Source organism: Sphingomonas sp. (assembly GCF_031372575.1).
Taxonomy (GTDB): Bacteria; Pseudomonadota; Alphaproteobacteria; order Sphingomonadales; family Sphingomonadaceae; genus Sphingomicrobium.
In genome coordinates this window covers 1-55,975 of record NZ_JANMLM010000108.1, presented here as the reverse complement: position 1 = coordinate 55,975, position 55,975 = coordinate 1, and the positions used below count along the sequence as shown (strand labels likewise).

The 55,975-nt window shown below is 63.7% G+C and carries 56 protein-coding genes (1 of these 56 cut by a window edge); 29 read left to right on the top strand and 27 right to left on the bottom strand.

The features are described 5' to 3' along the window. The 3 genes in view from RMN73_RS10885 to RMN73_RS10875 are tightly spaced (at most 50 nt apart) and all read right to left on the bottom strand, a layout consistent with a single transcriptional unit that may run on beyond the window. On the bottom strand, window positions 1-1,667 hold the start of the coding sequence (locus RMN73_RS10885; protein ID WP_309603351.1) for a translocation/assembly module TamB domain-containing protein. It extends 2,497 nt beyond the left edge of the window; only the first 1,667 of its 4,164 coding nucleotides appear in the window; its start codon is at window positions 1,665-1,667; its stop codon lies off the left edge, out of view. Between the two features lie 2 nt (window positions 1,668-1,669). After that, a complete protein-coding gene (locus RMN73_RS10880; RefSeq protein WP_309603350.1) occupies window positions 1,670-3,679 on the bottom strand; it encodes a BamA/TamA family outer membrane protein in 2,010 nt (669 codons plus the stop codon). Window positions 3,680-3,729: 50 nt separating this feature from the next. Then, window positions 3,730-3,939, bottom strand: a complete 210-nt coding sequence (locus RMN73_RS10875; RefSeq protein ID WP_309603349.1) for a hypothetical protein — start codon at window positions 3,937-3,939, stop codon at window positions 3,730-3,732. 107 nt (window positions 3,940-4,046) lie between these two features. On the opposite strand from RMN73_RS10875, the gene RMN73_RS10870 reads away from it, so the two are divergent. Further along, on the top strand, window positions 4,047-4,220 hold the full coding sequence (locus RMN73_RS10870) for a hypothetical protein (RefSeq protein WP_309603348.1): 174 nt from the start codon (window positions 4,047-4,049) through the stop codon (window positions 4,218-4,220). 39 nt (window positions 4,221-4,259) lie between these two features. On the opposite strand, the gene RMN73_RS10865 is transcribed toward RMN73_RS10870, so the two are convergent. Next, window positions 4,260-4,907 (bottom strand): S24 family peptidase, encoded by a 648-nt coding sequence (locus RMN73_RS10865; protein ID WP_309603347.1) that lies wholly within the window; start codon window positions 4,905-4,907, stop codon window positions 4,260-4,262. A 47-nt stretch (window positions 4,908-4,954) separates the two neighbouring features. Between RMN73_RS10865 and RMN73_RS10860 the strand changes: the two genes are divergently transcribed. Both RMN73_RS10860 and RMN73_RS10855 read left to right on the top strand, forming a co-directional pair. Continuing rightward, complete coding sequence (locus RMN73_RS10860) at window positions 4,955-5,176, top strand: hypothetical protein (protein ID WP_309603346.1); 222 nt, start codon at window positions 4,955-4,957, stop codon at window positions 5,174-5,176. Next, window positions 5,173-5,505 carry a hypothetical protein gene (locus tag RMN73_RS10855; protein WP_309603345.1) on the top strand — a complete coding sequence of 111 codons (333 nt, stop codon included), beginning with the start codon at window positions 5,173-5,175 and terminating at the stop codon, window positions 5,503-5,505. Before RMN73_RS10860 ends, RMN73_RS10855 begins: the two co-directional genes overlap by 4 nt. A 6-nt stretch (window positions 5,506-5,511) precedes the next feature. Here RMN73_RS10855 and RMN73_RS10850 read toward each other — a convergent pair whose 3' ends face one another. After that, window positions 5,512-6,060: a hypothetical protein gene (locus RMN73_RS10850; RefSeq protein WP_309603344.1), complete on the bottom strand. Its 549-nt coding sequence runs from the start codon at window positions 6,058-6,060 to the stop codon at window positions 5,512-5,514. A 36-nt stretch (window positions 6,061-6,096) separates the two neighbouring features. Beyond that, on the bottom strand, window positions 6,097-6,633 hold the full coding sequence (locus RMN73_RS10845) for a type 1 glutamine amidotransferase domain-containing protein (RefSeq protein ID WP_309603343.1): 537 nt from the start codon (window positions 6,631-6,633) through the stop codon (window positions 6,097-6,099). 76 nt (window positions 6,634-6,709) lie between these two features. On the opposite strand from RMN73_RS10845, the gene RMN73_RS10840 reads away from it, so the two are divergent. After that, entirely contained in the window at window positions 6,710-7,708 is a 999-nt protein-coding gene (locus tag RMN73_RS10840; protein ID WP_309603342.1) for a DNA topoisomerase IB, read from the top strand. A gap of 42 nt (window positions 7,709-7,750) precedes the next feature. Continuing rightward, window positions 7,751-8,851, top strand: coding sequence for a mechanosensitive ion channel domain-containing protein (locus RMN73_RS10835; RefSeq protein ID WP_309603341.1), 1,101 nt, complete (start codon window positions 7,751-7,753; stop codon window positions 8,849-8,851). Here the strand turns inward: RMN73_RS10835 and RMN73_RS10830 are convergent. Next, window positions 8,848-9,609 carry a hypothetical protein gene (locus tag RMN73_RS10830; protein WP_309603340.1) on the bottom strand — a complete coding sequence of 254 codons (762 nt, stop codon included), beginning with the start codon at window positions 9,607-9,609 and terminating at the stop codon, window positions 8,848-8,850. The genes RMN73_RS10835 and RMN73_RS10830 overlap by 4 nt on opposite strands. A gap of 118 nt (window positions 9,610-9,727) precedes the next feature. On the opposite strand from RMN73_RS10830, the gene RMN73_RS10825 reads away from it, so the two are divergent. From RMN73_RS10825 to RMN73_RS10815, 3 genes are all read left to right on the top strand, one after another. Continuing rightward, on the top strand, window positions 9,728-10,192 hold the full coding sequence (locus tag RMN73_RS10825; protein WP_309603339.1) for a MaoC family dehydratase: 465 nt from the start codon (window positions 9,728-9,730) through the stop codon (window positions 10,190-10,192). A gap of 1 nt (window position 10,193) precedes the next feature. After that, on the top strand, window positions 10,194-11,378 hold the full coding sequence (locus RMN73_RS10820) for an acetyl-CoA C-acyltransferase (RefSeq protein ID WP_309603338.1): 1,185 nt from the start codon (window positions 10,194-10,196) through the stop codon (window positions 11,376-11,378). Between the two features lie 142 nt (window positions 11,379-11,520). Then, window positions 11,521-12,087, top strand: a complete 567-nt coding sequence (locus tag RMN73_RS10815) for a hypothetical protein (RefSeq protein WP_309603337.1) — start codon at window positions 11,521-11,523, stop codon at window positions 12,085-12,087. Window positions 12,088-12,090: 3 nt separating this feature from the next. Here RMN73_RS10815 and RMN73_RS10810 read toward each other — a convergent pair whose 3' ends face one another. Both RMN73_RS10810 and RMN73_RS10805 read right to left on the bottom strand, forming a co-directional pair. Then, window positions 12,091-12,984 (bottom strand): 2OG-Fe(II) oxygenase, encoded by an 894-nt coding sequence (locus RMN73_RS10810; protein ID WP_309603336.1) that lies wholly within the window; start codon window positions 12,982-12,984, stop codon window positions 12,091-12,093. A 27-nt stretch (window positions 12,985-13,011) separates the two neighbouring features. After that, window positions 13,012-13,905 (bottom strand): 2OG-Fe(II) oxygenase, encoded by an 894-nt coding sequence (locus RMN73_RS10805; RefSeq protein ID WP_309603335.1) that lies wholly within the window; start codon window positions 13,903-13,905, stop codon window positions 13,012-13,014. Window positions 13,906-13,976: 71 nt separating this feature from the next. On the opposite strand from RMN73_RS10805, the gene RMN73_RS10800 reads away from it, so the two are divergent. After that, window positions 13,977-14,609 (top strand): DUF4126 domain-containing protein, encoded by a 633-nt coding sequence (locus RMN73_RS10800; RefSeq protein ID WP_309603334.1) that lies wholly within the window; start codon window positions 13,977-13,979, stop codon window positions 14,607-14,609. A 77-nt stretch (window positions 14,610-14,686) separates the two neighbouring features. Then, complete coding sequence (locus tag RMN73_RS10795; protein ID WP_309603333.1) at window positions 14,687-16,453, top strand: hypothetical protein; 1,767 nt, start codon at window positions 14,687-14,689, stop codon at window positions 16,451-16,453. Here the strand turns inward: RMN73_RS10795 and RMN73_RS10790 are convergent. After that, entirely contained in the window at window positions 16,450-17,667 is a 1,218-nt protein-coding gene (locus RMN73_RS10790; protein WP_309603332.1) for a polyhydroxyalkanoate depolymerase, read from the bottom strand. The two genes, RMN73_RS10795 and RMN73_RS10790, sit on opposite strands and share 4 nt — an antisense overlap. Before the next feature lie 136 nt (window positions 17,668-17,803). Between RMN73_RS10790 and RMN73_RS10785 the strand changes: the two genes are divergently transcribed. After that, complete coding sequence (locus tag RMN73_RS10785) at window positions 17,804-19,588, top strand: ABC transporter transmembrane domain-containing protein (protein WP_309603331.1); 1,785 nt, start codon at window positions 17,804-17,806, stop codon at window positions 19,586-19,588. Between the two features lie 2 nt (window positions 19,589-19,590). Here RMN73_RS10785 and RMN73_RS10780 read toward each other — a convergent pair whose 3' ends face one another. After that, window positions 19,591-20,268, bottom strand: a complete 678-nt coding sequence (locus RMN73_RS10780; RefSeq protein WP_309603330.1) for a hypothetical protein — start codon at window positions 20,266-20,268, stop codon at window positions 19,591-19,593. Between the two features lie 211 nt (window positions 20,269-20,479). Here RMN73_RS10780 and msrB point away from each other — a divergent pair, with 211 nt between their 5' ends. Then, entirely contained in the window at window positions 20,480-20,983 is a 504-nt protein-coding gene (gene msrB / locus RMN73_RS10775; RefSeq protein ID WP_309603329.1) for a peptide-methionine (R)-S-oxide reductase MsrB, read from the top strand. Window positions 20,984-21,026: 43 nt separating this feature from the next. On the opposite strand, the gene RMN73_RS10770 is transcribed toward msrB, so the two are convergent. From RMN73_RS10770 to RMN73_RS10740, 7 genes are all read right to left on the bottom strand, one after another. Then, a complete protein-coding gene (locus RMN73_RS10770; RefSeq protein ID WP_309603328.1) occupies window positions 21,027-21,437 on the bottom strand; it encodes a biopolymer transporter ExbD in 411 nt (136 codons plus the stop codon). A gap of 168 nt (window positions 21,438-21,605) precedes the next feature. Next, window positions 21,606-22,037 (bottom strand): biopolymer transporter ExbD, encoded by a 432-nt coding sequence (locus tag RMN73_RS10765; RefSeq protein WP_309603327.1) that lies wholly within the window; start codon window positions 22,035-22,037, stop codon window positions 21,606-21,608. A gap of 12 nt (window positions 22,038-22,049) precedes the next feature. Beyond that, on the bottom strand, window positions 22,050-22,541 hold the full coding sequence (locus RMN73_RS10760; protein ID WP_309603326.1) for a biopolymer transporter ExbD: 492 nt from the start codon (window positions 22,539-22,541) through the stop codon (window positions 22,050-22,052). Window positions 22,542-22,626: 85 nt separating this feature from the next. Next, window positions 22,627-23,463 (bottom strand): MotA/TolQ/ExbB proton channel family protein, encoded by an 837-nt coding sequence (locus tag RMN73_RS10755; protein ID WP_405051562.1) that lies wholly within the window; start codon window positions 23,461-23,463, stop codon window positions 22,627-22,629. Window positions 23,464-23,539: 76 nt separating this feature from the next. Further along, entirely contained in the window at window positions 23,540-24,199 is a 660-nt protein-coding gene (locus RMN73_RS10750) for an energy transducer TonB (protein WP_309603324.1), read from the bottom strand. Between the two features lie 185 nt (window positions 24,200-24,384). After that, window positions 24,385-24,804, bottom strand: coding sequence for a dihydroneopterin aldolase (locus RMN73_RS10745; protein ID WP_309603323.1), 420 nt, complete (start codon window positions 24,802-24,804; stop codon window positions 24,385-24,387). Continuing rightward, window positions 24,801-25,532: an SDR family oxidoreductase gene (locus RMN73_RS10740; protein WP_309603322.1), complete on the bottom strand. Its 732-nt coding sequence runs from the start codon at window positions 25,530-25,532 to the stop codon at window positions 24,801-24,803. Before RMN73_RS10740 ends, RMN73_RS10745 begins: the two co-directional genes overlap by 4 nt. 45 nt (window positions 25,533-25,577) lie before the next feature. Between RMN73_RS10740 and RMN73_RS10735 the strand changes: the two genes are divergently transcribed. Genes RMN73_RS10735 through RMN73_RS10720 form a run of 4 tightly spaced genes read left to right on the top strand, consistent with a single transcriptional unit; the run spans window position 25,578 to window position 28,727 of the window. Further along, complete coding sequence (locus tag RMN73_RS10735; protein WP_309603321.1) at window positions 25,578-26,138, top strand: DUF1285 domain-containing protein; 561 nt, start codon at window positions 25,578-25,580, stop codon at window positions 26,136-26,138. Further along, on the top strand, window positions 26,135-26,731 hold the full coding sequence (locus RMN73_RS10730) for a CoA pyrophosphatase (RefSeq protein ID WP_309603320.1): 597 nt from the start codon (window positions 26,135-26,137) through the stop codon (window positions 26,729-26,731). Before RMN73_RS10735 ends, RMN73_RS10730 begins: the two co-directional genes overlap by 4 nt. Before the next feature lie 44 nt (window positions 26,732-26,775). Then, the gene (locus RMN73_RS10725; protein WP_309603356.1) at window positions 26,776-27,912 is read left to right on the top strand and encodes a CCA tRNA nucleotidyltransferase; all 1,137 of its coding nucleotides are present in this window, start codon (window positions 26,776-26,778) and stop codon (window positions 27,910-27,912) included. Continuing rightward, the gene (locus RMN73_RS10720; protein ID WP_309603319.1) at window positions 27,909-28,727 is read left to right on the top strand and encodes an ion transporter; all 819 of its coding nucleotides are present in this window, start codon (window positions 27,909-27,911) and stop codon (window positions 28,725-28,727) included. Before RMN73_RS10725 ends, RMN73_RS10720 begins: the two co-directional genes overlap by 4 nt. Here RMN73_RS10720 and RMN73_RS10715 read toward each other — a convergent pair. The 4 genes from RMN73_RS10715 to RMN73_RS10700 all read right to left on the bottom strand — a co-directional run bounded on the left by RMN73_RS10715 (window position 28,724) and on the right by RMN73_RS10700 (window position 33,851). Further along, window positions 28,724-28,990: a PilZ domain-containing protein gene (locus RMN73_RS10715; RefSeq protein ID WP_309603318.1), complete on the bottom strand. Its 267-nt coding sequence runs from the start codon at window positions 28,988-28,990 to the stop codon at window positions 28,724-28,726. The genes RMN73_RS10720 and RMN73_RS10715 overlap by 4 nt on opposite strands. Before the next feature lie 73 nt (window positions 28,991-29,063). Further along, window positions 29,064-30,785 carry an EAL domain-containing protein gene (locus tag RMN73_RS10710; protein ID WP_309603317.1) on the bottom strand — a complete coding sequence of 574 codons (1,722 nt, stop codon included), beginning with the start codon at window positions 30,783-30,785 and terminating at the stop codon, window positions 29,064-29,066. A gap of 84 nt (window positions 30,786-30,869) precedes the next feature. Continuing rightward, window positions 30,870-33,107 carry a DNA topoisomerase IV subunit A gene (parC, locus tag RMN73_RS10705; protein ID WP_309603316.1) on the bottom strand — a complete coding sequence of 746 codons (2,238 nt, stop codon included), beginning with the start codon at window positions 33,105-33,107 and terminating at the stop codon, window positions 30,870-30,872. Window positions 33,108-33,254: 147 nt separating this feature from the next. Continuing rightward, window positions 33,255-33,851 carry a hypothetical protein gene (locus RMN73_RS10700; RefSeq protein ID WP_309603315.1) on the bottom strand — a complete coding sequence of 199 codons (597 nt, stop codon included), beginning with the start codon at window positions 33,849-33,851 and terminating at the stop codon, window positions 33,255-33,257. Between the two features lie 510 nt (window positions 33,852-34,361). On the opposite strand from RMN73_RS10700, the gene RMN73_RS10695 reads away from it, so the two are divergent. Beyond that, entirely contained in the window at window positions 34,362-35,021 is a 660-nt protein-coding gene (locus RMN73_RS10695; RefSeq protein WP_309603314.1) for a hypothetical protein, read from the top strand. A 171-nt stretch (window positions 35,022-35,192) separates the two neighbouring features. After that, the gene (locus RMN73_RS10690) at window positions 35,193-36,125 is read left to right on the top strand and encodes an alpha/beta hydrolase (protein ID WP_309603313.1); all 933 of its coding nucleotides are present in this window, start codon (window positions 35,193-35,195) and stop codon (window positions 36,123-36,125) included. Window positions 36,126-36,129: 4 nt separating this feature from the next. On the opposite strand, the gene RMN73_RS10685 is transcribed toward RMN73_RS10690, so the two are convergent. After that, the gene (locus tag RMN73_RS10685; RefSeq protein ID WP_309603312.1) at window positions 36,130-37,038 is read right to left on the bottom strand and encodes a LysR substrate-binding domain-containing protein; all 909 of its coding nucleotides are present in this window, start codon (window positions 37,036-37,038) and stop codon (window positions 36,130-36,132) included. A 131-nt stretch (window positions 37,039-37,169) separates the two neighbouring features. Here RMN73_RS10685 and RMN73_RS10680 point away from each other — a divergent pair, with 131 nt between their 5' ends. Next, entirely contained in the window at window positions 37,170-37,322 is a 153-nt protein-coding gene (locus RMN73_RS10680) for a hypothetical protein (protein WP_309603311.1), read from the top strand. A 29-nt stretch (window positions 37,323-37,351) separates the two neighbouring features. Then, window positions 37,352-37,516 carry a hypothetical protein gene (locus tag RMN73_RS10675; protein ID WP_309603310.1) on the top strand — a complete coding sequence of 55 codons (165 nt, stop codon included), beginning with the start codon at window positions 37,352-37,354 and terminating at the stop codon, window positions 37,514-37,516. A 39-nt stretch (window positions 37,517-37,555) separates the two neighbouring features. Here the strand turns inward: RMN73_RS10675 and RMN73_RS10670 are convergent, their stop codons facing one another. Next, entirely contained in the window at window positions 37,556-38,113 is a 558-nt protein-coding gene (locus RMN73_RS10670) for a DUF2939 domain-containing protein (RefSeq protein ID WP_309603309.1), read from the bottom strand. A 94-nt stretch (window positions 38,114-38,207) separates the two neighbouring features. Between RMN73_RS10670 and RMN73_RS10665 the strand changes: the two genes are divergently transcribed. The 4 genes from RMN73_RS10665 to RMN73_RS10650 all read left to right on the top strand — a co-directional run bounded on the left by RMN73_RS10665 (window position 38,208) and on the right by RMN73_RS10650 (window position 48,095). Next, the gene (locus RMN73_RS10665) at window positions 38,208-40,229 is read left to right on the top strand and encodes a S9 family peptidase (RefSeq protein WP_309603308.1); all 2,022 of its coding nucleotides are present in this window, start codon (window positions 38,208-38,210) and stop codon (window positions 40,227-40,229) included. Window positions 40,230-40,312: 83 nt separating this feature from the next. Beyond that, window positions 40,313-41,095 (top strand): phosphoribosylaminoimidazolesuccinocarboxamide synthase, encoded by a 783-nt coding sequence (purC, locus tag RMN73_RS10660; protein WP_309603307.1) that lies wholly within the window; start codon window positions 40,313-40,315, stop codon window positions 41,093-41,095. A 166-nt stretch (window positions 41,096-41,261) separates the two neighbouring features. Then, a complete protein-coding gene (locus tag RMN73_RS10655) occupies window positions 41,262-45,860 on the top strand; it encodes an Ig-like domain-containing protein (protein WP_309603306.1) in 4,599 nt (1,532 codons plus the stop codon). Window positions 45,861-45,950: 90 nt separating this feature from the next. Continuing rightward, entirely contained in the window at window positions 45,951-48,095 is a 2,145-nt protein-coding gene (locus tag RMN73_RS10650) for a primosomal protein N' (protein ID WP_309603305.1), read from the top strand. On the opposite strand, the gene RMN73_RS10645 is transcribed toward RMN73_RS10650, so the two are convergent. Next, window positions 48,027-48,986, bottom strand: a complete 960-nt coding sequence (locus RMN73_RS10645; protein WP_309603304.1) for a CPBP family intramembrane glutamic endopeptidase — start codon at window positions 48,984-48,986, stop codon at window positions 48,027-48,029. The genes RMN73_RS10650 and RMN73_RS10645 overlap by 69 nt on opposite strands. Before the next feature lie 115 nt (window positions 48,987-49,101). On the opposite strand from RMN73_RS10645, the gene RMN73_RS10640 reads away from it, so the two are divergent. Both RMN73_RS10640 and RMN73_RS10635 read left to right on the top strand, forming a co-directional pair. Next, window positions 49,102-50,607, top strand: a complete 1,506-nt coding sequence (locus RMN73_RS10640) for a hypothetical protein (protein ID WP_309603303.1) — start codon at window positions 49,102-49,104, stop codon at window positions 50,605-50,607. 92 nt (window positions 50,608-50,699) lie between these two features. Further along, the gene (locus RMN73_RS10635) at window positions 50,700-52,235 is read left to right on the top strand and encodes a hypothetical protein (protein ID WP_309603302.1); all 1,536 of its coding nucleotides are present in this window, start codon (window positions 50,700-50,702) and stop codon (window positions 52,233-52,235) included. Window positions 52,236-52,239: 4 nt separating this feature from the next. On the opposite strand, the gene RMN73_RS10630 is transcribed toward RMN73_RS10635, so the two are convergent. Further along, window positions 52,240-53,277: a methylated-DNA--[protein]-cysteine S-methyltransferase gene (locus tag RMN73_RS10630; protein WP_309603301.1), complete on the bottom strand. Its 1,038-nt coding sequence runs from the start codon at window positions 53,275-53,277 to the stop codon at window positions 52,240-52,242. 71 nt (window positions 53,278-53,348) lie between these two features. On the opposite strand from RMN73_RS10630, the gene RMN73_RS10625 reads away from it, so the two are divergent. Next, the gene (locus RMN73_RS10625; protein WP_309603300.1) at window positions 53,349-53,819 is read left to right on the top strand and encodes a GNAT family N-acetyltransferase; all 471 of its coding nucleotides are present in this window, start codon (window positions 53,349-53,351) and stop codon (window positions 53,817-53,819) included. On the opposite strand, the gene RMN73_RS10620 is transcribed toward RMN73_RS10625, so the two are convergent. After that, window positions 53,816-54,283, bottom strand: a complete 468-nt coding sequence (locus tag RMN73_RS10620) for a DUF1203 domain-containing protein (RefSeq protein WP_309603299.1) — start codon at window positions 54,281-54,283, stop codon at window positions 53,816-53,818. The genes RMN73_RS10625 and RMN73_RS10620 overlap by 4 nt on opposite strands. A 187-nt stretch (window positions 54,284-54,470) precedes the next feature. On the opposite strand from RMN73_RS10620, the gene RMN73_RS10615 reads away from it, so the two are divergent. After that, a complete protein-coding gene (locus RMN73_RS10615) occupies window positions 54,471-55,025 on the top strand; it encodes a F0F1 ATP synthase subunit delta (protein ID WP_309603298.1) in 555 nt (184 codons plus the stop codon). 2 nt (window positions 55,026-55,027) lie between these two features. Then, window positions 55,028-55,975, top strand: a 948-nt coding sequence (atpA, locus tag RMN73_RS10610) for a F0F1 ATP synthase subunit alpha (protein ID WP_309603297.1), incomplete at its 3' end; no start/stop codon positions are given.

Genomic DNA, 55,975 nt, shown 5'->3' with positions numbered 1-55,975 from the left:
GGCGAATAGAGCTGGAGGTTGGTGAAATGGAGGATGCCGTCCGCGCCGCGCTCGAGATCGGTGGTGAGACGCGGCAGCCCGCCCGTCAGCGATGCGAAGAAATCATTGTCGAGCCGCCGTACCCACGCCTCGGCCTTGCCAACCACGCGCGCTTTCTTGTTCGGCCCGGGAATGACGCGCAGGTCGCTCTTGACGTCGACGATGCCGATCCCGGGAATGAAATAACGCGCCAGACCGCCCGAGATGACGATGTCGAACTTGCCGTCTCGCAAGTCGATCATCAGCGACACCTTGCCGCTTAATTTGTCGCTGGTGAGCTTGAGATTGTCGCCGCGGACCAATTTGTCGGTCACCGACAACATGCCCTCGAGCCGGAAATTGGCGAGGATTGCGCCCGCTACATCGCCGACCCCGGTGACGCTGCGCGCCTGGAGCCGCAGCGGCACGCGCATCGGCCATGGCGATCCAATGCCCCGCCCTTCGGCGCGCACGTCGGTGAAGCCAATATTGTCGAACTGGACCTGGGGGCTGGTCAGGCGATAGGCGTAATTGGCGCGCCCGAAGCCGCCGTCGAGGGTCAGCACCAGCCGGACATTCTTGCCCTGCATATTGCCGAACAAGGCCGGCGGCCGGAGCAAATCGACCCCCATCCGCAATTGGCGATAGGCGTTGCCGCCAAGGTCGAGCCCACCGCGCGCCACCGCGCGGATCGACGGCGACGACAGCCGCAACTCGCCGTCGAGCAGCCGACCCTTGAGCGTCCCGGAACCCTTGACCGCTATCACCGGCGCGGTCAGCCGCTGTAACCTGCCTTTAAGGAACGGCGCCGGGGCGAGCTTGCCCGACAGGCTGTATCGCCCCGAAGCCGCCGCCAGATCGAGCGCAGCCACCGGGCGATCGGACAGCCGCATCACTGCCTTGCCACGCCACCGACTCCAGGTTCCGTCGCCCCGGACGTCGAGCAATAAGGGCCGCTTCGACCCGAACAAGGCGGGCAGCAGACCATTGTCGGGCGACGATGCCCGGGCCTCGATATCGAACTTGTCGCGGTCGGGCTCGGCATCGATCACCAAATGCAATCGATCGAGATTCTTGACCGCGGCATCCAACCGAAGCTGAACGCGACCGCGGCGGATATCGGCCGATCCGCTGAGCATGCCTACCTGTGGCCGCCCGGTGACCGCCGATCCAAGTTCGAGCCGTTTCACCTCGAGCTGGCCGATGTGGATATCGAAGCCGGGCAAGATTGGTCCGGTGCGCCCGGTCGGCTTAAGTGCCGGTAGCCGCGACAGCGTCATCCGCTCCGCCGTCATTCGGTCAACGTGCAGCCGGTTGCCGATCCACGCGCCCGGTGCCCAGTCGAGCAATATGTCGGGCGAGGTCAGGAACACGCCCTTCTGGTCGGACACGCGGACATTCTTGAGGTGCGAATTGCCGAACACCGACCCTTCGATCCGCCCGATCTCGATTTTCAGCCCCGACGCGGTCTCCAGCCCCGCGATCCGGTCGACCAGCCAGCGATGCCCCGGCGCGGTGTCGAGCAGTACGAGCCCGGCCACCGCCAGCAGCAACAACGCCGCCAGCAGCGCCAGCAATTCGTTGACCAAACGCCGCGACCAATGCTTTTTCACCCGGATGATCGGCGGTTCCGCGGCGACGTCATTCATGTCTAGAACGCCTGGCCCAGCGACACCGCGACCGCGACCCGACTGTCGCCCGTTCGCGGATTGATCGGGGTGCCGATATCGAGCCGGATCGGCCCGAAGCTCGAATAATAGCGCACGCCAAGCCCGGCGCCGAACTGCCAGTTGCGAAGATCGGGCCGCGATGTGTCGGTCAACGTCCCGCCGTCGAGGAATGGCACGATTCCGAAATTGCCGCCAAACTGCTTCAGCCGGATCCGTGCCTCAAGGCTGAATTCGGCAAGGCTGCGTCCGCCGATCGGGTCGCCGTCGACATCGCGTAGCCCCAGTTGCTGATAGGCATAACCGCGCACCGATCCGCCGCCGCCAGCGTAGAAACGCCGCGACGGGGCAACATCATCGCGCCGCGCGCCGATGATCGTGCCCAGCCGGATCCGCCCGGCCGCGACGATCCGGTCGGACACAGGGCGATAGGCCGAGGCGTCGAACTGGGCGCGGACATAGGGAAAAGTCCCGCCTTGAAAACTCAGTTCGGGGCTGATCCGCCCGCCAAGCCGGAAGCCGCGTTTCGGATCGAGCAGATCGTCGCTGCCGTCATAGCCGAGACTGGCCGGAATCGCGCCGATGAAGAATGTCCGCCGCCGCGCTTCGCCGGTTGCTCGAACGGTATCGCGCTCATCCGAGGCAATCAGCTCGCCGCCCAGGCTCCAGGTCCATTTCTTCTGCCAGATGAAATTGCTCTGCCGCTCGATCCCGCCCGACAATTGGAACGTCTTCGCGGCATAGGCCTTGCGATCGACATTGCTGGCCGAGATGAGCGCGGTCAGCACCTGGTCGCGCTGGCGGAAATTGCTTCGGCGAAGCGACACTGACGCCAACTGCTCCTGCGTCCCCGCCACCCCGCGCACCGTTAGCGCCCCTTCCGGATTGAAGAAATTGCGATGCTGCCAGCTGGCCTCGACCTTGATCCCCTCGCCCGTGCCATAGCCAAGCTCGCCCGCGATGGTGCGCATCGGCGCAGGCTCGAGATGGACGTCGATGTCGACGATCCGCCCCGCGTCGCGCGGCACGACCTTGGTCTCGACCGACGCCACCAGCCCGGTCGCGACCAGCGCACGCCGCAGATCGTCGACCTGTGACCGCTCAAACTTGTCGCCGCCTTTAAACCGCGCAATCACCCCGACGTGGCGCGCCGAAAATGGCGGCGCGCCGCTGACATGGATCGCGCCGAAATAGGCTACCGGTCCCGGCTGGACCGGAAGCACCAGCTTCGCGGTCAACGTGCTGTGGTCGATGACGATATCCTGCGCGCCAATGTCGGCCGTCGCAAACCCCTGCTCGCCCAGCGCGATCTTGAGCGCGACCCCTGCCGCAATCACCTGCTCGGCAACCACCGGATCGCCGGCCTTGACCGCGAACGCCTCGCGCAATGGCGCCGCTTCTCCGCCCGCTTCGGCGAGCCCGGGAAAATCGACCGTCTCGAACGTGTAGCGCGCGCCCGGCGTGGCGCGCAAAGTCACCGCAATCGTGTCGCCTTCGAGCCCGATCGCCGTATCGACCTCGGCATCATAATAGCCTTGCGACTGGAGCAGGCTGGTCAGCAGATCGGAATCGGCCCGCGCGCGGCGATCGATCTGCGCCGCATTGGCGGGCTTGCGGTCACCTTCGTCGAGCACCGATTGTTTCTTGAACGCATCGAGCAGTTCCACGCTCTCGGCCGCGCCAAGCCCTTCCAGCCGAACCGCATAGCGCCGCGCGGCCGCCGAATCGTCGATCGATACACCGGCATCGGGGGGTTCGATCGACGCCGCATCGCCCGGCGTCGCCACAGGTTCGGGTTCGGGCTTGGCATCGGGCGCATTCATATCGGGCCAGTCGACCCCCAGGTCGGGCATTGCGTCCATCGGCGCATTGGGGTCGAGCTGGGCGGGATCGGGCGCGGGCTGCTGGGCGAGACCCGGCGCATGCAGTGCCACCGCGCACGCTGCCACCGCCAGCAGCCGCGACCGCCTGCGCTTCAATCCACCCGATATCATGATGCCAGCCTAGAGCGCGCACCTGAACAGCGCCAGTCCGTGAAACTGGCTTAGTGCACTGATCCTTCGATATTATTGCTGGCGAGCAGGGCCGACAGCCGTTCAATCTGTCGCCAGTGGCAAAATTTCAGGACATTGCCGACTTGGCGGCTTTGCACCGCGCGCATCGCTGCGGCGAGCGGCGCATCGGGGCCATATTCATCGACCAGTGATACAGCGTCTGTGACGGTGGTCCGCCCGGCGATGAAATAATCCGACATGCATTTGCCTTAGCAAGACAAGCTTTCGCCCCCCCGCACAAACGCCGTCAACGATCCATATACCATCATTTCTTGATCCCCGACGCGCGTCAGGGCATGGGCGATGAATGAACGACAGACCCTCCGCCGCGGGCGGCTTTTACCTCGTCGTCGCGATCTTCGTCGGCTTCGCGATCGGCGCCTATCTCGGGATGGCTTTGGTCGGTGCGATTGCCGGCACGTTGGTCGGCACGCTGATCGCAACCCTGGTATGGCTCAAGGATCGCAAGCGGTCGTCTTAAAGGTTTGTTTCTGTAAGACGGCACCTCTCAAACAAACCCTTAAACGATTTTACGCCCCGCCCAGATTACCCGGCCGATGCAGGCGACATCGCCAATCGCGCAATCGGGCCAGTCCGAATAAGCCGGATTGTCCGATTGTACCGTTACCAGCCGCCCCATCGGGTGCACCGCCAGCCGCTTGACGTGCAGGCTCTCGTCGATCCGCAACACGTATATTCCGTCGCGCAGCGGCCCTGCGGCGTCGCGCCGGTCGATCAGAATGTCGTCCCCGTCATTCAATGTTGGGGCCATTGAGTCGCCCTCGACCCGGATCATCGACAGATGATCGGCCGGTGCGCCGGTCAGCGCCTTGAGCCAGCGGCGGTCGAACGCGAAATAGGGCGTCGCTTCCTCGCTCGACGGAATCGCGCCCGGCCCGGCCGACGCACGCACCGCACTTCGCGCCACAGCGATCATCCCGGACGGCGCGTCGTCAACCGGCTCGGGTCCGCCGAGCAGGCTTTCGGCGATCCCGAAATAGCGCGCCAATTTACCGCGTTCGTCCTCGCGCAATCGGCGCGGCGTACCGCGGCGGATGAATTGCTGGATGTAGGCGGGGTTCTTGCCCAGCAGCCGTGACAGGCCAGCAAAATCCTCGCCACGCTCCGCACATAGGCGCTCTAGCACCTTCCTAGGATCGTTCGGCATATATTTACCATATTCATAGGATACGCCCTAGACAAGTAGGAATTGCGTTGGAAAAAGCCGATTGCCGAGTCGCCTTCCATCGGGGATTTTCCACCGTGCATTTATTGCGAGAAATTGAAGTTTTCCTGCGTTCTTCGGGGGTGCCGGCGGCCCGATTTGGACGCGACGCGTTGAACGATCCGCGCTTTGTTTTCGACCTAAGACGAGGGCGCGAACCGCGTCCACAGACGATCGCGCGGGTGGTCGGGTTCCTGGAGGATGCGCGATGATGAAACTCGCCATGTCGCCCGCTGCGGCCGGGTTGCTACGCGCCTTGCTGGCAAGAGCAGGCGTCGATCGAAATAGGATATTGCTTAGCGATTTCCGATCGATGGACTGGAATTCGCTGACCCTCGCCGGCGAGCGGCACGAGATTATCTTGCGAATCCCGGGCCCGGGCGCGGCCGGCCCGGTGACGTTGCTCGTCGATGGGTTGGAAGAGGCCGATTTCACCATCCCGGGTCAAATCGTCGCCGACATCGCCCTGATCCGGCCACCGAGCGACCAGGCCGATGGCTCGATCTTGGTTGAAATAGAAGCGCTGACGGTTGCGGAGTAAGGCGGCTCAAGCTTGGCGGAGCGAACGACGCAGTTCGGCCAGTGCTTCACTCAGCGCGTCAGACGCATTTGACGAGGGTGCGCGCTTTCCGTTGTCGCTCAAATGGCGGTCGATGCGGGTCAGCAATTGGCCAGCGCTCGGCATCCGCCCATCGGCAAACAATTGCACCACGCGCGACCCGGGCTCGGCCACCGGGAGCGCATCATCGAGCAACAATTCGGCCACGGCGGCGCTGCCCTGCTCCACCAGCGGCTGATCGAGCAACAATATGTCATCCTCGGCCGCCCATGGCTGATCGAGCAATAATTCATCTTCGAGCACCACGCCGCCGAAGTCAGGCAGCGCGAGATGGTGCGCTTCCGCCGGAATGAGCCGCATCGCCGCCCACGCCGCTGCAAATGTCGCCACTCCACCGATCAGCATGGCAGGCGCGATTGGCCAGCCGTTGATCGGAGCCAAGTTGAACGCCGCGAACGCCGCCGCGACAGCCGGGGCCGATGCCCCCGCCACTTCGACCAGCCAGTCCAGCGGTCCACGATCCTGCGCCTTGCTCATGGCCACAGGAATTAGGCCGAAAACCCTTCAATATGGTTAGGACTGCAACGCCTGCGCCAGCGCTTCGGTGAAGGCGGGAACATCATCAGGCTCGCGGCTGGTGATGATATTGCCGTCGGTCACCGCCGCTTCGTCGACCACCTCGCCGCCCGCATTGCGCAAGTCGGTGCGGATCGAGGGCCAGCTCGTCACCCTTTTACCGCGCACCACATCCGCTTCGACCAGCAGCCATGGCCCGTGGCAAATCGCCGCCACTGGCTTGCCCGCATCGGCAAAGGCGCGGATCAGCTCGATGGCGGTCGCCTCAGTGCGCAGTCGATCGGGATTGCCCACCCCGCCGGGCAGCAGCAGCGCATCATAATCGGCTTCGTGTGCGTCCGCGATCAGCAGATCGGGCTCGATCGTTCGTCCCGGCGCGTCGTGCACCGTGCCCAGGATCGCCTCCAGCGCCAGCGACGCCAAGGTCACCGTCGCGCCGCGCGCCATCAATAATTCGCGCGGGCCGAACAATTCGCTTTCCTCGAACCGGTTGGTGGCAACGATCAGCACCTTTTTGCCCTCGAGGTCGCCCATAAACCCGCAATCCCTTTCGAATCGGGAACAACCCGCGCGCTCGCCGCTTGAACCCCCAAACAAAGGGTCAGGCAATATGTTGCGTCATTCAAGCGATAGCGAACCGGGCTACACGCGCCAGCGCAAGGGCGAAAAGTGGGGCTATTTCGACAGCGACACCCGCCTCACCGACCGCGACGAGATCGACCGACTTAACGCGCTTGCCCTTCCTCCGGCGTACACCGACGCATGGTTCTGCAAGAGTGACAATGGCCATATCCAGGCCACTGGCAAGGATGCCCGCGGACGCAAGCAATATCGCTACCACTCCGATTATCGCGCCAAGCAGGATGCCAGTAAATATGCCGGCTGCCTAGAATTCGGCGAGGCACTGCCCAAGATCCGCAAGCGCGTCGAAGCTGATTTGAAGCGCCGCAAGCTCGGCCGCGATCAGGTGCTCGCCGCCGTCGTCCGCTTGCTCGACACCGAGCATATGCGGATCGGCAACGAGCAATATGCCAAGGCCAACAAGAGCTTCGGCGTGTCGACCCTGCGCACCCGCCATCTGGCCAAGAAGAATGGTCGCCTCAAGATCCGCTATACCGGCAAACATGGCATCGTCCACGAGGCGAGCATCACCGACACTGCCCTGAAGCGCGTGGTCGGCAAGTGCCAGGAATTGCCCGGCCAGATGCTGTTCCAATATCTGACCGACGATGGCGAGCCCTGTCCGATCAGCAGTTCGGACGTCAACGATTACATCCGCGAGTCCTCAGGAGGTGATTTCACCGCCAAACATTTTCGCACCTGGGGCGCGAGCGTGATCGCGTTCGAGCAATTGCTGGCCAAGGACGAGGCCGAGAAACTGAGCGTCAAGACGATGATCGAGCCGGTCGCCGAAGCCCTTGGCAACACGGTGACGATCAGCCGCAAGAGCTACGTCCACCCGTCATTGATCGATGCGGTCAAGGATCGCCCCGCCGATCCGCTTCGTGGCATGGCCCGCCCCCGCGCCCGGCGTCGGCTGTCGAGTACCGAGACAGCGTTCCTCAAATTCCTGACCCGCAAACCGCAGAGCAAGAAGGCGGCGGCCTAGCCGGCCCTTGATTGCCCGCGCTGCCTCGGCCATTCGGCGGCGATGAAGAACCCCCAACCGCTCGCCGTCTTCGACTGGCTGGTCGTCAACCGTGACCAGGTTATGATCGGATCGTTGGTCGCGCTCGGACTCGTCGGCCTGATGCTGATCGCCCGGACCATCGGCCAGCGCATGGTCGCCAGCGAAAGCGAGGCCGACCATATTGGCTGGAAAAGCGTCGTCGGCCGGGTGCTGGCGCGAACCACCATCTTCTTCATGGTCGTCGCCGCGATCGACATGGTCGCGGCCTACGCCGCCCCGCCGCCGCGCGCGCAGCATCTGGTCGATGTCGCCTTCATCATCGCCGTCACGCTGCAAGGCGCAATCTGGGCGCGCGAGCTGATCCTCGGCATGATCGCGCGCCGCGTTGGCGACGACCCCGGCGAGACGACGCTTGGCAATGCCACCTCGATCATCCGCGTGCTGGTCAGCGTCGCCTTGTTCGCGCTTGCGATCATCGTCATCCTCGACAATCTCGGGGTCAACGTCACCGCCTTGATCGCCGGCCTTGGGATTGGCGGCATCGCCATCGGCCTCGCCGCGCAGGGCATTTTTTCCGACTTGTTCGCCGCGCTCGCCATCCTGTTCGACCGCCCGTTTCGCCGAGGTGATACGATCCGCTTCGACAAGACCATCGCGAGGGTCGAGCGGATCGGGCTCAAGACGACCCGCATGCGCGCCTTGTCAGGCGAACAGGTGATCATGGCCAACACCAAATTGCTAGAGCGCGAGATCCACAATCTCGCCGATGGCCGCTCGCGCCGCACCATCCTGGTGTTCGGCCTTGCCTACACCACGTCACCCGAAACGCTGGCGCGCGTGGCCGCCATTGCGCAGGCGGCGGTCGAAGGGTGCAAGGGCTGCAAGTTCATCCGCCTTGCGATGACCGGCTTCGCACCGTCGAGCATCGATCATGAACTGATCTTCGAGAATCGCACGCTCGATGCCGACCGCCTTGCCGCCGACCGGTCGGCGATCATGCTGTCGCTGATCACCCGTTTTGCACAGGAAAAGATCGCCTTCGCCCTCCCCGCGCAAATCGCCTTCACTGCCGCGCCCGACGGCACCCTGCTGATGCCCGCCGACGCTGCTCCCGGCGGCTAATCGCCGCGCTTGAGGTCGCGCTCGATCAGTTGGCGGACCTTGGCGATCTTGCCCTGACTGATGCGGATATTCACCAAGCGATACTGCTGCGCCATGAACACTTGCTCCGCCGAAACGCGAAACTCGGGATCGGCTAGCAACTTCGGAATGTCGACGACGACGTTGGCGAAGTCAGTTTTCGCATCAACGAAATAGTCGTCCTTGGTGAAGCTTGGCAGGGCGTAGGTGCTGCTCGACACCATCGGACGAGCGAAGGCGTGGTAGAAACTCACCAGCCCCAGCTGGATATTATTGTCTGATCGCGCGACGACATCGATGCTTTGATCATATTCGACCAATTTGATCCGCAGTTGCTGGTCCCGGATAAGGTCGAGCTTGCCCGAGCTTAACAGGTCGCGGTACGTCCCTGACGGCGGCGGCGGGTCGCCATACAGCAGCCCCAACGCGACTGCATCGCGCACCTTGTCGCGATCATCCGGCCGCACTTGGCCCGCGCGCAAACTGGCCAGCAGCACCTGCTGATTCTTGAGCGACCCGTCGTAGAAATCGGCCAGCGACGCCGCGGCACGGTCGAACCCTTTGAACTCGTTGGACAGCTCGACCAGCACCTGATGCGCGCGCTGCCGGTCCTGCCGGTCGGCGTTCCAGTTCGCCACTTGGATACCGATGAACACGCCGATCACGGTGATCGCCAAATCGAGCGCCACCGCGACCCAATTTTGCCCCCGCACATGTTCGATGATCCGCCGTAATCGCACGCTTATCCCCCTTTACGGCGCAGGCTATCGCCAAACCCGTGCGCTGACCACGCCTTTCCGTAACGTCGGTCGGGTGGGGCTTGTCAGGGGCTTCCCGGCACGCCTAGACCGCTCCCCGATGCCCATCGCCTCCCTTGACGACATTCGCGCTTCGGTCGGCCAGCCGATCGGCACATCCGACTGGATCGAGGTGTCGCAGGATCGCATCGACGCCTTCGCCGAGACCACCGAAGACCGCCAGTTCATCCACATCGACCCCGCCGCCGCCGCGCAGACCCCGTTCGGCGGCACCATCGCCCACGGCTTCCTGTCGCTGTCACTACTCAGCCGCATGGCGGCGGATGCGATGCAGGTGCCGGACACGTGCGTGATGGCGATCAATTACGGTCTCGACCGCGTCCGCTTCATCGCTCCGGTTGGCGCCGGAAAGCGCATTCGCGGCCACTTCACGCTGGCCTCGATCGACGACAAGGCGCCCGGCCAATATCTGTTCCACCACGATGTCTCGGTCGAGATTGAAGGCGAGCCCAAGCCCGCCCTCACCGCCCGCTGGCTCGGCCTCATTTTCACCCAGGAGAAATAATATGTCCGCACGCGACGCCGTCATCGTCTCAACCGCCCGCACCCCGATCGGCCGCGCCTACAAAGGCGCGTTCAATGCGACGCCCGGCGCAACGCTCGGCGCCCTCTCCCTCGCCCCCGCGATCGAACGCGCGGGCATCGAGGCGGGCGAGATCGACGATGTGGTGTGGGGCGCAGTGCTGACCCAGGGCACGCAGTCCGGCAACATTGCCCGCCAGGTCGCGCTTCGCGCCGGCTGCCCGGTCAGCGTCTCGGGCCAGACCATCGATCGCCAGTGCGCGTCGGGCCTGATGGCGATCGCCACCGCCGCCAAGCAGGTGATCATCGACCGCATGGATATCGTCGCCGCGGGCGGGCAGGATTCGGTCAGCATGGTGCAGACGCCCGAAATGCGCGTCTCGGGCGACCCGTCGCTGATCGCGATGCACAAGAATATCTATATGCCGATGCTCGGCACCGCCGAAACGGTCGCCCAGCGCTATGGCATTTCGCGCGAGCGCCAAGACGAATATGCGCTCCGCTCGCAGCAGCGCACCGCTGCCGCGCAGGCCGAGGGCCGCCTCGCCGCCGAGATCGTCCCCGTCACCGCCACGATGGCGGTCAAGGACAAGGAAAGCGGCGCGATCACGATGCACGAGATCACGCTCGACAAGGACGAAGGCAACCGCCCCGACACCAAGCTCGAGGGGCTCGCCGCATTGAACCCCGTGCTCGGCCCCAACACCAGCATCACCGCCGGCAATGCCAGCCAGCTGAGCGACGGCTCATCGGCCTGCATTATTATGGACGCAGCGGCGGCCGAAAAGCGCGGGATCGAACCGCTCGGCCGATACATTGGCATGGCCGTCGCGGGTACCGAGCCTGACGAAATGGGGATCGGCCCGGTGTCCGCCGTCCCCAAATTGCTCGAGCGCTTCGGCCTCAAGATGGACGATATCGGCCTGTGGGAATTGAACGAGGCGTTCGCGGTGCAGGTGCTCTACTGCCGCGACAAGCTCGGCATTCCCGACGAATTGCTCAACGTCGATGGCGGCGCGATCTCGATCGGCCACCCCTACGGCATGAGCGGCGCGCGCCTGACCGGCCACGCCCTAATCGAAGGCAAGCGCCGCGGCGCCCGCTACGTCATCACCACCATGTGCATCGGCGGCGGCATGGGCGCAGCGGGATTGTTTGAGGTCCTGTAGCACTGAGCGCAGCGACACCGGCGCGAAGCGCCGCCGGAGCAGCGCGAAGAGATACGATAGGCCGGCCAGCCTGCCGCAAAGCGGACAGGACTGACATCACGGGGCTTGTTCCCGTGACGGCTTGCCACGCTGACTAGAATAATTGAGTATTGCGCTCCCGCGGGAGAATATTATGCGACTCAAGTACTTAGCGCTATTTGCCACTCTCTCAATTTCTGCGCCCGTACTAGGCTGCGAAATAGACACGCCTACTGATTGGCTCCCAGGGTTTTCCAAACAACAAGTCGAAGAACGACGATCTGAAATACTCACAGCTTGGTCGAATGTGCGCGAAGATTCTCGTATCGAAGCGCTGGTTGAGCACGCTCCGGTCGTATACCTTGCTCGTGTTGTTAAGTCAGACCCGAACATGGAGGCATATCGCTTTTCGACGGTAGTGAAGCCACTGAAACCGATCAAAGGAGCGATGCCCGAAATTCGAAAACTAGAGGGCTCAATGCCTTCTAGCTGCGGAGACCCGAATGGCGATGGCGACGCTCCACTTGCGAAAGTCGGCGAGCTGGTTGTTGTTTTCGAAGGCGTCAAAAAGCATGAGCACAGACCGCGAGGCATCGATAGTGTTCGAATGATAGGCGTTCATTCAGGAGTACTTCTCGACCACGTTCAAGAATGGTTGAGTGAACAACCAGACTACCCACCCGTTCACTAACCCTCACCCCAGATAATCCGCCCCCCGGATCCACCGGCTCGCCATCCATTTGGTCCCGCTCGTCACCGGCAGCCCGGCGTGCAGCATGCGGTCGTCGCGGTTGCCGTCGCTGGTGGCATTGTCGAACAACATCATATCGCCAACCGCGCCGCGCACCTTGAGTTTGAGCGTCGGGAAATGGGTCTCGCCGCCCACGAACTGGTCGTTGAGCCAGATCAACGCGGTCTTGAGGCGCCGTGCCTGGTGATCGGCCCCGAAAATATCGAAATGGGGATGATATTGCTGCCCCGGCGAATAGCGCAGCACGGTCAGCGGTTCGCCCCACCCCGGCTCGGTCCCGCTCGCCGTGGCGATGGTGCGGTTGATCGTCTGGACGACCAGATCCTCGGCCAGCGACGGCGGGGTCGCGGCATCGGCGTCGCGCATCGGATCGATCGCCTCCCGCCCGGCCGAATCGAGGATTTTCGCCTGGTCCAGCCACGGCATCGCCAAGGTCATCAGATAGCGGCACTCGGCTTGGCTGAACAAGGCCGGGAAGATGGCGATATAGGGATCGGCGGATACGATCCTCGGTTCGATCTCGGCCAGTCTCCGTTCGCACGTCAGATGGCTCAGGAAGGCCAGTTGCACCGCCGCGAACCGGTCTTCCGCCGCCAGCTTTTCCAGCATGGTGTGGGCGGCAACCGGGTCAGCCTTGCGGCCGATTCCCGCGGCCGTCAGATAGATTAAAGCGCGGCGGCCATCGACCGACCCGAGCGCCGCCGATTGCTTGACCGCCGCCAGCGCTGCCTTGCGGTCGGGTGGGCATCCGATTCCCAGCAAGCGGGCCTCGGCCAATGCCAGCGCGGCAGTTCCGTCGGTCTTGGCGCGCGCGGCGAGCTGGATCAGGTCGATCATGCCCCGCCACCTGCCCGTTGCCGCACGTCAGCGCAAATAATCCTGCCCCCGAATCCATCGGCTCGCCATCCACTTGGTGCCGCTCGTTACCGGCAATCCAGCATGGATCATGCGCTCGTCGAACGCGCCGCTGTCGCGCACGTTGCGGAACACCAGCAGGTCGCCGACCCCGCCGCGCACCCGCACGTCGATCTTGGGAAAGTCGGTTGCGCCGCCTTCATAATCATCGTTCAGCCAGATCAAGGCGGTCAGGTTGCGGACCGAGACATTGTCCGTCCCGGTGCCGTCATGGTGCGGCCGATATTGCTGTCCGGGGGTATATTTCAGGATGTTGAGCGGCTCGCCCCACCCGGCCTGTGTCCCGCTTGCGGCGGCGATAGTGCGGTTGATTGCCTGCACCACCAGATCCTCGGCGATATGCGGGATGCTGCAGCACTGCGCGTCGCGAACCTCGTCCATCCGCGCCTTGCCATCCAGACCGAGCACCGACGCTTTCTCGAGCCACGGGGTGCCGAGCGCCATCAGATAGCGGCATTCGGCCGAGCTGAAGAGCTTTGGATAGAGTGCGATATACGGGTCGCTCGAGATGATCCGCGGCGTAACCTCGGCGAGCCGCGCTTCGCACGTCAGATGCGCCAGGAACGCCTGCTGGATCGCGGCGAAGCGATCCTCCTTGGCCAGTTCGCCGAGCATCGCGCGCGCCTTGGCTTCATCGGCTGGCCCGCCGATCCCTGCGGCGGTCAGATAGACCCATGCCCGCCGCCCGTCGGGATGGCCGAGCGCCGCCGCCTGCCGCACCGCATCCAGTGCCCTGGCCGAATCCGGCGCAGTCTCGATCCCCAGCAAATGGCGCTCGGCCAAGTCCATTGCTGCTTCGGGGCTGGTCCGCGCGCGGCTTGCAAGGTCGGTCAGGTCGCTCATCCTTGCTGTCTGCCGCCTCCTTGTCCTTTTGTCACGAGCCTCTACCTTTGCCGATCACAGGGGAGTGCCCAATGAGCCCGATCGAACTTGCCGCGCTTGCCGCCTCGACCAGCCTGCTCGCGGGATGGCGCTTGTACCTCGTTACCCTGGTCACGGGCCTCGCGATGAAGTTCGGCTACATTGGGCTGCCCGAACAGCTCCAATCGCTCGATATTCTGACCAATAATTGGGTGCTTGGCGCGGCGGCGGTTGGCACCTTGGCCGAATTCTTCGCTGACAAGATCGCCTGGGTCGATAGCGCGTGGGATGCGGTGCACAGTTTCATCCGGCCAATCGGCGGCGCGTTGCTGTCGGCCGCGATCATCGATAGCGCCGACCCCGCGTGGCAGGTGGTCAGCTTCCTGCTCGGCGGCGGCGCAGCGGCGATCGCCCATGCCGGCAAGGCGGGTGCCCGCACGTTGATCAATGCCAGTCCCGAACCTTATTCCAACATTGCCGTCTCGACGATGGAAGATGTCGCCACCGGCGGGCTGCTCGCGCTGGCCATCGCCAACCCGATTCTCGCTGTGATCGTGTCCGCGCTGCTGGTCTTCCTGTCGATCTGGCTGGTCTATAAGGCGCGCCGCGCGATCAAGGTCGTAATGGCCCATCTCGCCCCGCGCGAGCGCCCGATGAAGGACGTCACGCCGCCACCGGGGGCCTGACGCGCCGCTGGCAACGCTGCCTTGCCTGGCGAATTGTGCTAAGCAGTCCCGGTCGTTCGAAACCGATGGGGGGTGAGATGCAGGGCATTCGGGCATTGGCGGTCGCACTGTCGGCAACCACCTTCATGGGCGTGTCGCCCGTCGAATCCTACAGCCAGGCGCAGCTCGCAATGCTCGATCCGTCGGTGCGCGCGACCGACATGTGCAGCAGCCGCGGCGGTGCCAACGCGATGCGCACGATGCTGGCCGCCGCCGCCGCTGCGGTGCAGCCCGACCCGACCGCAGCGATGCCGCTCTACGACGGGCTCGGCAAGATCGACTTTTCGATCACCACCGCCAATCCGCTTGCCCAGCGCTATTTCAGCCAAGGTCTCGGCTTCGCTTATGGCTTCAACCACGCTGCCGCGATTGCCTCGTTCCGCGCCGCGCAGAAGCTCGATCCGGCCTGCGCGATGTGCTGGTGGGGGGAAGCACTGGCGCATGGCCCCAACATCAACGCGCCGCTTACCCCCGACGCCAACCGGCTCGCGCTGGACAGCATCGCCCGGGCGCAGGCTCTGGCGACCAATGTCACTCCGCCCGAACGCGCGCTGATCATGGCGCTGGCCAAACGCTATTCGGATAAACCCGACGCGGTCCGCGCCACGCTCGACGGTGCTTATGCCGACGCGATGCTGACCGTCGCGGGCTATTACCCCGCGCATGACGACATCGCTTTGCTCGCGGCCGAGGCGGCGATGGACACCTTGCCATGGGATTATTGGGAGGCGGACCGACAAACTGCAAAACCCCGCCTGGGCGAGGCGATCGCGCTGGTCGAGCGGGTCATGGCGCGCAATCCGGCGCATCCGCAGGGCAATCACCTCTACATCCACTTGCTCGAAAACGGGCCCGACCCGAAGCGGGCCGAGGCCGCCGCCGATCGCCTTGCAACGGGGCTCGCGCGGGACGCCGGGCACATGGTCCACATGCCGGCGCACATTTACTATCGGCTTGGCCGCTGGAAGGATTCGATCCGCGTCAATATCGCCGCCGCGCGCCAGGACGAAGCCTATATTCGTGCTTCCAACGACCGGGGCTTCGTGCGTTATGGCTATTATCCGCACAACGTCCATTTCATCGTCACCTCGGCGCAAATGGCGGGGGATTTGCCGACTGCGATCCGCGAGTCGAAACGCCTGATGCAGATCGTCGATGTTGAGACGGCGACCCAGATTGCATGGATCCAGGCGATCCACGCCGCACCCTTTTTCGCAGCGCTGCAATATGCCTCGGCGGCGGAGGTGCTGGCGATGCCTGCCCCCGATCCGCGCCTCGCCTACGTCCTCGCCATGCGCCACTACGCCCGCGCCGTTGCTTATGGGCAGCAACACAACCAGCGCGGGTTCGACGTCGAGATTGCCGCGCTGCAACGCCTCCGCACGTCCGACGCGCTCAAGCCGTTGGTCGACCAGGGCGTTCCCGCACCCGACCTGATCCAACTCGCCGAGCATGTCGCGCGCGGGCGGCTGGCATCGGCGCGGGGCCGTCACGACCAGGCCGCCGAGCACTATCGCAGAGCGGTCGCGATCGAGGACAAGATTCCCTACATGGAGCCGCCATGGTGGTATTATCCGGTGCGCCAGTCGCTCGGCGGCGCGCTCTACCGCGCCGGCCGCTACGACGAAGCGCGCCAGGCCTTTGGCGATGCCCTCGTCCGCGCGCCCAATAACGGCTGGGCGCTGTACGGGCTCGCCGCATCGGAACGGGCGCTGGGCCGGCGCGCGCATGCCGCTGCCGCACAAATGGCGCTTGGTCGGGCGTGGTCAGGCGATCCGCGCTGGCTGCGGATGGAACGGCTTTAAGCGTTGGCGGCGATGAACTTTTCGACGGCTGGCGCGATCCGCTCGCGCCATTTGCGGCCGTTGAAGATGCCGTAATGGCCGACGCCCTTGGCCATGTGATAGATTTTTTTCCCGTCTTTCAGCTTGGTCGCCAGATCGAGTGCGGCCTTGGTCTGGCCAAGCCCTGAAATATCGTCGCGCTCGCCCTCGATCGCCATCAGCGCCGTCTTGGTGATCGCCGCCGGATCGACCTTGCGCCCGCGATGCATCATCTCGCCCTTGGGCAGCAGGTGACGCTGGAACACGACGTCGATCGTCTGCAGGTAAAATTCCGCCGCCATGTCCGCGACCGAGCGATATTCGGCGTAGAAATCGCGCGTTGAATCGGCGCTTTCCTCATCCCCGACGACCAGATGCTTGAACATCTCCCAATGCGAAACGAGATGCGACCCAAGATTCATCGTCATGAAACCCGCCAGTTGCAAAAACCCCGGATAAACCTTTCGCCCGGTGCCTGGATAAATCATCGGCACGGTGGCGATGACGTTGCGCTGGAACCAGCTATGCGGCCGCTCGGTCGCCAGCGTGTTGACCGCGGTCGGCGCCTTGCGGGTATCGATCGGCCCGCCCATCATCGTCAGGCTGGCGGGCGTCGCGGGGTCCTTGTCGGCATTCATCAGCGCAACCGCGGCAAAGGCCGGAACCGCCGGCTGGCACACCGCGAGCATGTGCGTATTGGGACCGATCTTGCCGAGGAATTCGATCAGATAATCGATATAATCATCGAGGTCGAAACCGCCCTGCTCGATCGGCACCAACTTGGCGTCGAGCCAGTCGGTGATATACACATCATGCTTGGGCAGCATCCGCTCGACCGTGCCGCGCAGCAGGGTCGCGAAATGGCCCGACATTGGCGCGACGATCAGCAATTTAGGTTGACCCTCCACCCCGTCCTTCTTGAAATGCTTGAGCCGCCCGAACGGCTTGGTCAGGACGATTTCCTCACTCACCTCGACCAGTTTGCGGCCAACCGCGACCTGCTTGATCCCGAATTCCGGCTTGCCACGCGGGGCGGCGGCATGGGCGAATACGTCGAGGCTGGCCGCGACGATCGGGCCCATTGCGCCATAGGACCAGGGATTGGCGGGGTTGTGGAGCCATCCGGCACCGAAGGATGCGGCCCTGCCGGCCCCTGCCAGCAACGAGCGTTGCACCTCATAGGCGTCGTACAGCATCCAAATTCCTTGAGGTTGTTGATCCGGTGAACCCAGACTGGACCCCATTCACGTCCCGGGCAAGGATAATGCTGCGCTGCACGCATTGCATTGCGGCAATTGAGGCGCGCGCGCCACACTGCTAGGCGACCAAGCCATGGTCACCCGTCCCGAACCGCCCAAGGCGAAAAATCTCTCCGGTCTCAGCATCGTATGGCGCTTCGCCGCGCAATATCGGTTGCAGCTGGTTGCCGCCGGCATTGCCCTGTTGCTCGCCGCCGCCGCGACGTCGGGCGTGCCTTATGCGTTCAAGCTGATCATCGATCGCGGCTTCACGGCCAGTAACGGGCAGACTGGAGATATTGCGCGCTGGTTCGAATATCTGCTGATGCTGGTCGGGGTGATGGCAATCGCCACTGCAGTCCGCTTCTACTTCGTCAGCTGGATCGGCGAGCGGGTCGTCGCCGACATCCGCCTCGCGGTGCACCGCAACCTGCTGCGCCTCGCACCCGGCTTTTTCGAGGAAAATCGCCCCGCTGAAATCGCCAGCCGGATCACCGCCGACACGACCATCATCGAACAGGTCGTCGGCACCACCATTTCGGTCGCGCTGCGCAACATCGTCATGGGCACGGCCTGCGCCATCATTCTGTTCTTTCTCGCCCCCGCTCTCGCGTCGCGCCTGTTGATCGCGATCCCGCTGATCGTCGTCCCGCTGGTCGTTCTGGGCCGCCGGATCCGCGCCATTTCGACCCGCAGCCAGGATCGCATCGCCGACGTCGGCACGATCGCCAGCGAAGTGCTCGGCGCGATGAAAATCGTCCAGGCCTACAATCAGCAGGGCCGCGAGGCGCAGCGCTTCACTGCGGCCACCGAGGAAGTGTTCGCGGTCGCCAAGAAACGCATCCTGCTGCGCGCAATCATGACCGCCGTGGTCATCCTGCTGATGTTCAGCGCGATTACGATGATTATCTGGAAGGGCGCGACCGACGTCGCCGAGGGGCGCATGACCGGCGGGACGATCGCCGCGTTTGTGCTCTACGGCGGGCTGCTTGCGGGCGCATTCGGCGCGCTTAGCGAAGTCTATGGCGATCTGCTCCGCGCATCGGGTGCGTCCGAACGGCTCGCCGAATTGCTCAACGCCAAATCGGACATCACGGCCCCGGCCAACCCTGCCGCAATGCCCGAGCCGTCGCGCGGCGAGCTCGAGTTTCAGCATGTTGGATTCCGTTACCCGACCCGCCTCGAAGTCTCCGCGCTGCACAATTTTTCGCTCAAGGTCCGCCCCAACGAAAAGCTCGCCCTGGTCGGTCCGTCAGGCGCGGGCAAGACCACCATCTTCCAGCTCGCCGAGCGCTTCTACGATCCGCAGGAAGGCCGCATCACGCTCGATGGAGTCGACCTCAAGGACGCCGACCCCGCCGACATTCGCCAGCGGATCGCGATGGTCCCGCAGGAAGTAGTGATCTTCGCCGCCTCCGCCCGCGACAACCTCCGCTACGGCAATTGGGACGCGTCGGAAGACGAGATCTGGGCCGCCGCGCGCGATGCCAATGCCGAAACCTTCCTTCGCCAGCTTCCGCAAGGGCTCGACACGTTCATGGGCGAAGGCGGTGCGCGGCTGTCGGGCGGCCAGCGCCAGCGGCTCGCCATCGCCCGCGCCTTGCTCCGCCGCGACGCGCCCTTGCTGTTGCTCGACGAGGCGACCAGCGCGCTCGATGCCGAAAGCGAGGCTGCGGTGCAGGGCGCGCTCGAACATTTGATGGAGGGCCGCACAACGATCGTCATCGCCCACCGCCTCGCCACTGTCCGCGCGGCCGACCGGATCATCGTGATGGACGGCGGCAAGATCGTCGAAGAGGGCAAGCATTCTGAACTGGCGTCGGCCGGCGGCCTATATGCGCGGCTCGCCAAACTCCAGTTCCAGGGCGAAGCGGCTTAAGCTCAGCGTTTCCGCTTCTTGGGCGGGCGGCTCTGCACATAAGTCTCGGGCAATTCGGCGAGCAGCAGATAATTGCGATTGTCGGTGTCCAGCACCCGGAAGCGGCGTTGCGCGGCGCCAAGCATTTCGCGCCGCGTGACGATGCCGTTGAGATCGGTATCCATACCCAGCACCGGCTCGGGGATCCCGATGATCCCATAGCGGCTGGCTCCCGATCCGATATAGGCGTCCTTGCGCCGGTTCCACACTTCCGGGACATGCGACGTCAGATCGTCGGTCTGGACTTGCAGCAGGCCGAGCGCTGGTCCGCGACCGCCGCGACCGCCGTCAGCCTTCCCGTCGATCGACCCCAAGATGCCGGTGCGCACCTCGGGCGCGACCTCATTTTCGTAACGCTTGATCTCGACACTGGTCAGCTGTTCATTCTGGTCAAGATCGAGGGTCTTGAAGAACCGCGCTGCGTCGAGCACGAATTCGACCTCGGTCAGCTTGCCGTCACGGTTGGTGTCGGCCCCGGCAAACCAGGCCGCGACCGGGTAAGGCTCGCTCGCCGCAGCCCGGAATGGCTCGCCCGAGGGGGCTATGAATATCTGGGTCAGCGGTTCGCTGGTCGCCGGGCCGGACGGCGCGGCCGCGCTGGCCAACGCCGGGAAAGCGAGCGCCAGATGAAGCATTCCCAAGCAAACTGAAACGCGCGACATTGTCAAAATTCCCCGATCATAAGCGCACGATATGGCGCCGCGATGTTGAATGCGCGCTGACCACGCCGGAATCAATCGCCACCAACTTTATTCGCGCGGTCATGCAACCAAAGTGCCCATTCAAGCGAATCTCATTCATTGAAAGTGCAGCCGGCCATGCTATCGGCGCCGCGAATGATGGAGATTGAAGATGACCAACCAAGCGTTTGATCGCCGCGCCTTTTTCGGCCTTGCCGGGACGACCGCGGTCGGGGCTCTGGTCGCCGCCAGCGTGGGCACCGGCACCAGCCAGGCCGCCAAGCCCGCATATCAAGTCACGTTCACGCCCGCCGAGTGGAAGCAGAAGCTTGGGGGCGCGCGCTTCAACATCCTCCGCCAGGAAGGCACCGAGCGGCCGTACAGTTCGCCACTCAACAAGGAAAAGCGTCGCGGCATTTACACCTGCGCCGGCTGCGACCTGCCAGTGTTCGCCTCGACCACCAAGTTCGACAGCGGCACTGGCTGGCCCAGTTTCTTCGATGCGATCCCGCGCGCCGTCCTCTACAAGAATGACAACAGCCTGCTGATGGACCGCACCGAGGAACATTGCCGTCGCTGCGGCGGGCATCTTGGCCACGTGTTCGACGATGGACCCAAGCCGACCGGCAAGCGCCACTGCATCAACGGCCTGTCATTGAACTTCCGCCCCGCCTGACCGTGCTGGCGCCGCGCTGCCAGGCGTCGGCGCGGTTCCTTACTCAAAACCGCGCGTAGGCCTCATTGCCGACGAACCCCATCGCTGTGACATGCGCGCGCTTGGTCATTGCGAGGACCTGATCGACGCGCTCGTAGCGCGCGGCGGGGTCGGGCTGGAGGTGAAGTTCGGGGATCGGCGCCATCGCCTGCGTTGCAGCCAGCGTCGCCATCAATTCGCGATCGCTCGCTGCCATGCCGTTCCACCGCGTCACTCCGTCGGCGTCGATGGTCAGCAGGTTGCGCACCGGGTTGGTTTCGATCACCCGCGGCTTTCCAGGCAGGTCGATCTTTACGGCATCGCTTTGGATCGGGATGGTGATGATGAACATGATCAGCAGCACCAGCATCACGTCGATCAGCGGCGTGGTGTTCATCTCCATCATCGGCTGCGGCTCGCGAACGGCAATCTGCATGGCGACCTCCATCAGTGATGTGATAACATCTCGCAATTTGCGCCATGCGTCAACCGCGTTTCTTGTTCGGCACAGCGGCCAACAGACCTGCAGGCCGATCCGTCGCCGCCACGAAAAAGGGCGGCCCCGTCGGGACCGCCCTGATCGCGTGTATCGCCGAAGCGAACGCTAGAACTTCATATAGGCTTCGTTGCCGACGAACCCCATCTTTTCGACCTTGGCGAGCTTGGTCACCGCCAGCACTTCGTCGACCAGCCCGTACGGGGCTTCGGCTTCGGGCTGGAGATGAAGCTCGGGAACCGGGTTCATCTGCTGCGACACGTCGAGATATTTGCGCAACGTTACCTGGTCGATAGGGCTGCCGTTCCACAGGATGACGCCTGGTTGGGTGATGACGATCTTGTTCTTGATCGGATCAACCGGCGGCGGCGTATTATTCTGCTGGTTAACCGGCAAGTCGAGCTTCACCGCATGCGTCTGCGGCGGGATGGTGATGATGAACATGATGATCAACACGAGCAGCACGTCGATCAACGGCGTCATGTTCATTTCCAGCATCGGCTCGGCCGAACTATTGTCGCTGGTAGTTTGCATTGCCATCGAAAATTGCTCCTAAAGCCGGGTGGTTACGCCGCCCGGGGGCGGTTCGGAAATGAACCCGACCCGCGCAAAACCAGCGCGTTGCATGGTGAAGACGGCCCCGCCAATGCAACGGTAAGGCGTGTTTACGTCGCCGCGGATATGCGCTTCGGGCATATTTTCCTCGGTAACATTCTCGACCCCGCCGACGTCCTTGATCAAATCTTCGAGCTTCTTGACCGCGCGGTCGAGCAGTTCGTCGGAATTGACTTTTTTCAGATCCCAATAGACGCCGCACGTTCCGTCGGGCTCGCCGCGGACCGAGAGGTTGACGTTTTCGGGCTTGGTCTGGGTCGCTTCATACCGCACGTTGGGCAGCTTGACCGGAACGGTCTGCAACACCACCGGAACGGTGATCAGGAAGATGATCAGCAGCACCAGCATCACGTCGACCAGCGGCGTGGTATTGATGTCGGACATGGGGACGTCTTCGTCGCCGTCCGAATTACCCATACTAATTGCCATGGCTTGGCTTTCCTAGAAAATTCATTGGCTATTCCCGGTCCCGGGGTCGGCCACGCGGACCAACCCCGGTAATGTGGAAGATAGCTTAGCTGACGCGGTCGGTGGACGGGTTGGCTTGCGCGCCCGTCGAAGTCAGTCCGGCGCGAAGCGGCTCGCTGCCGCGCTGGGTCGGGGCTGCCGACGACTTGGTCTGGGCAGCGCCCTTGACCGCCGGTCCGGCCATCACCGGCTTCACTGCCCCGGCCGAGGCGAGATAGCCATGGACGTCATTGGTGAAGGCCGACAGATCTTCGGTGACGGTCTTGTTGCGCCGGATCAGCCAGTTGTAGGCGAGCACGGCCGGAACCGCGACGACCAGACCGAGGGCGGTCATGATCAGCGCTTCGCCGACCGGGCCGGCGACGGTGTCGATCGACGCCTGGCCCGATGCACCGATCTTGATCAGCGCGCGGTAGATGCCGATGACGGTGCCGAACAGGCCGATGAACGGCGCGGTCGAACCAACGGTGGCGAGGAAGGCGAGGCCTTCGCCGAGACGGGCACCAATCGCACCCTGCGAACGGGCCAGGCTGCCGGCCACCCATTCATGCTGGTCGACCGGGTCGGTCAGCTTGCTGTGCTGGTCCTGCGCCACGAGCGCATCTTCGACGATCGAGCGATAAGCGCTCTTGGCGTCGAGCTTGGTCGATGCTTCACGCAGGTTGGGCGAGTTCCAGAAACTCGCGCGGACCTTTTTGCCCTGCTGGATAATCTTCTGCTGCTGCAGAAACTTGGTGAACAGGATGTAGAAGGTGCCGACCGACATCCCTACGAGGATGATGAACGTCGCCCACGAAATGAGCCCGCCTTCTTGAAGCGCCTGCAACAGGCCATACGGGTTTTTTTCGGCTGCAGGAGCGGCAGCGGTTGCCGCGGCAAGCATGATGTCGAGTGGTGCCATGGTTATCTTCCTTTGAAATTCTTATCGATTGGTAGGTTTAGGCGAAGGGTCGATGAACTTAACCGGACAGCTGCCAGGTAATCGGCGGCGTACTATAGGTATCGCTGATCGGATTGCCCGTCTGGTCCTTGGCCGGGGTGAACTTGGCCCGCCGCTGAAGGACACTGCAGGTTGCCCGGTCAAGCGCGCTATTGCCGGTCGACTTGGTAATCGAACAGGACGTCACGCGCCCGTTGGCGCCAATCTCAAGTCGTGCCCGAGCCGTGCCGGTGGCACCCGAATCGCGTGCCGAATCCGGATAATCCTCTTCACTGAACAGGCTACGAACGTCGCCCTTGGAGCTTGCCGCCTGCGATACCCGCGGCGCGGGTGGAGCGGGCGGTGCCGGCGGTGCTGCGATCGGAGTCGGCGGCATCGGCGGCTGCATCATCGGAGTCGTCTGAATCTGCAGCGGCGGCGAATCAAGCCGCACCAACGGTGGCGGCGCGCTAACCATCGGCGGCGGCGGAAGCGGCGTATCTTCCGGGGGTGGTGGCTCCTCGGGGGGTGGCGGCTCTTCCTCAACGTCAAATGTCTTCAGGTCTTCGGCGGCTTTTTTGACAAAGCTCGACGCAAGACCGCTGATCAGCGCGAAACCCAACGCGAACGTGATGAGCGCCGATAGAATGATCGACAGCGTCCGGTTTTTCTCGAGCTGTTTGCGATTGGCGTAAGACATTAAGCCGCAATTCTCCTTCTTGCCCGGGAAATGAACCCCCGGATGTGACCGGACCCAAAACGCGCGTCCCGCCCTATTTGGAACCGCCGATGTATCAACATATCATCGACTGGATGCGCGTTTCCTTAATCAAGGCAAAATGGCGGCGCAACGCATTTTGTTCCGTAACGATTATTGATGCGCCCTCAATGGGGGTTGAGTCCAGTGAAGGATGCAATCTCGATTCCGACTTTTCTGGCGTCACCATAAATGTCCGGTTTGGCGCTTGAAACCCGCAGCGCCTTGATCCCGTGCATTGCGCTCAGCCTCTGGTAAATGGCGTGAACCAATGTCTCCTGCAGGTTGTAGCGTCGCGCGCCGGCCAGCCGGATCACTTCGTTGCGAAGGAAGTCATAATCCCACGCGCCTTGCGGATTATCGTCGGCTGGCGGCTCGAGTTCGTTCAACCATAATTCGACCGTCACCAGCAATTTTTGCGGTTTTCCGATTTCGAAATCGTGAAATCCGATGTCGGTTTGCACTTCGAGCGAATCGAGCATGATCTTGCTCGATTGCACCTTCAGCGTGTCGGGGATGATGCCCTGCAATGCGGCAATCTCGGTCATTTCGTCTCCAAATACTGAACATCGCGCGGCAATGCCCAGAATCTTTGGCCGCTGTCGATGGTGATCGTCTGGCCGGTTACTGCGATTGCGGCGACCAGATAGCGCAATGCCTCGACCACGTCGCCTGGCTCGACCCCGCGCTGCAGCGGATTGAAGCGATGCGTCGCTTCGAAATTGGCATCATCCTGCCCACTGGATTTGAGCATCAGCGCCGGCGCGATTGCATTGACCCTGATCGCCTTGCCGGCCAGCGCGCGAGCACTCAATTCGGTCAGCCCGGCAAGCGCCATCTTCGACAAGGTGTAGCTTAGATAATCCGGGTTGGGCGCGCTCAGTTTCGAATCGAGGATATTGACCACCAGCCCGCCATCCGCGTCCGCCTGCTCGGCAAAAGCGCGCGTGAGCAACGTCGGTGCCCGCACATTGATCGCCATATGCGACTCGAATTGCGACCCGTCGAAACCCATCAGTTCATCGCTCGCAAATCGCGCCGCGCAATTGACCAGCAGCTCGACCGTCCCCGCTGCCGCCGCGAAAATCCGCGCTGCACAATCCGCCTCGGCCAGGTCCGCCGCAACACGCACTGCGCCCGCTGGCACGTCATCGTGGTCATGATGGACATGCGCCACCACTGCCCAGCCATCGGCCAGCAGCGCTTCGGCAATCGCCCGCCCGACACGTTTGCTGGCGCCGGTAACGATTGCGGTTCGGGTCGGACGATCGCTCATCCCAAGCGGATTGCGTCGGCTCGCGCGCAATGACAAGAGCGAGCCATGCCCGAGACCCATCCGCCCATTGCCGTCACCGGCCGCTCGCTTAGCGATCTGGCGACGCTGATCGGCGCGCGATCGCATCCCCCGGTCGATCGCTGGAACCCCGAACATTGCGGCAATTCGGACATGCGAATCGCCGCCGACGGAACCTGGTTTCACATGGGCACGCCGATCACTCGCCCGGCAATGATCCGTCTATTTTCGACCGTGCTCCGCCGCGAACCCGATGGCAGTCACGTCCTCGTCACCCCGGTCGAGAAACTTACCATCGAGGTTGAGGTCACCGCGTTTCGCGCCATCGCCATGACCAGCGAAGGCGATCGCGAAGCGCGCAATATCGCGTTCGAGCTCGACAGCGGCGATGCGATCATTCTCGGCCCCGATCATCCGCTGACCGTCACCGACCACGGCACCGGCCCAAGCCCCCGCCTCGCCGTCCGCCACGGGCTCGAGGCGCTGATCGCCCGCCCGCTTTATTACGAACTGGCCGACATCGCGCTCGCCGAGGGCCACCAGCCTCCCGGCATCTGGAGCAAGGGCTCCTTCTTCGCGCTCGCATGAGGGCCATTCCAAGCGATCTTGCCGCGCGCCTGAAGGCCGCACTCGCCTTGCCGCCGCCGACGGGCCTGCTGCGCGGCGATCTGGTCGAATTGCCCGATGCCGATTTGCAGCCTGCCGCAGTGCTGGTCGCGATCACCGACCGCTTCGATCCCGGCCTCCATCTCACCGTGCGCCGCGCGGATATGCGCCGTCACGCCGGCCAGGTCGCCTTCCCCGGCGGCCGTCTCGATGCGGGGGAGGACGCCATCACCGCCGCGCTGCGGGAGGCGGAGGAGGAGATTGATCTGCCGCGCAATGCAGTGACCTTGCTCGGGACCGCCGACTCCTATCGCACGGTGACCAACTTCATCGTCACCCCGGTGGTCGGCCTGGTCGCGCCCGACCTGTCGCTCTCGCCCCACGAGCATGAAGTCGCCGACCTGTTCGAAGCGCCCTTGTCCTTCGTGCTCGATCCCGCCAACCAGCAATGCATGACGGCGGACTTCCAGGGGGCGACCCGCACTTATTACCAGATCAACTGGCAGGGCCGCCGAATCTGGGGCGCGACTGCGGCGATGCTCGTCAATCTCACGCGGCGGCTCGAATTGCTGTGAAGCTCGATGCACAACGCTGGCGCGCCAAGCGCGGGATCACCCGGATGCTCGATGCGCTCGGCGCTGATCAGGGGCTGACCCGCTACGTCGGTGGCGCGGTGCGCGATGAATTACTCGATATCCCGGTCAACGACATCGACTTCGCCACCCGCCTTCGCCCCGAAGAAGTCGTCGCCCGGCTCGAGCAAGCGAAGATCAAGGCCGTACCCACCGGCATCGCCCACGGCACGATCACCGCTGTCGCCGATGGCCAGCCGGCCGAAATCACCACGTTGCGCGCCGATGTCTCGACCGATGGCCGCCGCGCCACCGTCGAATTCTCCGACGATTGGGCGGCCGACGCCGCGCGCCGTGATTTCACCATCAACGCGCTTTACGCCGACCCGCAAAGCGGCGAGATTTTCGATTATTTCGGCGGCCTCGACGATCTGCGGGCGCGCCGCGTCCGCTTCATCGGCGATCCATTGCAGCGCATTGCCGAAGACCATCTCCGTATCCTGCGCTTCTTCCGCTTCCACGCGCGTTATGGTCGCGGCAATCCTGACCCGGCCGCCGTCGAGGCCTGCGCGTCGTGCGCCAATGACCTGATGGCTTTGTCGCGCGAACGCATCGCCGACGAGACCATCAAGACGCTCGCCTTGCCCGATCCGGTCGCCACTGTCGCGTTGATGGTCGAACGCGGCATTTTCGCCCCCGTCCTCCCCGAAATCACCGACGCGTCGCGGCTCGCCGCCCTCGTTGCCGACGAAGCCACCGCCTTTCTCCCCGCCGACGCGATCCGCCGCCTCGCGTCGTTGCTCCCGTCTGATCCGGCCATAGCGGACAAGGTCGCCGCGCGGCTCAAGCTGTCGAAAAAGGCCCGCAAGCGCCTCGCCGCTGCCGCCGATCCCGATTGCGCAATCAACCGCCACGCGCTGGCGTACTGGAACGGCACCGAGACCGCGATCGACCGCCTGCTGCTCGCCCGCCGCCCGGCCGATGCCGCCGCACTCGTCGGCTGGCCGGTCCCGCGCCTGCCGATCACCGGCGGCAAATTGATCAGGCTCGGCATGCCCGAAGGCCCCGCCGTCGCTGCCACATTGAAGGCGATCGATCGCCGCTGGGTCGCCGCCGGTTTCCCGGCTGGCCCCGCCTTCGACCAATTGGTCGCGGAGGAAGTAAGCAGCGGAGGAACGGGATGAGCCTGACGAATTTGCGCCATTCGGCTTATGCGGCGCTTGAACCGCATGCCCGTGAGCACCACGGTTTGTCGACGATCAACAAATTGCTGGTGATCTGCATCGTCACTGCCGCCGCTTTCGCCATCCTCGAGACCGAGCCGGAGATGATCGGCGGTCGCCAGTCGCTGTTCCGCACCGCCGAATTGGTGTTCGGCAGCATCTTCACCCTCGAATATATCGTCCGATTGTGGATCGTCCCCGACAACCCCGATTATGCCAGATATCGCTTTCCGCGGCTGAGCTATGCCGTCAGTTTTCCCGCGATCATCGATTTGCTGGCGATCGTCCCGACCTTCGTCACCTTGGGCGCGACCGGGGGCGGCAGCCTGTTGCTGCGGTTCTTCCGCGTGCTTCGAATCCTCCGCCTGGCCAAGCTCGGGCGGATGTCGAGCGCGTGGCACGATCTGTCGTCGGCGGTGACCGAGCGACGGCACGAACTGTTGCTGACGATCAGCATCGCCGGGATCGTCCTGCTCATCGCCTCGACCCTGATGTATTGGGCCGAAGCCGGTGCCCAGCCCGACAAGTTCGGCAGCATCCCGCGCGCCATGTGGTGGTGCATCGTCACCCTGACCACGGTCGGCTACGGCGACGTTTACCCGGTCACTTTGCTTGGCAAGAGTCTGGCCGGCCTCGTCGCCATCGCGGGCATCGGCCTCATCGCCATGCCCACCGGCATCCTTGCCTCGGCCTTCAGCGATGTCGTTCAGCGCCGCCGCGCGGAAACCGCGCTAGCGGAAAAATCGTCCGGCAAACCCGGCACCAAACGCGCTTAGGGCAGCATGACCGGGTCGAGGAATACCGCGCCGGCTTCATCGCCCAGCGCCCAGCGGATTTGCGCGCGATGGACTCCATAACGATCGATGCGAATCTGGATTTCTTCGCCGATGACCAGCGTCCCGTCGGTTTCCATTCGGCAGCCCTCGCGGCTGATGTCGGTGACGACGACCGGGTATTCGCCACCATCGCTATCGGCGACGGTCCCGCGCATATGAGTGTCGACCCGCGGCGCGCGCTTGATGAAGCCGGGTTCACGCATGACATCCCCCCTGTGTTCAGTGGAATCACCATAACATGCAGCAAGCTCTTGCGACAAGCATCAGCGCTATTGTTCAGGCGCGGCGGCTCTTCCAATAGGCGAGTGCCGCATTGGCTTCGAGCGGCTTGGCAAAATAATAGCCCTGCCCGCTGGCGCAGCCGAGGGCCGCCAGGGTCGTTGCCAGCTCGACCGTCTCGATCCCCTCGGCGGTGGTCGACATGCCTAGCGCATCGGCCAGGCTGAGCACCGCGCGGACGATCGCCACGCTGTCGGGGTCGACCATCATCCCGGTGACGAAACTGCGGTCGATCTTGAGCACGTCGATCGGCAGCCGCTGGAGATAGGCGAGGCTGGAGTAACCGGTGCCGAAATCGTCCATCGCCACGGTCGCATCGAGCGCTTTCAACGCCTCGAACACGCGCTGAGCGCGGCCCGGATCCTGGACGATCGAGCTTTCGGTCAGTTCGAGTGTCAGCCGGTCCCCAGTTAGCCCCGACGAACGCAAAGCCTCGGCGACCACATCGGCGATATTGTCGCGCGCCACCTGGATCGCCGACAGATTGACTGCGACATAGGCCGGGATCGGCGCGCCATTGGCCTTGTCCCATTCGGCCAGCGTTTGCGCCGCTTTGTCCATCGCCCAGCGGCCAAGGGTCAGGATCAGCCCGCTCTCCTCGGCCACCGGGATGAATTCGGTCGGTGAAATTTCGCCGCGATCGGCATGGGTCCAGCGCGCCAGTGCCTCGAACCCGGCGACTTGCCCCGATTTCAAGTCGATCAGCGGCTGGTACGACAGCGTCAGTTCGTCCTTGTCGAGCGCCCGCCGAAGCTCGGTCTCGATTGAGAAACGCCGCCGCGCCTGACTTGCTTCCTCGGCATGATAGACTTGCGGACAACCCGCCCCTTTGGCCTGCTTGACGGCAAATTGCGCGTTGCGGAATAATTCCTCGGGGTCCTGGTCGGGCTGCATCATCGCCAGTCCGATCGCGCATTCGACCTTGATTTCCAGGTCGGACAATTTGAACGGGGCGTTCATCACGTCCTGGATTCGCTCCGCCGCCTTCATCGCATCGCCGATCCCGCTGCGAAGTGCGACGATCACGCCGAATTCATTGCCCCCGGTGCGCGCCAATCGGTCGCCGGCGCGCAGCGCGGAGATCAATCGCCGGGCGAAGGTGATCAGCAATTCGTCGCCGAACAATCCGCCCATGCTCTCGTTGATCCGGCTGAACCGCAGCATATCGACCACCAGCACGGCATGCCCCATCGGTCGGATCTTGCCATCGTCGCCGACCTGGTTGCCGGGGCTGCTGTCGGCCGCCTCAATCATTTCGCCAAACGACAGCCGGTTGGGCAGGCCGGTCAGGCTGTCGCGCAGCATTTCGGCGCGCAGTGCGGATTCCGATTGCACCTCGCTGGTCCGGTCGACCAGGCTGACGAGACAGCGCGGCCCCCATTTCGGATCGCGCGCCAGCGGTGCCAGCTTGATTCGATAGTGAAACGCGGAAATGCCATTGCCCTGGCTGAATTCCAATTCGCTGGGTGCATTGAAGTCGGCCAGATACGCTTCCATCAGCCGCGCGATCTGGACTTGGGCGCAGTCGCGGAAATCGCCGGCGATCATCGCTGCGTCCCCCAGAGTCACCATTACCTCGTCGAACTTGGTGTTGCGATCGAGCAGCTTGAGCACGCCGTGCCTGGTCTGCCCGACCAAGGCTGCGGCGATCGGCAATGCGTTGAGCAGGTCGCGGTCGTTGGTGCGCGCATCGACCGGCAGCATACCTCCGGGGCGCACGGGATCGTGCCCTTGACCGGGTTGTTGAGCAGCCTGCATGGCGTCGGGGTTAACCCGGACAGGTTAACGCACCGTTTCGGTTGATTAATTTCCCCCGGAGAAGCGGTTCGAGCGAGGGAATCCGAGCGGCGGCATCCGCCCCGCCGCGCCCCGCGCCGCGCGCCACGGCGTCAGGTCCTGCTCGGTCCGCGTCCGTTTCGCCTCGCCGCCCTGCGCCCAGCTCAGCCCTTCGGCCGCCACCAGGGTCGTGACATCGGCCAGCCCGCCATCGCGATAGCGTTGCAGCGTCACCCCCTGCCCACGCGCCATTTCCGGAAGCTCGCTCAACGGGAATACCAGCATCTTGCGATTCTCGCCGATTACCGCCACCGCATCGGCATTGGCCGCGACCCGCTTGACCACCGCGACCTTCGCCCCCGGCTTCAGATTGACCAATTGCTTGCCCTTGCGAGTCTCGGCCAGCACCGCCGCGCCGCTGGTCAAAAACCCGCGCCCGTCCGACGACGCCACCAGCAGCTTCGTATCCGCCCGCACCACCATCAAAGCGACGATATCGACCTCGCCCGCCAGGTCGATCGACAGCCGCACCGGCTCGCCAAACCCGCGCCCGCCGGGCAAGCGGTCGCCGGCCAGGGTGAACACCCGCCCGTCCTCCGCCGCGAGCAGCAATTTGTCGGTCGTCTGCGCGTGGAACAATCGCGCCAGCCCGTCGCCCTCGCGGAACTTCAAACTGTCCCCCTCGCCCTCCGCGACATGGCCCTTCATCGCGCGGATCCAGCCGCGCTGCGACAGGATCACCGTGATCGGCTCCTTCTCGATCATCTGGCTCCAGTCGATCTCGCGATGCGCCGCGGCCACCGCCCCGATCCGCGTCCGCCGCTCGTCGCCAAACGCCTCGCGCATCGCCGCCAGATCGCGCTTCAGCCGGTTGCGCTGCTTGACCGGGCTCTCGACCAAAGCCGCCAGCTCGGCCTTTTCCTTCGCCAGCTTTTCGCGCTCCTTGGCGATCTCCATCTCCTCGAGCCGCCGCAAGCTGCGCAGCCGCAAGTTGAGGATCGCCTCGGCCTGCCGGTCGCTGATCGCAAATTCGGCGATCATCACCAGTTTCGGCTCATCCTCCGTCCGGATGATCTCGATAACGCGGTCCAAATTCAAAAACGCGATCAGGAACCCGTCGAGCAATTCCAGCCGCTCGTCGATCTTCCCGATCCGCGTCCGGCTCCGGTTGAGCAAAACCTCGATCTGGAATGCCAGCCACGCCAACAGCGCCTGCTTCAGGCTCATCACGCCCGGCGTGCGATGCTTGTCGAGCACGTTGAGGTTGAGCGGGAAGCGCACCTCCAGCTCGGTCATCTTGTACAGGCTCTCCTCGAGCAACGCCGCATCGACCGTCCGGCTGCGCGGCTCGAGGATGATCCGCAGATCCTCCGCGCTCTCGTCGCGCACATCGGCCAGGATCGGCAGTTTCTTGTCCCCGATCAGCCCCGCAATCGCCTCGATCAGCCGCCCCTTCTGCACCCCGTACGGGATTTCGGTCACCAGCAAATGCCAGCCCCCGCCCTTCTCGACCACCTTCTCGATCCGCGCGCGCAGGCGGAACGACCCCCGCCCCGTCGCATAAGCCTGCGCGATCGTCTCCTTGGCATCGACCAGCACGCCCCCGGTCGGAAAGTCCGGCCCGCCGACAAAATCGAGCAACGCGCGATCCTCGGCCGCCGGATTGTCGATCAGATGGATTGCGGCATCGGCCAGTTCGGTGACGTTATGCGGCGGGATCGAGGTCGCCATCCCCACCGCAATCCCGCTCGCGCCATTGGCCAGCAGATTGGGGAACAGCCCGGGGAACACCTCGGGCTCTTCCTCCTCGCCGTTGTAAGTCGCCTTATAATCGACCGTGCCTTCGTCGAGCCCGGCCATCAGCGCCGCCGCCACCCGCGTCAGCCGCGCCTCGGTGTAACGGTAAGCGGCGGCATTATCCCCGTCGATATTGCCGAAATTCCCCTGCCCGTCGACCAGCGGATAGCGCAGCGCCCAATCCTGCGACAACCGCACCATCGCGTCATACACCGACTGGTCGCCATGCGGATGATATTTGCCGATCACATCGCCAACGACGCGAGCGGATTTCTTGTACCCGCCCGAAGGATCGAGCTTCAACAACCGCATCGCCCACAGCAAGCGGCGGTGAACCGGCTTGAGGCCGTCGCGAACGTCAGGCAGCGACCGCGCGGTGATGGTGGAGAGGGCGTACACGAGATAGCGCTCGGAGAGTGCGGACTCGAAAGGTGTGTCGATGACAAGGTCGGTTGGGGAATCGGGCATTTGGTAGCCCTAGCAACGCTCCCCCAAGCACGTCGAGTGTTAGCCGTTCTCCACTGAGCGGATTCGAAGGGCGGAGTGGACTTAAAGGCTCCGGCGACGCTCATTCAGCGTCGTTGGAATGTACACGGAGGGGTGTCGATGACTAGTCTAGGGTAATAGGAACTCATCCTCGAGTTCCGAAAGCGCTGCACACAGCGCCGCGAATTCCGTGTCGTCGAAATCATTGCCGTGAGCTTCCTTGCGCAATGCATTGACCTTCATTGCAGCAGAAGCGAGCCTTTCCTTTCGGTTACCTAGATAATCTAAAACCCCCTCACTTCGTAGAAATCCACCCAAATCACTCATGAAGAGGGGGCTTTCCTTTGACGAGAAGAGATAGTTTGGCTCAGTTGATGCCAAGACTGCAAAACGGGAGTCGGTTAGAGATTTCTTCAATATTTCCTGCCAAAAATCTGAAGAAAGTGTTTTTGACCAAAAATACAAAGCGCTTCGAATCGCCTGCTCCACAGTGTTACGCCGCACGCATGCGGTCGACCACCTTTCATCTTTTGAACACAAGGCAACAATGTCTTGACGTAGAGAAGCTACGACTCGCCCTACTGCGCTGAACGCAATCGAGTATGCTCCATCGTGAGCGGTGATCAGACCATAACCAATCAAATGATCAACCAATTCGGGCGCCTCACTCATGTACTCAGACGTAAAACCGGTCAGCCAGCCTTCGGATGGCTGCTCGAATGTCACTTGGATATATTTCGATGTCAAAGTGAGGATTTATGCCTGCGAATGTGGGCACGTGAGCACGCTCTTTCAGTTGGAGCCTTTTTGGAACGGTGTCAGATGTCGCATTATCTCACACTTATCAATCTAGGATTGCCGTTACGGTGACAATTACGGTGACAGTTTATTAATTGCATTGAACCCCTTCGCGCCTTTGCGCCTGAGCGTGAAACCAAACTTCTCTGCGCCTCCTCGTCTCTGCGCGAACCCCATTCTCGATGCTGCGAAGATAAGGGCCATCACGGAGTAGCGCAAAGACGAATGACCATGCTGGGCATGGACATTTGCAGCGCTCCGTGACGTCGATCCGATCGCTGCGCGCCGGTCGGCCGGGTTCTTTGCATCTCTTCGACATAAGCTCCCGATTACTTCGCAATCGCTCCCTTATGCTCGGTGCAAACAACACTTTCCTACACAAACCATATAGGTTATGCACGCGCGTTCCAGCAAACCAACGCGCCGGAGCGAGTCGTCATGCGCCATCCCGATTTCCCAACCATCCTCCCCGTCGGCTTCCTCCCCTCCACCACCGGCGAGCCTGAGGTGATCGACTTCACCCCCGTCCCCCGCAAGCGCCGCCGTCATGATGGCTGGACCGAGGCGCGGCAGCGGGTGTTCATTCAGTCGCTGGCGGCGTGCGGGTCGGTGTCGGCGGCGGCGCGGCATGTCGGCAAGACCGCGCGCTCGGCCTATCGCCTGCTCGACAGCGAGGGTGCGACCTCCTTCTCGCTGGCCTGGGACAAAGCGATCGAGGAGGGGATCGAGCGCACCCGCAGCGACGCACTCATCCGCGCCTTGTTCGGGGCGCTGGTGCCGATCTACCGCCGCGGCAAATTGCAGCGGGTCGAATTGCGCAAGTCGGACCGGCTGGCGCTCGGCCTGCTCGGCGGCAACCGCCAGACCGGATCGTCGTTCGGCAGCATGTCGGCCGAGGATCGCGCGGCGATCAAGGCGGATTTCCGGCGGTACGATGCCGCCGCGCCGGGGTTCGCGCGCGAGTTGGTGGTGCGCGAAGTGGTAGCTGAGATCAGCGCCACCTGCGCGCGGCGCCGGGCCAAGGAAGAGCTCGAGGCCCAGGCCATCGCCGCCTACGAACGCGCACAATGGGACGACCGCGAAACCAGCAATGGCTGAAAACCGGGATAAATAGGATAAATGGTCGCTGACCATGCGACTTTTGCGACGTTTGGGGTTGTATCCCTGTCCTGAGCCTGTCGAATGGGCGGGTCCGCCGACCTCCGTTTCACCCCGCTCGCCAACCCCGCCTCCCCCCGCTATCCCACCTACGCCCCAAGAGAGTTTGTCATGCGTCCAGCCATCGTCACCGCCGCCATCGCCGCCGCCGCGCTAACCGCCTGCGCCCCGCTCGCCCCACCTGCCCAGACCACGACCGCCGCCTTACGCCCCGTCATGGCCTGGCCCGCCTTGCTCACCCGCCCCCGCCCTGCCCCCACCCGCACCATCGCGTATTGCCCCGATCCGCACCCGGTCGCCGACCCGTGGCTCCCCGCTGCTACGCGCAAGGGGCCGCACCCGACCGTGCTGATGGTCCACGGCGGCTGCTGGACGACCGCCATCGCCGACCGCTCGATCATGAACTGGATCGCCGACGATCTGGCCAGGCGCGGCTATGCGGTGTGGAACATCGACTATCGCGGGGTCGACCGGCCCGGCGGCGGCTATCCCGGCACGTTCCGCGATGTCGCCGCCGCGGCCGATGCCTTGCGCGGACAGGCCGCCGCCAACAATCTCGATTTGCGCCGCCTCGTCGCGGTCGGGCACAGTGCCGGCGGGCATCTCGCCTTGTGGCTCGCCGGGCGATCCAAGCTGCCCGCCGGCTCGCCGCTCCGCACCGCCGCCACCCCGCTCCCGATTCACCATGTCGTCAGCCTCGGGGGCTTGCAGGATCTCGAGCAGGACCGCGCCGAGATCAACGGCTGCGGCAGCGACGTGATCGATCAACTGGTCGGCCCGCCCACCACTAGGACGCGCGACGTCTATGCCGACACCTCGCTCCCGCGCCTCGCGCCGATCGGGGTCGCCCACACCATGGTCAACGGGGATCGCGACCGCATCATCCCGACCCACTTCGCCGCCACTTACGCCGCCAGGATGCGCGGACACGGCGACCGCGTGACGGTCCGCATCGTCCCCAATCAGGGCCACGTCGAATTGATCGCCCCCGAAACCCCCGCCTGGGCCACTGCGGTCAAGGCAATCGCCAAGGCCACCCGATAGAGCTTTACGGCAGCCGCTCCGATCGCTCGACCGCCGCCAGCAGCCATTCCCTGAAGCGCTTGATCTTGGGCACTTTCTCGCGTCCCGGCGCGGTCACCAGCCAGTAGCGGTAGCCCGCCGTCGCGGTCTGCTCGAACGGCCGCACCAGCCGCCGGTCGGCGATGTCGCCCTGCCAGAACGCCGGGGTCAGCAGCGCCAGTCCCTGCCCGCCCATCGCGGCATGCCCCTCGTCGGCCTGGCTGTCGAGCCGCAGCCCGGCGCTGCGCGGATTTGCCGGCGCGGCGATCCCGGTGGCGGCGAACCAGTGGCACCACCAATCGTCCTGCGGGCTGATCAGCGGCAAAGCGGGAATGTCGCCCAGTTCAAGCGTGCGCCCCAGCTCGGCCTCGGTCCGCGCCAGGAACGCCGGGGTGCACATCACGGTGAAATCGACCGTCATCAATTCGGTGCAGTCGAGCCCCGGCCACGGCGCCGCCCCGGCGCGGATCGCGACGTCGGCTTCGCTGGCGAACAAGTTGGTCAATTGGTTGCTGGTCGATAAGCGCACCGCCAGCCCCGGATGCTCGATCTGGAACCCGCCCAGCCGCCACGTCAGCCAGGTGTTGGCGAAGGTGAAAGTGGTGGCGATGGTCAGCAGGCTCTCGTCGTCGGTGCGCAATGCCGCGAACGCTCCGTCGATCCGGTCGAACGCCTCGCTTAACGGAGCCACCAGCCGCCGTCCTGCATCGGTCAGCTTGACCCGCCCCTTGCCGCGCTCGAACAGTTTGACCGCGACCCGCTCTTCCAGGCTGCGGATCTGGTAACTGACCGCCGCCTGGGTCATCCCCAGCTCGTCCGCCGCAGTGGTGAAATGTTCATGCCGCGCCGCCGCTTCGAACACGCGGATGGCGGACAAGGGCGGCAGGCGGCGCATTGCGCGATCATAAGCCTGGCTTATCGCTTCTGTCGATCCTTCGATTGGCAATGTACCCCTACCAGCGCCTAAATCTGGCTCGTCCGGTGATCGGCGTCATTGCTCACCGCCATCGCACGACGGAGGAAAGCATGCCTTATCAAATCGACCGCAGCCTATTTGTCGAGAACGGCCCGTCGCTCCGCGCCGCCGCCGCCATCGCAAGGGTCCGCACCGCCGCGCTCTACGCCGCGCTCAACGCTCGCCGGACCGAACCCGCCGAGGAGCCGCGCAAAGCCGCCTGACCGATCGCCTCGATTGAAAGGAATTTGCAATGATGGATGAACATTTCGATCGTAACTACCAAGTCGGCCGCGCCGAACTTCACGCCGGGATCGACGCGCTCGGTCGCCGCTTGTGGCGCGAAGCTTCGGCGCTGTTCAACGCCATTCACCGTATCAATTTCTCCGCGCCTTGGACTCCTCCCCGTTCCCCCTGAGGCGCGACCACTGGGGCTCCGGCTTTCCCGTCGGAGCCCCTATTTTTGCCCATCCCCAAATTGGTACGGCATATCGACCCCGACCAGTTTCCAGCCCCAGCCGTAACGCCGGAACACCGCCGCGCCATCCTTACCCTTCACCTTGACCTTGAACTCGCTGATCCCGTGCCGCTCGATCACCGCATCGGTCTTGGGAATTCCGACCGGCATCACGCCGACCTTCGATGCGGTCGCCGCCAGCGAACCGCGCCCGCCCTGGTTGGCCGCGCTGGTCGCATCGAACATCGCCTGCACCGCTTCGGGCGTGACCAGAAAGTTCGTGCCGGGCCGGACCACCGCCACCGCCAGGTCGGTCAGCGCCCTGGTCAGCGGATCGCGTTCGGCACCGCGGCGATTGCCTTCGAGGATGATTTCACGCCGGATTTCGTCCGCCAGGTCGATCTTTAGCGCCTGATAATCGACATAGCTGGACAGCTTGGCGGTGTTGCCCGCTTCGGCTGCCTCGCGCATCTTGCCCAACGTGTACCAGGGCGATGCCTCATACCAGCCAAGCGCCGCCGCGATCAGCAGACCCGCAATCCACAGCGACAATTTCATCGACTAGCCCTTCCTTTTACGCGACATCGCTTGTGTATTGTTCGACTAATACGCTATGCGTGAGTTAACGCTTGGATAACAGGAGCATTGTTCGATGATACGCAAGTCCGTCCTGATTGCCGCTTCGGCCACATTGCCGCTCGCCGCTGTTTTCGCCCAACCGCTCGCAGCCGTGCCGTTGATCCCCCGCGATGCCCTGTTCGGCAATCCGGTCAAGGCCGCGGGGCGCATTTCGCCGGACGGCAAGTGGCTGTCATGGATCGCGCCGCGCGACGGGGTGATGAACATTTATGTCGCCCCGGCGTCCAACCCGGCAGCCGCAAAAGCGCTGACCAATGAGCGCAAACGCCCGATCCGAAGCTATTTCTGGGCTCCGAACAGCAAGCAGATCCTGTTCGTCAACGACAAGGGCGGCGACGAGAATTTCCTGCTCTACGGGGTGAATGTCGTCACTGGTGCCGAGCGCAGCCTGACCCCGTTCGAGAAGACCCGCGTCGACGTGGTCGGTATCTCGCCCTCCATTCCGGGCCGCATCCTGGTTGGCCTCAACAACCGCGACGCCAAGTGGCACGATGTTCACAGTCTCGATCTGGCCAGCGGCAAATTGACCCCGGTGCTGATCAACATGGGCAGCTATGCGGGCTTTCTCGCCGACCAGAATCTGACGATCCGCGGAGCGCTGAAGTCGCGGCCCGATGGCGGCAGCGATTATTTCCCGGTCACCGCCAACAAGGTCGCCTCGACCCCGACCGAGCAAATCACGCTGGAGGACAGCCAGACCACCCAACCCGCCGGCTACACCAGCGACGGCAAGACGCTGTACTGGGTCGACAGTCGTGGCCGCGACACCGCCGCTTTGATCGCGCAGGACGTCGCCACCGGGACGAAGACGATCATTGCCGAAAATGCCAGGGCCGACATTGGCGATTCAATGAGTAATCCGCGGACAGGTCGGGTCGAGGCCTATTCGGTCAATTATCTCAAGGATGAATGGACCCCGGTCGGCAATGCCGTGGCGGCCGATCTTGCCTTCCTGAAGAAGCAGTTGCCGGGCGAATTTTCGGTCACCTCGCGCACTTTGGCCGACGACAAATGGACCGTCGCAGTCGCCGCGTCGGACGCGCTGCCGACGACGTGGCTATATGACCGCAAGGCGAAGAAGCTCACCAAATTGTTCACTTCGCGCCCGGCGCTGGAGGGACAAACGCTGAGCCGCATGCACCCGGTCGAAATCAAGTCGCGCGACGGCCTGACGTTGGTGTCCTACCTGACGCTTCCGCCGGGCAGCGATCCCGACGGCGACGGTCGCCCCTCGGCCGCCGTGCCGATGGTATTGCTGGTCCACGGCGGCCCATGGGGGCGCGATTCCTATGGCTATAATGGCACGCACCAATGGCTCGCCAATCGCGGCTATGCGGTGCTGTCGACCAACTTTCGTGCCTCGACCGGCTTCGGCAAGAGCTTCATCTCCGCCGGCGATTTGCAATGGGGCCGCAAGATGCATGACGATCTGCTCGACGCGGTCGACTGGGCGGTGAAGAGCGGCGTAACCTCGCCCGACAAGGTTGCGATCATGGGCGGCAGCTATGGCGGCTATGCGACGCTGGCCGGAATGGCGTTCACCCCCGACGCCTTCGCCTGCGGCGTGGATATCGTCGGCCCGTCCAACCTCGAGACCCTGCTCAAGACGATCCCGGCCTATTGGGAAGCGGGCAAGGTGCAATTTTACAAGCGCATGGGCGACCCGACGACGGCGGACGGTGTCGCACTGCTCAGGGAGCGATCGCCGCTCTACAAAGCGGGCGATATCAAGCGCCCGCTGCTGATCGGCCAGGGCGCCAACGATCCGCGCGTCAACAAGGCGGAAAGCGAGCAGATCGTCGACGCGATGAAGGCCAAGGGCATCCCGGTCACTTATGTCGTTTTCCCCGATGAGGGGCACGGCTTTGCACGCCCCGCCAACAACATTGCGTTCAATGCCGTGACCGAGAATTTCCTCGGCAAGTGCCTTGGCGGTCGGGCTGAACCGATCGGCGCGACGATCAGGGCATCGACCGCGCAGGTTCCGCATGGCGCCCAGTTCGCACCGGGGCTGGCCGAGGCGGCAACGCGCTAGAATAAGCGATCGGCGAATTGCGTGGGGGTGGCGGCTAGCCTATAGCCGCCGCCCTAGCCCTGCTTCCGGAGAAATCACCGCTTATGTCGCGTCGCCGCCAGATTTACGAAGGCAAAGCCAAGATTCTCTACGAGGGTCCCGAGCCGGGCACGATCATCCAATATTTCAAGGATGATGCCACCGCCTTCAACGCGCAGAAGCGCGGCACGATCAACGGCAAGGGCGTGCTCAACAACCGGATCAGTGAGCATATCTTCACCGCGCTGGCGACGATCGGCGTACCGACCCATTTCATCCGCCGCCTCAACATGCGCGAGCAATTGGTGCGCCAGGTCGAGATCGTTCCGATCGAGGTCGTGCTTCGCAATGTCGCCGCGGGATCGCTGTCGAAGCGCCTCGGGATCGAGGAGGGCACCCAGCTGCCGCGCACCATCATCGAATATTATTACAAGGATGATGCGCTGGGCGATCCGATGATCGCCGACGAGCATATCGCCTGCTTCGGCTGGGCCAGCCAAGAAGAGATGAACGACATCGCCGACATGGCGATCCGCGTGAACGACTTCATGTGCGGCATGTTCGCTGCGATCGGCATCCGACTGGTCGATTTCAAGCTCGAATTCGGCCGCGTGTGGGATGGCGATTATGCGCGCATCATCCTCGCCGACGAGATTTCGCCCGACGGCTGCCGCCTGTGGGACATGAAGACCAGCGAAAAGCTCGACAAGGACCGCTTCCGCCAGGATTTGGGCGGCGAGGCGGAGGCGTATCAGGAAGTCGCCCGGCGGCTCGGCTTGCTACCGGAGGAAGCCGATGAAAATCCGGTGCTCGACCTCGACTCGCATCGTAAGAAGCGCGGCAAATAAGTTCTTCCACCATCCCAATCCGGGAATCGCTCAAGCTATTGATCGCGATTGAATTAATTTTGTCACGACCTTAGGCCAAGGCCAGCCGGGGACGGGATTTTCCTGACCGATTCGTCAATGAACCACCGACCGCATCAAGCGCGTCCGGTGCTGTGGAGGACTGTGCATGTCGACTGTCTATTTCAAACTTATCGACGGCAATTTTCTCCAAGATTTCACCAATATCGGGCTGATCACCACCGCCAATGACTGGAGCAATGTACCCAGCATCACCGGCTATCTCGGCGATATCAGCGCAGGCACGGCAACCGGCGTCAATCCGACCACGCTGACCGGACCGGCGCTCGGCGCGGTCAATGTCACGCCCAACACCACGTCCGGCAATCCTTCGGGCGGCGGAGTCTATGAGGTGACCATCGCCGGCGACACGATGGTCGCATTCAACGGATCGGGCACCGCCGACGCGCCAAGTCTCGTGGTCTATCTCGATTCGACCGGCCGCGATCAGGTCAAGGTCGACTTTGACATCAAGGATCTGGATCCAACCGACAACGCGATCCAGCCGATTGCGGTCCAGTATCGTACCAGTCCGACCGGCGACTGGATCAATGTCCCGGGCGGCTATCTGGCTGATGTGACCGGCACCGGCGCGACGCTGGTCACCCACGTTTCGCTGACATTGCCGTCGGGGGCGTCCAACCAGCCCGGGCTCGAAGTCCGCATCCTCACCACCAACGCGGTCGGCAATGACGAACTGGTCGGGATCGACAATATCGCGGTGGTCAGCCAGCCGCTGGTGGTCGTCCCGCTCCAGCCCGGCACCTTCGCCATCAACGATGTCACCGCCAACGAAGGCAATGCCGGGACCACCGATTTCACTTTCACCGTCACCCGCAGCGGCGGCAGCGACGGCGCGGTGAGCGTCGAGTACAGCTTACAAAACATCACCACCAATGCCGCCGATTTCGCCTCGACGCTTGGCGGCACCGTCAATTTCGCGGCCGGCCAGACCAGCCGCACAATCACCATCCAGATCGCCGGCGACACGTTGCCCGAAGCCAATGAAACATTCCGCGTGCTGCTCGCCAATGCCACCGGCGGCGCGACAATTACCGACGGCATCGGCCAGGGCATTATCATCAGCGAGGAATTGCCTGCGGTCGCCAATGTATGGATCAATGAATTTCACTACGACCCGTCGTCGAGCCCCGAGACTGGCGAATTCATCGAGGTCGCCGGTCTCGCCGGGACCGATCTCACCGGCTGGAGCATCGTCCTGTACAATGGCTCAAACAGCCAGACCTATGGCGCGGCCCAATTGCTGTCTGGCACGCTCGCCAACAGCACCAATGGCTTCGGCTTTACCTCGATCGCGGTCCCCGGCCTTCAAAATGGGTCGCCTGACGGTTTCGCCTTGGTCGATAATTTCGGCCGCGTGGTCCAGTTCCTGACCTACGAAGGCACCATCACTGCGCTCAATGGCCCGGCCGCCGGCCTGACCAGCACCGACATCTTGCGCTTCGAGGAACAGGCCACGCCCGGCACCTCGCTCCAGCTCACCGGCACCGGCTCGGCCTATGCCGATTTCACCTGGTCATCTGGCAGTGCCAATACCAGCGGCGCGACCAACAATGGCCAGACCTTCCTGTCTGGCAGCGACCAGGGCCAGATCCGGCTCGACAATGCCCGCGTGACAGAGGGCAATGCCGGAACTTCGACCCTGACCTTCGAAGTCCACCGCGCGGGCGGCTTCGATACGGCGACGACGGTCGATTATTCGGTCGCCTTCGGCACCGCCAACGCCGCCGACCTTGGCGTTGGCGCGGCTCTGACCGGTTCGATCACCTTTGCCGCCGGCCAGTTCACCCAGACGATCAGCATCCCGGTCTCGGGCGATACCGCGCCCGAATTCAACGAGACCCTGTTCGTCACCTTGGGCGCGGTCACCGGCAATGCAATCGTCGTCGATGCAATCGGCGTCGGCACGATCATCAATGACGATATCCTGCCGCTGACGATCATGCAGATCCAGGGCGAGACCCATGTGTCCGAGTTCAACGGACAGCCGGTGACCACCAACGGCATCGTCACCGCGATCGACGGGCGCGGCTTCTACCTCCAGGATGCGACCGGCGACGGCAATGTAAACACCTCGGATGCGCTGTACGTCTTCACCGGCACCGCGCCGAGCGTCGCGGTTGGCGATTCGGTCCAGGTTGCTGGCCGCGTCTCCGAATTCGGCTTCGATTTGCCGCTGACCGAAATCAACATCACCGGCGCCGGCTTCGGCGTGTCGGTCATCAGCAGCGGCAATGCGCTACCCGCCGCGGTCCTTGTCGGCACCGGCGGTCGCCTGCCGCCCACCGAATCAATCGACAGCGACGGCCTGACCATCTTCAATCCATCGGTCGACGGCATTGATTTCTGGGAATCATTGGAAGGCATGCGGGTGGCAATCGACCAGCCGCTGGTCGTCGCCAACAGCGATACGGCGCTGGGCGAAACCTATGTCGTCGCCTCGCTCGGGCTCGGCGCGACGGGCATCAACAGCAATGGTGGAATCACCATCAGCCCCGGCGATTACAATCCCGAGATGATCCAGATCGACGATTTCCTGATCGCCGGATCGGGGTTTAGCTCCACGTACAGCGTCGGCGACCAGCCCGGCACGGTGATCGGCGTGATCAACTATAGCTTCTCGCATTACGAATTGCTGCTCACCGAAGTGCCGGCCGGCACCCTCGACGTCACGATTGCGCCCGAAGTCGTCGGTTTTGCGGGCGATGCCAATTACATGACGTTTGCCACCTTCAACGTCGAAAATCTCGACCCCAGCGACGGCAAATATGACGCTTTGGCCGACGACATCATTTTCAACCTGCGGCTGCCCGATGTCATCGCCATCCAGGAAATGCAGGACGATAATGGCGCGCAGGCCGGCGGAACGCTGAGCGCGGCCAACAATGCGCAGGGGCTGATCGACGCCATCTTTGCGGCGAGCGGCATTCGCTATGTCTATGTCGAAATCGCGCCGACCGCACCCAATATTACCGGCGGCGAGCCCAACGGCAACATCCGCAATGGCTATCTCTACCGCGATGACCGCGTCGATCTGGTCGACGGCAGCCTCGCGGTGATCACCGACCCATCCTTCTCCAACAGCCGCCTGCCCCTGGTTGCGACCTGGTCGTTCCAGGGCACTCAGGTGACCACGATCAATATCCACTTTACCGCACGCAGCGGGAGCGATCCGTTGTGGGGGGCGACCCAGCCGCCCGAAGCCGCCGGTGACGATCGCCGCGCCGATCAAGCCGATGCGATCGGAACCTGGATCAACAGCCACCTCGCCGATAATCCGGCGCTCAATATTGCGGTACTCGGCGACTGGAACGGTTTCTATTTTGAAACCGCACAGACCAATCTGACCAATACGGTCCTGACCAATTTGCAGGTCGCCTTGCTCCCGCCGGAGGAGCGCTACAGCTTCGTGTTCGAAGGCAATGCGCAACTGCTCGACAATATTTTGGTTACCGACGGATTGTTGACCGGCGCGAGTGTCGATGGGGTACACATCAACGCCTATTTCGGCGCCGCCGCAAACAGTGATCATGACCCACAGGTCGCCCGCTTCCTTCTCGGCACTGCGCCGACCGCGCTCATCCTCGACAATGCCGATGTCGACGAGAACCTCCCCGCCGGCACTGTCGTCGGCACCGCCAGCGCAACCGACGCGGTCGGCGACACGCTGACTTATTCGCTGGTCGACAATGGCGATGGTCGCTTTGCGATCAACGCCGCGACCGGCGTGATCACTACCCTGGTCGCACTCGACCATGAGGCGCTGGCTTCGGTCAATCTGGTGGTCAGGGTCAGCGACGGCGCGGGCCAGGCAACCCAGTCGCCGTTCGTCATCACCATCAACGATGTCAACGAAGCCCCGGTCGCCACCGGCGATCCGGTTGCGGTCAATGAAGATGCCACCACCGGCAATTTGTGGACCCAATTGCTCGCCAACGACAGCGATCCCGACGCCGGCGACACGTTTACCATCGTCTCGGTCGGAACCGGCGGTACGCTCGGCACCGTAATCTTCGACGCCGCGACCCAGTCGTTGCGCTATGTCGCCGACGATGACAGCTTCGACGGGCTTGCGGTCGGCGCCACCGCCACCGACAGCTTTACCTACACCATCCGCGACTCCAATGGCCTGACCAGCACTGCGACGGTCGCCGTCACGGTCACCGGGATCGCCGACGGCATCCGCATCGTCGCGGGCAATGGCAATGACGTCGTCAACGGCACCGCCGGCGAGGATCGCCTGTACGGCGAGAATGGCAATGACACGCTGAACGGCGGCGACGGCCACGACATACTCGACGGCGGCCGCGGCAATGACATCCTCAACGGCCAGATCGGCAACGATTTGCTAGTTGGCGGCAAGGGCGACGATCGCCTGACCGGCGGCGACGGGCGCGACACCTTCGTGTTCGGCGCAAACGGCGGCAATGATCTGGTACTCGACTTCGCGATTGCGGCCGACACCATCCGCCTGGCCGATGGCATCACCATCTTTGGCACCGCATCGGGTGACTATAATGGCGATGGGATCGCCGACCTGAGGCTGACCTTCAACGGCGGCGGCACCGCGACCTTGTTGGGCGTCTCGTCGCTGACCGGGGTTACCATCGAAACCGGCCCCGCCGACCAGCTTTCACCGGGCGCGTTCACCCCGTCGCCATCGGCGTTCGATCACTTCCTGTTCTAAGCCCCCGCTTGCCGAGCCGCCCGAACATACTAATGACGGCGGCTCGGTAGCTGAGGTGAGTGAGCAGTGGGGGTTCCCCGGACCAGAGTAGTGACCCTCAACGCCGCGCTCGGCCCGCTCGACTATCGTGTGCCCGAAGGCATGCAGGTCGAGCCGGGCAGCGTGGTCATCGCGCCGCTCGGACCGCGCCAGCTGATCGGCGTCGCATGGGACGCCGACCGCCTGAAGGTAGAGGAAATTGGCGACAACCGCCTCCGGCCACTGGCTGGCGTGGTCGATGTCCCGCCGATCCGCCCCGCGCTTCGCCGCCTCGCCGAATGGACCGCCGATTATTATTTGTCGCCGCTTGCCGCGGTGCTGCGGATGATCCTGCCGTCATCGTCGGCGCTCGCCGGGCCAAAGACGATGATCGAATATCGCCCGACCGGCACCGTGCCCACGCGCTCAACACCGCAGCGAAACCAGGCCCTTACCGCAATCGAGGGCCGCCAGGGCACCGTCCGCGAGCTCGCCACCCATGCCGACGTCTCCGATGCGGTGATGCGCGGCCTCGTCAATGCGGGCGCGCTCGAGCGGGTCGAGGTCGATGGCGATCATCCATTCCCATCCCCCGACCCGGACTTCGCCCCGCCGACGCTTAGCGACGAGCAACGCGCCGCCGCCGCAAGCCTCACCGCCGCGATTGGCCAAGGCTTCGATCCTGTCCTGCTCGATGGGGTAACCGGTTCGGGCAAGACCGAAGTCTATTTCGAGGCGATCGGCGCAGCGCTTCGCCAAGACTGTCAGATACTCGTTCTGCTCCCCGAAATCGCGCTGACCGAGCCGTTCCTGACCCGCTTCACCGCGCGCTTCGGCTGCGAGCCGGTGGCGTGGCACAGCGACCTGCGCTCCTCGCAGCGCAGGCGAGCCTGGCGCGCCTTGGCATCGGGCGAGGCAAAGGTTGTGGTCGGTGCTCGATCGGCTTTGTTCCTGCCCTACGCCAAGCTCGGGCTGATCGTCGTCGACGAGGCGCATGAGCCGAGCTTCAAGCAGGAGGAAGGCGTCCAATATCACGCCCGCGACGTCGCCGTGATGCGCGGGCATTTCGAGGAAATACCGGTCATCCTGGCCAGCGCCACCCCGGCGATCGAGACCCGCCACATGGTCGAGATCGGGCGCTATCGCGAATTGCTGCTGACCGAACGCCACGCCGGTGCCACGCTCCCAAAGATCCGTGCCATCGACCTGACGAAGGACCCGCCCCCGCGCGGCCGCTGGCTCGCGCCCACCCTCGTCGCCGAACTCGAAACCAACCTCGCCAACCGCGAGCAAAGTCTGTTGTTCCTCAACCGCCGCGGCTTCGCCCCGCTGACCCTGTGCCGGACTTGTGGACATCGCTTTCAGTGCCCCAATTGCACCGCGTGGATGGTCGAGCACCGGCTGATGCACCGCCTGGCCTGCCACCATTGCGGCCACGTCATGCCCCCGCCGCGCCTCTGCCCCGAATGCGGCGACGAAGATTCGCTGGTCGCCTGCGGCCCCGGGGTCGAACGCATCGCCGACGAGGTCGCGGCTTTATTTCCCGACGCGCGCACCGCGATCGTCACCAGCGACACGATCTGGTCCCCCGCCCGCGCCGCCGAGTTCGTCCGGGCGATGGACGCCCAGGAGATTGACATCGTCGTCGGCACGCAATTGGTCACCAAGGGCTATCACTTCCCTAATCTAACCCTGGTCGGGGTAGTCGATGCCGACCTCGGGCTGCAGGGCGGCGACTTGCGTGCGGCCGAGCGCAGCTTCCAGCAGATCCAGCAGGTCGCAGGCCGCGCCGGTCGCGGCGACAAGCCGGGGCGCGTGCTGGTCCAGACCCACGACCCCGACGCGCCGGTCATTGCCGCGCTGATCAGCGGCGACGGCCCCGGATTCTACGCCGCCGAAACCGACGCCCGGCGCGAGGCAGCAATGCCGCCGTTCGGTCGGCTCGCGGCAATCATCATTTCAAGCGAAGACAAGGAGGAGGCGGAGGCCACCGCACGACGCATCGGTCGCGCTGCCCCCGAGGTCGAGCATATGGCGGTGTTCGGCCCCGCCCCCGCCCCGCTCGCGATGCTGCGCGGCCGTCATCGCCAGCGTTTGCTGGTTCACGCGGCGCGCAAGCTCGATGTGCAGGACGTGATCCGCGATTGGCTAGGCGGGGTTGAGTGGGGGTCCAAGGTCCGCGTCGCGGTCGACGTCGACCCCTACAGCTTTTTGTGACGCCAATTTGCGCCGCACCCACCACGGCCGCACCAGATGGCCCGCGCGCGCTGCCCGAACCACCATCCACACCCCGGCCGCGGTCGCAATGACCAGCGCGATCACCGACGCTTCCAGACCGAACGCCCCGCCTGACAGCAGCTCCGGTCCCGACAGTCGGGCCTCGACCAGCCCGGTCCCGTCAATGCCCGACACTGGCACGTCGAAAATCTCGCCTTGCGTGAAATTCCACGACGCATGCAGCCCGATCGGCGCCCACAGGCTGCGGGTCAGCATATAGGCCCCGCCGAGCATGATCCCCGCCTCCACCGCGATCGCGAACGACGAGAAGTAAGTCGCATTGGGGTTGAAGATATGCGCCACCCCAAACAGCGCCGAGGTCAGCGCGAGCGCGAACCAGCTGCCGCCGAAATCCTCCAGATGGCGGAACAGGATGCCACGGAACAGCAATTCCTCCGTTACTCCGGGGATGATCCCGAACATCACCAGCACATATAGGATGCTGCGCGCGTCCCCCAGGCCGACGATTTTATAGACCCCGACCAGCGCCGCAACTAACGTCACCAGCGAGAATAGCAGTGCGCCGCCGCCCAGTCCCAGCGCCAGGTCGCGAACTCCATGCTCGCGCCGCAGATCGTCGCGCGGCTGCTCGCCCAGCTTGCAGATCGCCAGTTTGTAGACCGCAAGAACAATGCCGACCACCACCAGCCCGGCGATCATCTGCCGGCTCGCGTCAGGAATTCCCCAATGCGGCACTTGTTGGATGCCTTTGCCGGCCAGCCACACAGGCCCCGCCAGCAACGCCACTGCAATGACCATCGCGACCAGCGGAAAATCGGCAATCTTGCGCCAGGTCGGCTTGGCCAGTTGCGCCTGTTGCTCGATCGCCATCGCCATCCCCCCGAAAATCCAATGCCTCGCAAAGCCATTGCGCCGTGGCAACCCCGCGATTGACGAGCGATCCGTTTCCATCGATCAACTGCACCGCCGACTCATTGTCTTGAAAGTGCTTGTCTTGCGTCTCGCCCCGATTGCCATCCTGGCCGCCGCCATCGCCACGCCTACCTCTGCCGCGTGGCAGCGCGCGACTTCCACCCATTTCATCATTTACGCCGATCAGGACCCGGCCGGGCTCAGCGCCTTCGCGCAAAAGCTAGAGCGGTTCGACAAGGCCGTCCGGGTGACCCGCGCCATGGCCGATCCGCCGGTCGGTGACGGCAATCGCCTGACCGTGTTCGTCGTCGGCGGGCTGCTCGAGGTGCAGCGGCTGCAGCGCGGCGCCAATAATTTGACTGCGGGCTTTTATCGCACCCGCGCATCGGGTTCGATCGCCGTCGTCCCGCGCCGGATGTCACGCGATACCGTGCTCACCCCCGAGATCATCTTCTTCCACGAATATGCCCATCACCTGATGTTCCAGGAGCTGTCGGCACCCTATCCACCGTGGTTCGTCGAGGGGTTCGCCGAATTCATGTCGACGGCGGAGGTCAAGGCCGACGGGTCGGTCGGCCTCGGCGGCGCGCCGGTTCATCGCGCGCGGTCGCTTTACCAACGCGTCAATCCGCTGCCCTTCTCGTCGATGCTCGGTGCGCAGGCGCCAACCAGCGGGGACGAGCGCGCCGCGCTTTACGCGCGCGGCTGGCTGCTGGCGCATTATCTGACCTTTTCGCCAACCCGGCGCGGCCAGCTAGAAGCCTATCTGTCGGGCATCGCCGCCGGACGCCCGCCGCTCGATTCGGCGCGGGCGGCGTTTGGCGATCTCACCGCGCTGGAGCGTGATAGCGAGGCCTATCTCAAGGCCGACAAATTCCCCTTCCTGACCATCCCTGCCGCGCAGGTGCCGATTGCGCCGGTAAAGGTGGCGCCTGTATCGCCGGGCATGGCCGCGACAATGCCGCTGATGATGCGATTTCGCGCCGGAACCGACGGCAATGACCATGCCGGGCTTGCTGACCGGATCCGGGCTTCTGCAGCGCCGTTCCCGGCCGATCCGATGGTCCAGTCCTTGCTTGCCGAGGCCGAGCTTGCGGCCGCTGACCCGGTCGCGGCGGAAGCGGCGGCGGACCGCGCCCTCGCCGCACAGCCTGACCTGGTCGACGCGATGCTGACCAAGGGCCGCGCCATCCTGGCCCGCGCCGTTGCCAGAAAGCCGGGCGCCAGCTTTGTCGATGCCCGAAGCTGGTTCACCCGCGCCAACAAGGTTGATTCCGAAGATCCCGAGCCCTTGCTGTTGTTCTACGATGCCTATCGCCAGGAAAAGGTGCGGCCGACCGCCAACGCCATCGCCGCGCTCCACTATGCTGCCGATCTGGCACCGCAGGACCTAGGACTTCGGCTGACCAATGCGCGCCAATATCTGGTCGATGGCAAGCCGGTCGAAGCGCGCAAGGCGTTGGTCCCGCTCGCTTATTATTCGCACGGGGGCAAATTGAGCGACGAGGCGCGGCAACTGATCGGGTTGATCGATTCGGGGCAGGTCAAGGCCGCCACGATCGCTCCAGCAACCCAATAAAGTGTAACGATTTTGGATGTTTGGGAATCGCTTGCGGTAATTTTCGACTAGTTTAATGCGCTTCACGATTATTTTTTCCGGGGAGAATTGAAGTGCGTCTTGGGCTATATTTGAGCGCTGCTGCGGTCGCCATTGCCGCCCCGGCCTCGGCCGCATGGCAGCAGGCAACGTCAAAGCATTTCGTCATTTATGGCGACATGCCCGCCGCCGATATGCAGGCTTATGCGACCCGTCTGGAAACCTTCGATGCCGCCGCCCGCTTCATTCGCGCCATGCCCGATCCAAGCCTTGGTGACGGCAACCGGCTGCAGGTATTTCTGGTCAGCGATCTGAACGCGATCGGTCGCCTGGTCGGCTCCAACGATTATGGCATTGCCGGCTATTTCATGGGGCCGGTCACTGGCCCGGTTGCGGTCGTTCCCGAAAAGGTCCGGCAAAAAACGGCTGGCATGGCGAAGATGACTGGCGAAAATGTCTTCTTCCATGAATATACCCACTCGCTCCAGCTGCAGAATACCAACAAGCCGCTCCCGCAATGGCTGAGTGAAGGCTTTGCCGAATTCATGGGTAGCCCGATCTTCAATGCCGACGGATCGATTGGCATCGGTGCACCGCCGACCTATCGAGCTGCGGCATTGTTCAAGGGTCCACAGGTGCCGGTCGCCAATCTGCTTGGCAACAAGGCTGATCCCGATCTGGATCGGATGGCATTTTATACCCAAGGCTGGCTAATGACCCATTATCTGTCGCTCGAACCGAGCCGCAGGGGCCAGATCGATCGTTATGTTGCGGCGATCAACAATGGTACGCCGCCGCTCGACGCCGCGCGCGCCGCGTTCGGGGATATTGGCAGTCTCGAGAAGACCTTGCTCAGCTATCGCCGCCAAAAGCAGTTGCCATATCTCAAGATTGACGCGACCAAGCTGACGATCCAGCCGGTCACGGTGACGGAGATGAGCCCCGGCGCGCAGGAAGTGATGCAAAGCCGGATCCGCCTTAAGGCCGCCGCTGCCGACCCAGATTCGCAATTGTTGAACCGCATTCGGGCAGTCGCCAAAAACTATCCGGCCGATCCGATGGTACTGCGCACGCTTGCCGAGGCCGAGCTCAAACTCGAAAATTATGTTGAGGCGATCGCCGCCGCTGATCGCGCTGCTGCGGCTGATCCCAAGTCGGTCGAACCGCTTGTCATCAAGGGCGAAGCCATGCTCGAAATGGCCAAGAAGAATCGCGATGCCGGCACCTTCAAGCAGGCGCGCCAAACATTCCTCGCCGGCAATCGCCTCGACAAGGAAGACCCGCAGGCGCTTTATCTATACTACCGTACCTTCATCGACGAAGGCATTGCCGTGACCTCGGCGGCGCGCAACGCGGTTCATTATGCGGCGACGCTCTCCCCGCTCGATCCCGAGGTTCAGGTGCGGTCGACGATGCAATATATTCGCGATAACAAAATTGACGACGCCAAGGAGCGGATCGCGTCAATGGCCTTCAGCCCGCACAAGAATGAAGGTCAGAAGCTCGCCAAGTCGGTCTATGATTTGCTCGCCGCGAACAAGCGCGACGAAGCAATGGCGTTGGCCGAAAAGAAACTGGTCGAGTTCACCGAAAAGAAAAACAAGGGCTGATCGCCTAAAGATCGAACGCCGGCTGGCCGATGGTCACCCCCTCGGCCGCCAGCAGTTTGACCTTGTTCGCCAGTCCTCCGCCATAGCCGCCGAGCGATCCGTCCGATCGGATCACCCGGTGGCACGGCACCAGCACCGACACCGGGTTTGATCCATTAGCCGTCCCCACCGCGCGCACGGCACCAGGCTGGCCGACCGCTGCGGCAATATCGGCATAGCTGCGCGTCTGCCCAAGCGGGATCTTGCGCAATTCCTGCCACACTTTCTCCTGGAAAGCAGTGCCGTGGACATCGATCGGTAGTTCGGGCGCGGCCTCTGGCCGGTCGATCGCCAGCAACGCGCCCGCGACCCAGTTGGCGATCGTCCCGTCATCCTCAATGATCTCGGCGTTGGGGAATTTCCGGTGCAGCGCGCCTGCATCCTCGTTGAAGGTCAGCCGGCAAATCCCTTTGCCCGTCGCCGCGACCAGCAACGGCCCCAATCTGCTGTCGGTCACGACGTAGCGGATTGTTTCACCCCGCCCGCCATCGCGCCATGCCGAAGGGGTCATCCCCAGCCGCTCCTTGGCATCGGCGTAGAACCGGCTCGGCGCCGCATAGCCCGCATCGTACATCGCCTCGGTCACCGATTTGTCCTCCATCAGATGCGTTTGCGCTCGCTTGGCGCGAATGGCGCGGGCGTAAGCGGCGGGCGACACGCCCATGTTGCGGGTGAACAAGCGCTGGAAATGATGCGCTGCATAGCCCACCGCCGTGGCCAGCACGTCGAGCCGTACCGGTTCCTCCGCCGCCTCGATCAGGACGACCGCCTTGGCCACCGCTTCCCGATCGCGCCCCACCGCGTCGGGCCGACACCGCAAACAAGCGCGATACCCAGCCGCCCGAGCGCCTTCCGCATCGACGAAAAACTCGACATTTTCGCGCTTCGGCCGCCGCGCCGGGCAGCTTGGCTTGCAGTAAATCCGGGTAGTCTTCACCGCCCCGACCACGCGCCCGTCCCAGTCCCGGTCGCGCCGTTCGAAGGCGGCCCAGGCGGCATCCATAGTCTCGCCGGCGTCAATATTTCGCATCAACATGGACATACCATAGCCATCATCTCTAGCCACCGCTTCCCATGGCTTGCGATCAAAGTTTCCACGAGGGCGAACTCGACCAGCCCGACGTCCGCGATCTGCTCGCCTTGCATTTTGCCGAGATGCGGGCGGATTCGCCGCCGGAGGCTTGCCATGTGCTGCCGATCGACGGCCTTCGCTCACCCGCCATCCGCTTCTTCTCGCTGCGTGATGGCGACGGCGCGTTGCTCGGTGTCGGCGCCTTGAAGACGCTCGATCGTGCCCACGGCGAAATCAAGTCGATGCGCACCGCTCCGGCCGCGCTCGGGCTTGGCGTCGGCGGCGCATTGCTCGCGCATCTCACCGCCACCGCCCGGACGATGGGCCACACCCGTCTCAGCCTGGAAACCGGCACGACCCCGCTCTTCTCCGCCGCCAACCGCCTCTACCAGCGCGAAGGGTTCGAGCGGTGCGGCGCATTCGGCAACTATCCCGAAAGCTCCTTCACCGCTTTCTATTCCCGGGCGATCTAGTCGCGCTCGATCCGCGCCGCGAAGCAGCCATGAGCGGCGTTGTGCGCATCGATATAGGCTATCTCCGGCGCCACGAGCATTTCCCTGATGGTCGAGTCTGCAGTTCCAGGCAGCGCGAGCATGGCCTTGCGCAACATTCCGTCGCTATCAAAACCCCGCAACCCCAAAGGTCGCCCCTCGAACACCGGCGGGATCGAATCAACGTGGCTGGCCGCCGCGTCCGCCGCTTCGCGCACATAAATTGCATAACTCGATCGATAGGGGCTCGCGACGTCATGGCTGACGTGGTTGAGCAGGATTAAGGTCTCCCCCGGCTCGGCATCTTCCAAACTAATCCGGCACGGGTAGCCGGGCTTGGCAGTAGCGGTCACGCGGACTGCATTATGGCTGGCAAGCAATTCCTCGTCGGCACCGACAAGAAAGGTGAAGGCGGCGGGGTCGAGCCCCTTGATTGAATAGGTCATGGGTCACTTCTAGCCCCCTTGGCCCGCCACCGCTTCCCGCGGCTTGCGCCCAAAACTCCCCAACCCCGCCTTGCATCGAATCGCACCGCTTGCTAGTGGCGCGCCAACCCATGGGGCGCTCGCGATTCATGTCGCTGCGCCCCGTTCAATGCATGGGGCACAAATCTCTGTCTGGAGCTTATAGCGCGTGGAGAATTCCGGCGGCATTCAGGCCAGCTTAGCGGGGCGTTACGCAACCGCTCTGTTCGGCCTCGCCCGTGACGAACAACAGGTTGATGCAGTCGGCCGGAGCCTCGACTCGGTCGAGGCGGCAATGGCCGAATCGGCGGATTTCCGCGCGCTTGTCACCAGCCCGCTGGTTGGCCGTGCCGACGCCGGCAAGACGATCCGCGCTTTGGTCCCTGCGCTCGGGCTGGACTCGATCACCGGGCGCTTCCTCGGCGTGCTCGCCGACAATGGCCGGTTCAGCGAATTGAAGTCGGTCGTTCGCCTGTTCCGCGAGCTTGCGTCGGACGCGCGCGGTGAGACCAAGGCCGAAGTGACCTCCGCCCACCCGCTCGGCGATGACCAGATCGCCGCGCTCAAGACCAAATTGAAGGCCCGCGTCGGCCGCGATGTCACGATCGATGCCCGCGTCGACCCCTCACTTCTCGGCGGAATCGTCGTCCGGCTCGGAAGCCAGATGATCGACGCCTCGATCGCCACCAAATTGAACACTTTAGCTACAGCTATGAAAGGCTGAACATGGATATCCGCGCCGCTGAAATCTCCCGCGTCATTCGCGACCAGATCGCGAACTTCGACGCCGACGCACAAGTCTCGGAAGTCGGCAGCGTGCTGTCGGTCGGTGACGGCATCGCCCGCATCCACGGCCTCGACAATGTCCAGGCCGGCGAGATGGTCGAATTCGCCAATGGCGTGAAGGGCATGGCGCTCAACCTCGAGGCCGATAACGTCGGCGTCGTCATCTTCGGCTCGGATACCGGGATCACCGAAGGCTCGACCGCCAAGCGCACCGGCACCATTGTCGACGTGCCGATCGGCAAGGGCCTGCTTGGCCGCGTAGTCGACGCCTTGGGCAACCCGATCGACGGCAAGGGCCCGATCGTCACCGACCAGCGCAGCCGCGTCGAGGTGAAGGCACCGGGCATCATCCCACGCAAGTCGGTCCATGAGCCGGTCCAGACCGGCCTCAAGGCATTGGACGCGCTCGTTCCCGTCGGCCGCGGCCAGCGCGAATTGATCATCGGCGATCGCCAGACCGGCAAGACCGCTGTCGCCTTGGACACCTTCATCAACCAGAAGGCCGCCAACGCCGGCAAGGACGAGAGCCAGAAGCTCTACTGCATCTATGTCGCGATCGGGCAGAAGCGCTCGACCGTCGCCCAGATCGTCCGCGCGCTCGAGGAAAATGGCGCCATGGAATATACCATCGTCGTCGCCGCGACTGCATCCGAGCCGGCTCCTTTGCAGTTCCTCGCACCTTACACCGGCTGCGCGATGGGCGAATATTTCCGCGACAATGGCATGCACGCGGTGATCGTTTATGACGATCTGTCGAAGCAGGCCGTCGCCTATCGCCAGATGTCGCTGCTGCTGCGCCGCCCGCCGGGCCGCGAAGCTTACCCGGGCGACGTTTTCTATCTCCACTCACGCTTGCTCGAGCGCGCCGCCAAGATGAACGATGCCAAT

Excerpts from the sequence above, each read along its gene's own strand:
- RMN73_RS10730 (WP_309603320.1), top strand. The coding sequence starts at position 26,135 with ATGAGGGCCATTCCAAGCGATCTTGCCGCGCGCCTGAAGGCCGCACTC.
- RMN73_RS10790 (WP_309603332.1), bottom strand. The coding sequence starts at position 17,667 with ATGCTGTACGACGCCTATGAGGTGCAACGCTCGTTGCTGGCAGGGGCC.
- RMN73_RS10875 (WP_309603349.1), bottom strand. The coding sequence starts at position 3,939 with ATGTCGGATTATTTCATCGCCGGGCGGACCACCGTCACAGACGCTGTA.
- RMN73_RS10765 (WP_309603327.1), bottom strand. The coding sequence starts at position 22,037 with ATGGCAATGCAAACTACCAGCGACAATAGTTCGGCCGAGCCGATGCTG.
- RMN73_RS10810 (WP_309603336.1), bottom strand. The coding sequence starts at position 12,984 with ATGATCGACCTGATCCAGCTCGCCGCGCGCGCCAAGACCGACGGAACT.
- RMN73_RS10725 (WP_309603356.1), top strand. The coding sequence starts at position 26,776 with ATGCTCGATGCGCTCGGCGCTGATCAGGGGCTGACCCGCTACGTCGGT.
- RMN73_RS10755 (WP_405051562.1), bottom strand. The coding sequence starts at position 23,463 with ATGCTTGCCGCGGCAACCGCTGCCGCTCCTGCAGCCGAAAAAAACCCG.
- RMN73_RS10760 (WP_309603326.1), bottom strand. The coding sequence starts at position 22,541 with ATGGCAATTAGTATGGGTAATTCGGACGGCGACGAAGACGTCCCCATG.
- purC (WP_309603307.1), top strand. The coding sequence starts at position 40,313 with ATGTCGCGTCGCCGCCAGATTTACGAAGGCAAAGCCAAGATTCTCTAC.
- RMN73_RS10620 (WP_309603299.1), bottom strand. The coding sequence starts at position 54,283 with ATGACCTATTCAATCAAGGGGCTCGACCCCGCCGCCTTCACCTTTCTT.
- RMN73_RS10745 (WP_309603323.1), bottom strand. The coding sequence starts at position 24,804 with ATGACCGAGATTGCCGCATTGCAGGGCATCATCCCCGACACGCTGAAG.
- RMN73_RS10680 (WP_309603311.1), top strand. The coding sequence starts at position 37,170 with ATGCCTTATCAAATCGACCGCAGCCTATTTGTCGAGAACGGCCCGTCG.
- RMN73_RS10685 (WP_309603312.1), bottom strand. The coding sequence starts at position 37,038 with ATGCGCCGCCTGCCGCCCTTGTCCGCCATCCGCGTGTTCGAAGCGGCG.
- RMN73_RS10865 (WP_309603347.1), bottom strand. The coding sequence starts at position 4,907 with ATGCCGAACGATCCTAGGAAGGTGCTAGAGCGCCTATGTGCGGAGCGT.
- msrB (WP_309603329.1), top strand. The coding sequence starts at position 20,480 with ATGACCAACCAAGCGTTTGATCGCCGCGCCTTTTTCGGCCTTGCCGGG.
- RMN73_RS10715 (WP_309603318.1), bottom strand. The coding sequence starts at position 28,990 with ATGCGTGAACCCGGCTTCATCAAGCGCGCGCCGCGGGTCGACACTCAT.
- parC (WP_309603316.1), bottom strand. The coding sequence starts at position 33,107 with ATGCCCGATTCCCCAACCGACCTTGTCATCGACACACCTTTCGAGTCC.
- RMN73_RS10880 (WP_309603350.1), bottom strand. The coding sequence starts at position 3,679 with ATGATATCGGGTGGATTGAAGCGCAGGCGGTCGCGGCTGCTGGCGGTG.
- RMN73_RS10645 (WP_309603304.1), bottom strand. The coding sequence starts at position 48,986 with ATGGCGATCGAGCAACAGGCGCAACTGGCCAAGCCGACCTGGCGCAAG.
- RMN73_RS10800 (WP_309603334.1), top strand. The coding sequence starts at position 13,977 with ATGAGCCCGATCGAACTTGCCGCGCTTGCCGCCTCGACCAGCCTGCTC.
- RMN73_RS10720 (WP_309603319.1), top strand. The coding sequence starts at position 27,909 with ATGAGCCTGACGAATTTGCGCCATTCGGCTTATGCGGCGCTTGAACCG.
- RMN73_RS10625 (WP_309603300.1), top strand. The coding sequence starts at position 53,349 with ATGGCTTGCGATCAAAGTTTCCACGAGGGCGAACTCGACCAGCCCGAC.
- RMN73_RS10770 (WP_309603328.1), bottom strand. The coding sequence starts at position 21,437 with ATGCAGATTGCCGTTCGCGAGCCGCAGCCGATGATGGAGATGAACACC.
- RMN73_RS10740 (WP_309603322.1), bottom strand. The coding sequence starts at position 25,532 with ATGAGCGATCGTCCGACCCGAACCGCAATCGTTACCGGCGCCAGCAAA.
- RMN73_RS10655 (WP_309603306.1), top strand. The coding sequence starts at position 41,262 with ATGTCGACTGTCTATTTCAAACTTATCGACGGCAATTTTCTCCAAGAT.
- RMN73_RS10845 (WP_309603343.1), bottom strand. The coding sequence starts at position 6,633 with ATGGGCGACCTCGAGGGCAAAAAGGTGCTGATCGTTGCCACCAACCGG.
- RMN73_RS10870 (WP_309603348.1), top strand. The coding sequence starts at position 4,047 with ATGAACGACAGACCCTCCGCCGCGGGCGGCTTTTACCTCGTCGTCGCG.
- RMN73_RS10850 (WP_309603344.1), bottom strand. The coding sequence starts at position 6,060 with ATGAGCAAGGCGCAGGATCGTGGACCGCTGGACTGGCTGGTCGAAGTG.
- RMN73_RS10825 (WP_309603339.1), top strand. The coding sequence starts at position 9,728 with ATGCCCATCGCCTCCCTTGACGACATTCGCGCTTCGGTCGGCCAGCCG.
- RMN73_RS10735 (WP_309603321.1), top strand. The coding sequence starts at position 25,578 with ATGCCCGAGACCCATCCGCCCATTGCCGTCACCGGCCGCTCGCTTAGC.
- RMN73_RS10785 (WP_309603331.1), top strand. The coding sequence starts at position 17,804 with ATGGTCACCCGTCCCGAACCGCCCAAGGCGAAAAATCTCTCCGGTCTC.
- RMN73_RS10820 (WP_309603338.1), top strand. The coding sequence starts at position 10,194 with ATGTCCGCACGCGACGCCGTCATCGTCTCAACCGCCCGCACCCCGATC.
- RMN73_RS10805 (WP_309603335.1), bottom strand. The coding sequence starts at position 13,905 with ATGAGCGACCTGACCGACCTTGCAAGCCGCGCGCGGACCAGCCCCGAA.
- RMN73_RS10665 (WP_309603308.1), top strand. The coding sequence starts at position 38,208 with ATGATACGCAAGTCCGTCCTGATTGCCGCTTCGGCCACATTGCCGCTC.
- RMN73_RS10690 (WP_309603313.1), top strand. The coding sequence starts at position 35,193 with ATGCGTCCAGCCATCGTCACCGCCGCCATCGCCGCCGCCGCGCTAACC.
- RMN73_RS10795 (WP_309603333.1), top strand. The coding sequence starts at position 14,687 with ATGCAGGGCATTCGGGCATTGGCGGTCGCACTGTCGGCAACCACCTTC.
- RMN73_RS10835 (WP_309603341.1), top strand. The coding sequence starts at position 7,751 with ATGAAGAACCCCCAACCGCTCGCCGTCTTCGACTGGCTGGTCGTCAAC.
- RMN73_RS10675 (WP_309603310.1), top strand. The coding sequence starts at position 37,352 with ATGATGGATGAACATTTCGATCGTAACTACCAAGTCGGCCGCGCCGAA.
- RMN73_RS10840 (WP_309603342.1), top strand. The coding sequence starts at position 6,710 with ATGTTGCGTCATTCAAGCGATAGCGAACCGGGCTACACGCGCCAGCGC.
- RMN73_RS10855 (WP_309603345.1), top strand. The coding sequence starts at position 5,173 with ATGATGAAACTCGCCATGTCGCCCGCTGCGGCCGGGTTGCTACGCGCC.
- RMN73_RS10630 (WP_309603301.1), bottom strand. The coding sequence starts at position 53,277 with ATGGATGCCGCCTGGGCCGCCTTCGAACGGCGCGACCGGGACTGGGAC.
- RMN73_RS10695 (WP_309603314.1), top strand. The coding sequence starts at position 34,362 with ATGCGCCATCCCGATTTCCCAACCATCCTCCCCGTCGGCTTCCTCCCC.
- RMN73_RS10670 (WP_309603309.1), bottom strand. The coding sequence starts at position 38,113 with ATGAAATTGTCGCTGTGGATTGCGGGTCTGCTGATCGCGGCGGCGCTT.
- RMN73_RS10750 (WP_309603324.1), bottom strand. The coding sequence starts at position 24,199 with ATGTCTTACGCCAATCGCAAACAGCTCGAGAAAAACCGGACGCTGTCG.